58 protein-coding genes and 1 tRNA gene (2 of these 59 running past the window's edge) are annotated in these 53734 nt (G+C 69.6%); 31 read left to right on the top strand and 28 right to left on the bottom strand.

Going from position 1 to position 53734, the window contains the following annotated elements; all coding sequences use genetic code 11:
* From metG to ACT53Q_RS10685, 4 genes are all read right to left on the bottom strand, one after another.
* Positions 1 to 1269 carry the 5' portion of a methionine--tRNA ligase gene (metG, locus tag ACT53Q_RS10700; RefSeq protein ID WP_476186626.1) on the bottom strand. It extends 837 nt beyond the left edge of the window, so the window shows 1269 of its 2106 coding nt (coding positions 1-1269); the start codon lies at positions 1267 to 1269; the stop codon falls past the left edge of the window.
* A gap of 75 nt (positions 1270 to 1344) precedes the next feature.
* On the bottom strand, positions 1345 to 1797 hold the full coding sequence (locus ACT53Q_RS10695; RefSeq protein ID WP_476186625.1) for a DUF2147 domain-containing protein: 453 nt from the start codon (positions 1795 to 1797) through the stop codon (positions 1345 to 1347).
* Positions 1798 to 1883: 86 nt separating this feature from the next.
* Positions 1884 to 2321, bottom strand: a complete 438-nt coding sequence (locus tag ACT53Q_RS10690; protein WP_476186624.1) for a DUF2147 domain-containing protein — start codon at positions 2319 to 2321, stop codon at positions 1884 to 1886.
* Between the two features lie 214 nt (positions 2322 to 2535).
* The gene (locus tag ACT53Q_RS10685; protein WP_476186623.1) at positions 2536 to 5421 is read right to left on the bottom strand and encodes a TonB-dependent receptor domain-containing protein; all 2886 of its coding nucleotides are present in this window, start codon (positions 5419 to 5421) and stop codon (positions 2536 to 2538) included.
* Positions 5422 to 5632: 211 nt separating this feature from the next.
* On the opposite strand from ACT53Q_RS10685, the gene apbC reads away from it, so the two are divergent.
* The 3 genes from apbC to ACT53Q_RS10670 all read left to right on the top strand — a co-directional run bounded on the left by apbC (position 5633) and on the right by ACT53Q_RS10670 (position 8979).
* Positions 5633 to 6499 carry an iron-sulfur cluster carrier protein ApbC gene (gene apbC / locus ACT53Q_RS10680; RefSeq protein WP_476186622.1) on the top strand — a complete coding sequence of 289 codons (867 nt, stop codon included), beginning with the start codon at positions 5633 to 5635 and terminating at the stop codon, positions 6497 to 6499.
* 109 nt (positions 6500 to 6608) lie between these two features.
* The gene (dcd, locus tag ACT53Q_RS10675) at positions 6609 to 7178 is read left to right on the top strand and encodes a dCTP deaminase (protein ID WP_476169904.1); all 570 of its coding nucleotides are present in this window, start codon (positions 6609 to 6611) and stop codon (positions 7176 to 7178) included.
* Between the two features lie 37 nt (positions 7179 to 7215).
* A complete protein-coding gene (locus ACT53Q_RS10670; protein ID WP_476186621.1) occupies positions 7216 to 8979 on the top strand; it encodes a tetratricopeptide repeat-containing sulfotransferase family protein in 1764 nt (587 codons plus the stop codon).
* Here ACT53Q_RS10670 and ACT53Q_RS10665 read toward each other — a convergent pair.
* The 10 genes from ACT53Q_RS10665 to ACT53Q_RS10620 form a co-directional block, all read right to left on the bottom strand.
* Positions 8960 to 9262, bottom strand: coding sequence for a hypothetical protein (locus tag ACT53Q_RS10665; protein ID WP_476186620.1), 303 nt, complete (start codon positions 9260 to 9262; stop codon positions 8960 to 8962). The two genes, ACT53Q_RS10670 and ACT53Q_RS10665, sit on opposite strands and share 20 nt — an antisense overlap.
* A 351-nt stretch (positions 9263 to 9613) precedes the next feature.
* Positions 9614 to 10270: a pyroglutamyl-peptidase I gene (pcp, locus tag ACT53Q_RS10660; protein WP_476186619.1), complete on the bottom strand. Its 657-nt coding sequence runs from the start codon at positions 10268 to 10270 to the stop codon at positions 9614 to 9616.
* A 9-nt stretch (positions 10271 to 10279) separates the two neighbouring features.
* Entirely contained in the window at positions 10280 to 11227 is a 948-nt protein-coding gene (locus tag ACT53Q_RS10655) for a DUF979 domain-containing protein (RefSeq protein WP_476186834.1), read from the bottom strand.
* 5 nt (positions 11228 to 11232) lie between these two features.
* Positions 11233 to 11964 carry a DUF969 domain-containing protein gene (locus tag ACT53Q_RS10650; protein WP_476186618.1) on the bottom strand — a complete coding sequence of 244 codons (732 nt, stop codon included), beginning with the start codon at positions 11962 to 11964 and terminating at the stop codon, positions 11233 to 11235.
* Positions 11961 to 12725: a 5-oxoprolinase subunit PxpA gene (locus ACT53Q_RS10645; protein WP_476186617.1), complete on the bottom strand. Its 765-nt coding sequence runs from the start codon at positions 12723 to 12725 to the stop codon at positions 11961 to 11963. The genes ACT53Q_RS10650 and ACT53Q_RS10645 overlap by 4 nt, the downstream gene beginning before the upstream one ends.
* Positions 12722 to 13213, bottom strand: coding sequence for a HEAT repeat domain-containing protein (locus tag ACT53Q_RS10640; protein ID WP_476186616.1), 492 nt, complete (start codon positions 13211 to 13213; stop codon positions 12722 to 12724). Before ACT53Q_RS10640 ends, ACT53Q_RS10645 begins: the two co-directional genes overlap by 4 nt.
* Positions 13210 to 14202 (bottom strand): 5-oxoprolinase subunit C family protein, encoded by a 993-nt coding sequence (locus tag ACT53Q_RS10635; RefSeq protein WP_476186615.1) that lies wholly within the window; start codon positions 14200 to 14202, stop codon positions 13210 to 13212. Before ACT53Q_RS10635 ends, ACT53Q_RS10640 begins: the two co-directional genes overlap by 4 nt.
* Positions 14199 to 14894, bottom strand: coding sequence for a 5-oxoprolinase subunit PxpB (gene pxpB / locus ACT53Q_RS10630; protein ID WP_476186614.1), 696 nt, complete (start codon positions 14892 to 14894; stop codon positions 14199 to 14201). Before pxpB ends, ACT53Q_RS10635 begins: the two co-directional genes overlap by 4 nt.
* On the bottom strand, positions 14891 to 15322 hold the full coding sequence (locus ACT53Q_RS10625; RefSeq protein ID WP_476186613.1) for an HIT domain-containing protein: 432 nt from the start codon (positions 15320 to 15322) through the stop codon (positions 14891 to 14893). The genes pxpB and ACT53Q_RS10625 overlap by 4 nt, the downstream gene beginning before the upstream one ends.
* Positions 15319 to 15981: a dienelactone hydrolase family protein gene (locus tag ACT53Q_RS10620; protein ID WP_476186612.1), complete on the bottom strand. Its 663-nt coding sequence runs from the start codon at positions 15979 to 15981 to the stop codon at positions 15319 to 15321. The genes ACT53Q_RS10625 and ACT53Q_RS10620 overlap by 4 nt, the downstream gene beginning before the upstream one ends.
* Positions 15982 to 16112: 131 nt before the next feature.
* Here ACT53Q_RS10620 and rimO point away from each other — a divergent pair, with 131 nt between their 5' ends.
* From rimO to ACT53Q_RS10600, 4 genes are all read left to right on the top strand, one after another.
* Positions 16113 to 17474 (top strand): 30S ribosomal protein S12 methylthiotransferase RimO, encoded by a 1362-nt coding sequence (gene rimO / locus ACT53Q_RS10615; RefSeq protein ID WP_476186611.1) that lies wholly within the window; start codon positions 16113 to 16115, stop codon positions 17472 to 17474.
* Between the two features lie 178 nt (positions 17475 to 17652).
* On the top strand, positions 17653 to 18465 hold the full coding sequence (locus ACT53Q_RS10610) for a DUF3025 domain-containing protein (protein ID WP_476186610.1): 813 nt from the start codon (positions 17653 to 17655) through the stop codon (positions 18463 to 18465).
* A gap of 88 nt (positions 18466 to 18553) precedes the next feature.
* Complete coding sequence (locus ACT53Q_RS10605; protein WP_476186609.1) at positions 18554 to 19201, top strand: hypothetical protein; 648 nt, start codon at positions 18554 to 18556, stop codon at positions 19199 to 19201.
* Positions 19198 to 19608 (top strand): hypothetical protein, encoded by a 411-nt coding sequence (locus ACT53Q_RS10600; protein ID WP_476186608.1) that lies wholly within the window; start codon positions 19198 to 19200, stop codon positions 19606 to 19608. The genes ACT53Q_RS10605 and ACT53Q_RS10600 overlap by 4 nt, the downstream gene beginning before the upstream one ends.
* Before the next feature lie 115 nt (positions 19609 to 19723).
* On the opposite strand, the gene ACT53Q_RS10595 is transcribed toward ACT53Q_RS10600, so the two are convergent.
* From ACT53Q_RS10595 to ACT53Q_RS10570, 6 genes are all read right to left on the bottom strand, one after another.
* Positions 19724 to 20026 carry a hypothetical protein gene (locus tag ACT53Q_RS10595; protein WP_476186607.1) on the bottom strand — a complete coding sequence of 101 codons (303 nt, stop codon included), beginning with the start codon at positions 20024 to 20026 and terminating at the stop codon, positions 19724 to 19726.
* 182 nt (positions 20027 to 20208) lie between these two features.
* Positions 20209 to 20949 (bottom strand): hypothetical protein, encoded by a 741-nt coding sequence (locus ACT53Q_RS10590; protein WP_476186606.1) that lies wholly within the window; start codon positions 20947 to 20949, stop codon positions 20209 to 20211.
* A gap of 7 nt (positions 20950 to 20956) precedes the next feature.
* Positions 20957 to 21403 carry a hypothetical protein gene (locus ACT53Q_RS10585; protein WP_476186605.1) on the bottom strand — a complete coding sequence of 149 codons (447 nt, stop codon included), beginning with the start codon at positions 21401 to 21403 and terminating at the stop codon, positions 20957 to 20959.
* Positions 21404 to 21457: 54 nt separating this feature from the next.
* Positions 21458 to 22393, bottom strand: a complete 936-nt coding sequence (locus tag ACT53Q_RS10580; protein ID WP_476186604.1) for a restriction endonuclease — start codon at positions 22391 to 22393, stop codon at positions 21458 to 21460.
* A 99-nt stretch (positions 22394 to 22492) separates the two neighbouring features.
* The gene (greB, locus tag ACT53Q_RS10575; RefSeq protein WP_476186603.1) at positions 22493 to 22993 is read right to left on the bottom strand and encodes a transcription elongation factor GreB; all 501 of its coding nucleotides are present in this window, start codon (positions 22991 to 22993) and stop codon (positions 22493 to 22495) included.
* A gap of 10 nt (positions 22994 to 23003) precedes the next feature.
* The gene (locus tag ACT53Q_RS10570; protein WP_476186602.1) at positions 23004 to 24527 is read right to left on the bottom strand and encodes a helicase HerA-like domain-containing protein; all 1524 of its coding nucleotides are present in this window, start codon (positions 24525 to 24527) and stop codon (positions 23004 to 23006) included.
* 176 nt (positions 24528 to 24703) lie between these two features.
* On the opposite strand from ACT53Q_RS10570, the gene ACT53Q_RS10565 reads away from it, so the two are divergent.
* Complete coding sequence (locus tag ACT53Q_RS10565; RefSeq protein WP_476186601.1) at positions 24704 to 26338, top strand: lytic transglycosylase domain-containing protein; 1635 nt, start codon at positions 24704 to 24706, stop codon at positions 26336 to 26338.
* A 21-nt stretch (positions 26339 to 26359) separates the two neighbouring features.
* On the opposite strand, the gene ACT53Q_RS10560 is transcribed toward ACT53Q_RS10565, so the two are convergent.
* Both ACT53Q_RS10560 and ACT53Q_RS10555 read right to left on the bottom strand, forming a co-directional pair.
* Positions 26360 to 26977, bottom strand: a complete 618-nt coding sequence (locus tag ACT53Q_RS10560) for a DUF2939 domain-containing protein (RefSeq protein ID WP_476186600.1) — start codon at positions 26975 to 26977, stop codon at positions 26360 to 26362.
* A gap of 63 nt (positions 26978 to 27040) precedes the next feature.
* Positions 27041 to 28039, bottom strand: coding sequence for an aldo/keto reductase (locus ACT53Q_RS10555; RefSeq protein ID WP_476186599.1), 999 nt, complete (start codon positions 28037 to 28039; stop codon positions 27041 to 27043).
* A 168-nt stretch (positions 28040 to 28207) separates the two neighbouring features.
* Between ACT53Q_RS10555 and ACT53Q_RS10550 the strand changes: the two genes are divergently transcribed.
* The gene (locus ACT53Q_RS10550; protein ID WP_476186598.1) at positions 28208 to 29140 is read left to right on the top strand and encodes an AraC family transcriptional regulator; all 933 of its coding nucleotides are present in this window, start codon (positions 28208 to 28210) and stop codon (positions 29138 to 29140) included.
* Between the two features lie 25 nt (positions 29141 to 29165).
* Here the strand turns inward: ACT53Q_RS10550 and ACT53Q_RS10545 are convergent, their stop codons facing one another.
* From ACT53Q_RS10545 to ACT53Q_RS10535, 3 genes are all read right to left on the bottom strand, one after another.
* On the bottom strand, positions 29166 to 29423 hold the full coding sequence (locus ACT53Q_RS10545; protein ID WP_476186597.1) for a hypothetical protein: 258 nt from the start codon (positions 29421 to 29423) through the stop codon (positions 29166 to 29168).
* A 199-nt stretch (positions 29424 to 29622) separates the two neighbouring features.
* Complete coding sequence (gene asd, locus ACT53Q_RS10540) at positions 29623 to 30486, bottom strand: archaetidylserine decarboxylase (RefSeq protein WP_476186596.1); 864 nt, start codon at positions 30484 to 30486, stop codon at positions 29623 to 29625.
* On the bottom strand, positions 30486 to 31142 hold the full coding sequence (locus ACT53Q_RS10535) for an SCO family protein (protein ID WP_476186595.1): 657 nt from the start codon (positions 31140 to 31142) through the stop codon (positions 30486 to 30488). The genes asd and ACT53Q_RS10535 overlap by 1 nt, the downstream gene beginning before the upstream one ends.
* A gap of 114 nt (positions 31143 to 31256) precedes the next feature.
* On the opposite strand from ACT53Q_RS10535, the gene prmB reads away from it, so the two are divergent.
* The 6 genes from prmB to ACT53Q_RS10505 all read left to right on the top strand — a co-directional run bounded on the left by prmB (position 31257) and on the right by ACT53Q_RS10505 (position 38097).
* Complete coding sequence (gene prmB / locus ACT53Q_RS10530) at positions 31257 to 32228, top strand: 50S ribosomal protein L3 N(5)-glutamine methyltransferase (RefSeq protein ID WP_476186594.1); 972 nt, start codon at positions 31257 to 31259, stop codon at positions 32226 to 32228.
* 11 nt (positions 32229 to 32239) lie between these two features.
* A complete protein-coding gene (aroC, locus tag ACT53Q_RS10525) occupies positions 32240 to 33367 on the top strand; it encodes a chorismate synthase (RefSeq protein WP_476186593.1) in 1128 nt (375 codons plus the stop codon).
* A 188-nt stretch (positions 33368 to 33555) separates the two neighbouring features.
* The gene (locus ACT53Q_RS10520) at positions 33556 to 34572 is read left to right on the top strand and encodes an aspartate-semialdehyde dehydrogenase (RefSeq protein WP_476186592.1); all 1017 of its coding nucleotides are present in this window, start codon (positions 33556 to 33558) and stop codon (positions 34570 to 34572) included.
* A 64-nt stretch (positions 34573 to 34636) separates the two neighbouring features.
* The gene (locus tag ACT53Q_RS10515; protein ID WP_476186591.1) at positions 34637 to 36556 is read left to right on the top strand and encodes a type IV pilus assembly protein FimV; all 1920 of its coding nucleotides are present in this window, start codon (positions 34637 to 34639) and stop codon (positions 36554 to 36556) included.
* Between the two features lie 91 nt (positions 36557 to 36647).
* On the top strand, positions 36648 to 37442 hold the full coding sequence (gene truA / locus ACT53Q_RS10510) for a tRNA pseudouridine(38-40) synthase TruA (protein ID WP_476186590.1): 795 nt from the start codon (positions 36648 to 36650) through the stop codon (positions 37440 to 37442).
* Positions 37435 to 38097, top strand: a complete 663-nt coding sequence (locus tag ACT53Q_RS10505; RefSeq protein ID WP_476186589.1) for a phosphoribosylanthranilate isomerase — start codon at positions 37435 to 37437, stop codon at positions 38095 to 38097. Before truA ends, ACT53Q_RS10505 begins: the two co-directional genes overlap by 8 nt.
* A 19-nt stretch (positions 38098 to 38116) precedes the next feature.
* On the opposite strand, the gene ACT53Q_RS10500 is transcribed toward ACT53Q_RS10505, so the two are convergent.
* On the bottom strand, positions 38117 to 39010 hold the full coding sequence (locus ACT53Q_RS10500) for a LysR family transcriptional regulator (protein ID WP_476186588.1): 894 nt from the start codon (positions 39008 to 39010) through the stop codon (positions 38117 to 38119).
* Between the two features lie 136 nt (positions 39011 to 39146).
* On the opposite strand from ACT53Q_RS10500, the gene trpB reads away from it, so the two are divergent.
* The 7 genes from trpB (at position 39147) to ACT53Q_RS10465 (ending at position 45865) form a co-directional block, all read left to right on the top strand.
* Positions 39147 to 40385 (top strand): tryptophan synthase subunit beta, encoded by a 1239-nt coding sequence (trpB, locus tag ACT53Q_RS10495; RefSeq protein WP_476186587.1) that lies wholly within the window; start codon positions 39147 to 39149, stop codon positions 40383 to 40385.
* 147 nt (positions 40386 to 40532) lie between these two features.
* The gene (locus ACT53Q_RS10490; protein WP_476186586.1) at positions 40533 to 40757 is read left to right on the top strand and encodes a hypothetical protein; all 225 of its coding nucleotides are present in this window, start codon (positions 40533 to 40535) and stop codon (positions 40755 to 40757) included.
* Positions 40758 to 40788: 31 nt separating this feature from the next.
* Positions 40789 to 41592 (top strand): tryptophan synthase subunit alpha, encoded by an 804-nt coding sequence (trpA, locus tag ACT53Q_RS10485; RefSeq protein WP_476186585.1) that lies wholly within the window; start codon positions 40789 to 40791, stop codon positions 41590 to 41592.
* Positions 41593 to 41762: 170 nt separating this feature from the next.
* The gene (gene accD, locus ACT53Q_RS10480; RefSeq protein WP_476186584.1) at positions 41763 to 42650 is read left to right on the top strand and encodes an acetyl-CoA carboxylase, carboxyltransferase subunit beta; all 888 of its coding nucleotides are present in this window, start codon (positions 41763 to 41765) and stop codon (positions 42648 to 42650) included.
* 5 nt (positions 42651 to 42655) lie between these two features.
* The gene (locus ACT53Q_RS10475; RefSeq protein WP_476186583.1) at positions 42656 to 43363 is read left to right on the top strand and encodes a hypothetical protein; all 708 of its coding nucleotides are present in this window, start codon (positions 42656 to 42658) and stop codon (positions 43361 to 43363) included.
* A 46-nt stretch (positions 43364 to 43409) separates the two neighbouring features.
* On the top strand, positions 43410 to 44780 hold the full coding sequence (gene glmM, locus ACT53Q_RS10470; protein WP_476186582.1) for a phosphoglucosamine mutase: 1371 nt from the start codon (positions 43410 to 43412) through the stop codon (positions 44778 to 44780).
* A gap of 143 nt (positions 44781 to 44923) precedes the next feature.
* Positions 44924 to 45865, top strand: a complete 942-nt coding sequence (locus tag ACT53Q_RS10465) for an isopenicillin N synthase family dioxygenase (protein ID WP_476186581.1) — start codon at positions 44924 to 44926, stop codon at positions 45863 to 45865.
* Positions 45866 to 46097: 232 nt separating this feature from the next.
* On the opposite strand, the gene ACT53Q_RS10460 is transcribed toward ACT53Q_RS10465, so the two are convergent.
* Together ACT53Q_RS10460 and ACT53Q_RS10455 are read right to left on the bottom strand one after the other, a co-directional pair.
* Positions 46098 to 46778, bottom strand: a complete 681-nt coding sequence (locus tag ACT53Q_RS10460; RefSeq protein ID WP_476186580.1) for a DUF6445 family protein — start codon at positions 46776 to 46778, stop codon at positions 46098 to 46100.
* A 70-nt stretch (positions 46779 to 46848) separates the two neighbouring features.
* Complete coding sequence (locus tag ACT53Q_RS10455) at positions 46849 to 47652, bottom strand: SDR family NAD(P)-dependent oxidoreductase (protein WP_476186579.1); 804 nt, start codon at positions 47650 to 47652, stop codon at positions 46849 to 46851.
* A gap of 113 nt (positions 47653 to 47765) precedes the next feature.
* Between ACT53Q_RS10455 and tpiA the strand changes: the two genes are divergently transcribed.
* The 9 genes from tpiA to nuoF all read left to right on the top strand — a co-directional run.
* Positions 47766 to 48524 carry a triose-phosphate isomerase gene (gene tpiA, locus ACT53Q_RS10450; RefSeq protein ID WP_476186578.1) on the top strand — a complete coding sequence of 253 codons (759 nt, stop codon included), beginning with the start codon at positions 47766 to 47768 and terminating at the stop codon, positions 48522 to 48524.
* Between the two features lie 76 nt (positions 48525 to 48600).
* Positions 48601 to 49047, top strand: coding sequence for a preprotein translocase subunit SecG (gene secG / locus ACT53Q_RS10445; protein WP_476186577.1), 447 nt, complete (start codon positions 48601 to 48603; stop codon positions 49045 to 49047).
* 187 nt (positions 49048 to 49234) lie between these two features.
* A tRNA-Leu gene (locus tag ACT53Q_RS10440) sits at positions 49235 to 49319 on the top strand.
* Positions 49320 to 49418: 99 nt separating this feature from the next.
* A complete protein-coding gene (locus ACT53Q_RS10435) occupies positions 49419 to 49775 on the top strand; it encodes an NADH-quinone oxidoreductase subunit A (RefSeq protein ID WP_476186576.1) in 357 nt (118 codons plus the stop codon).
* Positions 49766 to 50362: a NuoB/complex I 20 kDa subunit family protein gene (locus tag ACT53Q_RS10430; protein WP_476169854.1), complete on the top strand. Its 597-nt coding sequence runs from the start codon at positions 49766 to 49768 to the stop codon at positions 50360 to 50362. Before ACT53Q_RS10435 ends, ACT53Q_RS10430 begins: the two co-directional genes overlap by 10 nt.
* A gap of 1 nt (position 50363) precedes the next feature.
* Positions 50364 to 51119 (top strand): NADH-quinone oxidoreductase subunit C, encoded by a 756-nt coding sequence (locus ACT53Q_RS10425; protein WP_476186575.1) that lies wholly within the window; start codon positions 50364 to 50366, stop codon positions 51117 to 51119.
* Between the two features lie 2 nt (positions 51120 to 51121).
* The gene (locus ACT53Q_RS10420) at positions 51122 to 52429 is read left to right on the top strand and encodes an NADH-quinone oxidoreductase subunit D (protein ID WP_476186574.1); all 1308 of its coding nucleotides are present in this window, start codon (positions 51122 to 51124) and stop codon (positions 52427 to 52429) included.
* Between the two features lie 13 nt (positions 52430 to 52442).
* Positions 52443 to 52970: an NADH-quinone oxidoreductase subunit NuoE gene (nuoE, locus tag ACT53Q_RS10415; RefSeq protein ID WP_476169851.1), complete on the top strand. Its 528-nt coding sequence runs from the start codon at positions 52443 to 52445 to the stop codon at positions 52968 to 52970.
* A 13-nt stretch (positions 52971 to 52983) separates the two neighbouring features.
* Positions 52984 to 53734: the 5' portion of an NADH-quinone oxidoreductase subunit NuoF gene (nuoF, locus tag ACT53Q_RS10410; protein ID WP_476186573.1), read on the top strand. Its footprint extends 605 nt past the window's final position; only the first 751 of its 1356 coding nucleotides appear in the window; the start codon lies at positions 52984 to 52986; the stop codon falls past the right edge of the window.

Genomic DNA, 53734 nt, shown 5'->3' with positions numbered 1-53734 from the left:
TTCCATGCCGCGGCCGGCTTCGAGCGTCGTGCCGAGGCGCCCGTCGAACTGCTTCGCGATGAAGCCCGCGCAGCGACTGGCGATGTTGACGAACTTGCCGACGACGTCGCTGTTGATGCGCGCGACGAAATCGCCGAGGTTGAGGTCGAGGTCATCGACGCCGCCGCTGGTCTTGGTCGCGAAGTAATAGCGCAGCGCCTCCGGCGGCAGGCCGGCGTCGAGGTAGGTCTTCGCCATCACGAACGTGCCGCGCGACTTCGACATCTTGGCGCCGTCGACGGTCAGGTAGCCGTTGACGTGCAGCTTCGTCGGCGTGCGGAAGCCGCTGCCCTTCAGCACGGCCGGCCAGAACAGGCCGTGGAAGTTGACGATGTCCTTGCCGATGAAGTGGTGCATCTCGGCGGTGCTGCCGGCGCGGGTGAAGGCGTCGAAGTCGTAGCCCTTCGCCTCGCACAGCGCCTTGAAGCTGCTGAGGTAGCCGATCGGCGCGTCCAGCCAGACGTAGAAATACTTGCCGGGCTGGCCGGGGATCTCGAAGCCGAAGTAGGGCGCGTCACGCGAGATGTCCCACGGGCGCAGGCCGCCCTCGGCATCCAGCCACTCCTGCAGCTTGGCCTTCACGCCGGAGACGGCGACGTCACCGGACAGCCACTCGCGCAGGAAATCCTGGAACTGGCCGAGTTCGAAGAAGAAATGCTCCGACGCGCGCAGCTCCGGCGTGGCGCCGCTGATGACCGAACGCGGGTCCTTGAGGTCGGTCGGCGCGTAGGTGGCGCCGCAGACCTCGCAGTTGTCGCCGTACTGGTCGGCGCTGTTGCAGTTCGGGCAGATGCCCTTCACGTAGCGGTCGGGCAGGAACATGCCCTTGGCCGGGTCGTAGAACTGCTGCACCGACTTGCGGCCGATGTGGCCGTTGGCCTCCAGCTTCAGGTAGATCGCCTCGGTCAGCGCGCGGTTGCCGGCCGAGTTCGTGGAGTCGTAGTGGTCGAAGGCCACGCCGAAGGCGGCGAAGTCGCGTTCATGGGCGGCCTGGACGTCGGCGATGAAGGCTTCGGGCGTGACCCCGGCCTTTTCGGCCGCCAGCATGATCGGCGTGCCGTGGGTGTCGTCGGCGCAGACGAAGTGCACCGTGTCCCCGGACATTCGACGCGCGCGCACCCAGATGTCGGCCTGGATGTAGCCCACCAGATGGCCGAGGTGGATCTGGCCGTTGGCGTAGGGCAGGGCGTTGGTGACGAGCACCTGCGGTCGGTCGGACGCGGGAGACATGGGCGGGTCGCACTCCGGGGGAAACGATCGACGATTATCGCACGCCCCTCGCGGCCGCCCCGCCGCCGGCGCGGGTCACTCCCGCTGCCAGACCTGCGTGCGGCCGAGCAGCGCGAAGCCGAGGAAACCGCGCACTTCCAGCCGCCGTCCGCCGTCGGTCGGCGTCATCTTCACCGCGTATTCCTTGCCGTTCTCCGGATCGAGGATGCGGCCGTCGCCCCAGACGCCGTCATCGGGCTTCAGCCCCCAGGCGATGACCATGCCGACCATGGGCTGGTTGCGGCGCTGGCCCTTGCAGGCCTTGCAGACCGGGTTCGGCCCGTCCTTGAGGTCGAGGATCTTCACGATCCGCGCCGACAGCGTGCCGTTGCCGGCGTCGGCGATCTCGATCACCGCCTTGGGCTTGCCGGTGGCGTCGTCGATGCTGCGCCAGCGGCCGAGCGGCGACGACTGGGCGAAGGCGAGGGCGGGCAGCAGCAGGGCGACGACGGCGATCAAGCCGGCAATCGGGCGGGCGATGCGGGGCATGGACGGGCTCCGGAAACGGACATGGAACGGCCCGGACGCCTGCGCGGCCGGGCCGTGGTCGATCGATGCGGGGCGTGTACGGCCGATCAGGGGACGCGGACCCAGGTCCCCGTCTTGCAGAACACCATCACGCAGCCGGTGACTTCGAGCTTGTTGCCGTCGGCGCTGAGCTTGACCGACTTGACCTTGAAGCTGCGGTCCTCGGACGGCTTGTAGCCGTTGCCACCGCCCCAGCCGCCGGCGATCGGCTTCAGGTTCCACAGGGTGACGATGCCGACGATCGGCTTGCCCTTGTACGCGCCGCTGCAGTCGGCGCAGGTCGGCGGCAGGCCGAGGTTCTCGACGATCTTCGCCGCGAGCGTGCCGTTCTGGGTCTTGTAGACCTCGGAGATCGTCATCGGCTTGCCGGTCTCGTCGTCGAGCGTCTTCCAGCGGCCGATCGGCGACGGCGATTCCGCCGACGCCGTGAAGGACGCGGCGAGCAGCGTCAGCGCGAGCGGCATGAGGATGGATTTGATGCGCATGGTTCCCCTCCCAGGGCGTTGGATCTCGTTGTCGTGTCTTGCGTCGGCGGAACCGGGCGCGTCGCCCGGGCCGGAGCGGTTCTTTATACCGTATCCGGCGGGGGTGGGAAGCGGGGGACCGGCCGGATTTCGGGGCGGTTGGGCAAGGTGAATGCCGGAAAAGGAAGAGCCCGGCGGGTGCCGGGCTCTTCGGGTGACGCAAGGTGGTGCGGGATCAGTTGAGCTTGTAGCTCAGTTCCAGGCCGATCTCGCGACCGACCGGGCTGTAGCCCTGCCAGTAGTACGGATAGGAATTGAAGGTGTCGTCGTTCGGGTGGATGTGGTCGAAGATGTTGTTGATGTTGCCGCGGACGTAGAGCTTGTCCGTGATCTTCTTGCCCACCGTCATGTTCCAGGTGATGTTCGGGCCGGTGCGGCTGCCGATCCGGCCGCTGGTGAAGTTGAGGTTGTTCGGATTCCAGATCGGGAAGCTGCCCGTGCGGTTCATGAACACCGTCGCGTCCCAGTCGCCCATGCTCCAGTTCGTCGACCAGCGGACGCGGCTGCGGTAGTCGGAGGTCGAGTTGAGGTCGCGGTAGCTGATCAGCGGATCGCCCACCGACGCGCGCTGGGTCTGCTCCAGCGTGTGCGACCAGGCCAGCGAGGTCTTGAACTTGCCGAAGCGCTCGGTGTCGAGGGCGTAGTTCACCGTGGCGTCGATGCCCTTCGTCCCCTGCTCGGCGAGGTTGATCGGCCCGCTGCGGATCTCGAGGAGCGCGTTGGTGTTCGGGTCACGCGAGATGCGCGAGAGCGTCTCGGTGCAGAACGCCGAACCCGGGGCGAACGGGAACGTCGAGCCGTTCGGGTACCGGCCCGTGCCCGACAGGCAGCCGTACTCCGCGTTGAGGATCGACGTGCCGGACTGCACCGTCACCACGTCCTCGAGCTGGATGCTGTAGTAGTCGGCCGAGATCGAGAGCGAATCGGTGATGTCCCACACCAGGCCGGCGGTCCACGACTTGCCGGTCTGCTCGCGCAGGCCGGGCTGGCCTTCGGACGTGGTGAACGCCGAGTAGTTGTAGGTGGCACCGGCGCCCGAACAGACACCCGCGGGGATGCCGGCCTGGAAGCAGCGGTAGTAGTCCGTGATCGCGCCGAAGCTGCCGCTGCGCTCGGAGAAGATGTAGTGCATGTCCGGCGCCTTGAAGCTCGTGGCGTAGTTGCCGCGGATCAACAGGCTCTGGAACGGACGGTATTCGAAGCCGGCCGCCCAGGTGGCGGCGCCGTTGACATCGGTGATGTCGTCGTAGCGGTCGTAACGCGCGGCGAGGCTCAGTTCCAGCGCGCTGAGCACGGGCACGCGCAGTTCCAGGCCGGCCGCGTACTTCGAGCGGTCGCCGCCGCCACCGGTGCCGGTGAGGTTGTAGATCTCGCGCACCGACGGGAAGATCCGGGCGTCGGCCTTCAGGTCGTACGACTGCTTGCTCGCTTCCAGCACCGCCGCGAAACCCACCGGGCCGGCCGGCAGTTCGAACAGGTCGCCGGTCAGCACGAAGCTGGTCGCCGCGTTGTCGGAGACGCCGTGGTACTTGACCATCGTCGACATCGACGCGTAGTCGGCGGCCGAGATCGGGCCGTAGAAACGGTCGAGGTTGAGGCGGTAGATCGGCAGGCCGTTGGGCACGCCGGGGATGCCGCTGGTGGTGCCCAGGCGCGAACCGAGGAAGTAGGCCGTCGCACCGCTGACGGTCAGGCGCGGACGCTCGCGCTTGGCGTCGTACTTGGCGCCGCCGATGGTCCACTCCCAGTCGAAGCGGTCGGCGATGGTGCCGCGCAGGCCGAAGGCGACGTCGTAGGAATTCTCCTCGAACTTCTGGAAGGTGCCTTCGCTGCCGCCGTAGGTTTCGGGCGTCAGCGCGCGGATCGGCAGGATGCGCATGCCGAGGTTGGGGTCGTAGAACGTGGCGTTCGGCTGCGGGCCGCCGAACCACTGTTCGACACCGCCGCTCAGGCGCGAGCGCGAATTGAAGACCATCGCGGTCGCCCAGGCTTCCAGGTTGTCGTTGAACTGGTAGTTGCCGTAGACGTAGCCGGACAGGTCGTTGTTGCCGTTGAGGACGGTCTGCTCGGCGGGGTAGCGGTCGTAGCCGCAGCCCGGGCCCAGCGTGGCGCCGCTGAGGCTGCTGGTGTAGGTGTGCGGACGGTAGAAGCTGCTGCCGCTGCAGGTGCGGCCGGCCGGCTGCACGTAGCCGACGGTGCTGCCCGACGAATTGAGGCGACGGATCTGGATGCCGATCGGCGGCTGGTAGCCGCCCACGCCGGTCGAGCCGTTCACGCCAGGAGGCGCCGGGTTGTCTTCGGCCGAATCCATGAAGTCGCGCTGGTAGCCCCACAGCGGCTCGGCGTTGAACGACTCGAACGCGTACACGACGCTCCAGTTGTCGCCGGTCTTGCCGCCCACCCACTGCAGGTCGCCGATGTCGCGGCCGCCCTGGGTGCTGGTCTGGCCCTTGAGCTTCAGCAGGTTGCCTTCGAAATTCCGCTTCAGCACCACGTTCACCACGCCCGCGACGGCGTCGGAACCGTAGATGGCGGACGCACCGCCGGCGAGGATTTCGATGCGCTCGACCGCGGCGGCCGGGATGCTGTTGAAGTTCTGGAAGTTGCTGCGACCGTTGTACGGGAACGGATAGTCGTTCGCGCGACGGCCGTTGATCAGCAGCAGCGTGAAGCCCGGGCCGAGGCCGCGCAGGTTGATCACGCTGGCGTTCGGCGTGAAGCCGCCGGCGGCGTTGAAGTCGTTCTGGCCGAAACCGGTGTTCTGGCTGAGCGTCTCCAGCGCGTCGAACACGGTGTTGAAGCCTTCCTTTTCGATCTGGGTGGCGGTGATCACCGTCACCGGCGAAGGACCTTCGACTTCGGCGCGCTTGATGCGGCTGCCGACGACTTCGATCTTGTCGAGGGTCTGTTGCCCGTCCTGCGTGGACTGGGCGGCGGGCTGCGGCTTCTGGTCGTCGCCGGTGGCATCCTGCGCAAGGGCGGCGCCAGAGAACAGGAGGCCGGCGATGATGGCGCTGGTGAGCGGGAGGCGCCGCAGGCGGCGCGGATCGTTCGGATTCATGGGTTCCCCGGTGTGTCGATGAAAGAAATGCTTTCTGTCCAGGAGGCTTTTCCCCACCCCCTGTCCCCGGAACTTAACATGACTTTAACGAGCATGTCATGTGGCCTTGCTACCCGCCAATTCCGGCAATGTCGAGGGGATTTCACGGGGCCCGACATGGCCCCGGGCGGTCCGATTGGCGGCCGTCCCCCGGGCCGGCGACAATGGCGGCATGACCACTGCCTCCCGCCTGCCTGCCCACGCCGTCCAGCCCGGCCTCGCCCCGCTGCCGCGGGTCCGCAACCTCATCGCCGTCGGTTCCGGCAAGGGTGGGGTGGGCAAGTCCACCACCGCCGTCAACCTGGCCGTGGCCCTGGCCGACCTGGGCTACCGGGTCGGCGTGCTCGACGCCGACATCTACGGCCCCAGCATCCCGACCATGCTCGGCCTCGACGGCCGGCCGGACAGCCCGGACGGCAAGTCGATCGTGCCGATGCGCGCCCACGGCGTGGAGACGATGTCGATCGGCTTCCTCGTCGAGCAGGACACGCCGATGATCTGGCGCGGCCCGATGGCCACCTCGGCCCTGACCCAGCTGCTGAACGACACCCGCTGGGGCGAGCCCGGCGATGAAGGCCTCGACGTGCTGGTCGTGGACCTGCCGCCGGGCACCGGCGACATCCAGCTGACGCTGGCGCAGAAGATTCCGGTCGCCGGCGCGGTCATCGTCACCACGCCGCAGGACGTGGCCACGCTCGACGCCCGCAAGGCGCTGAAGATGTTCGAGAAGGTCAACGTGCCGGTGCTGGGGCTGGTCGAGAACATGGCCCAGCATGTCTGCTCGCACTGCGGCCATGTCGAACATCTGTTCGGCCACGGCGGTGGTGAACGCATGGCGGCGCAGTACGGCGTGCCGCTGCTGGGCGCGCTGCCGCTGGAGATCGACATCCGCGAGCAGGGCGACGTCGGCACGCCGGTGGTGCGCGCGAAGCCCGACGGCGCTGCGGCCGCGGCGTATCGCGCGCTCGCCGCACGCGTGCTGGAAGTCCTCGCGGAGCGCCCGCGGGTGCGCGCGGGCATCGGCGCGAGCCTGGTCTGACCGGGCGCGCGATCGCAGCCGTCGCGGGCCGTCGCGGGCCGCCGCCGGCGCTCCCGTAGAATCCCCACCTTTCCGCATCACTTCAGGGCCCCCGGGCCGGGAACACCGCATGAGCATCAAGAGCGACCGCTGGATCCGCCGCATGGCCGAGACGCAGGGCATGATCGAGCCCTTCGAGCCCGGCCAGGTCAAGCACGCCGCGGACGGCCAGCGCATCGTCAGCTACGGCACGTCCAGCTACGGCTATGACGTCCGCTGCTCGCGCGAGTTCAAGATCTTCACCAACATCAACTCCACGATCGTCGATCCGAAGGCGTTCGATCCCAGCAGCTTCGTCGACGTCGTCTCCGACGTCTGCATCATCCCGCCGAATTCCTTCGCGCTGGCCCGCACCGTCGAATACTTCCGCATCCCGCGCGACGTGCTGGTGGTGTGCCTTGGCAAGAGCACCTACGCCCGCTGCGGCATCATCGTCAACGTGACGCCGCTGGAACCGGAATGGGAAGGCCACGTCACGCTTGAATTCAGCAACACCACGCCGCTGCCGGCGCGCATCTATGCCAACGAGGGCGTCGCACAGATGCTGTTCTTCCAGTCCGACGAGGTCTGCGAGACGTCGTACCGCGACCGCGGCGGCAAGTACCAGGGCCAGACCGGCGTGACGCTGCCGCGGACGTGAGCCACGCCGTCTCTTTCGTTGCAGCGGACGCACGGCGATGAGCGATCTCCAGCCTCGCCTCCAGCAGCTTTACGCCCTGCTCCAGCAGACGCGCGTCGTCGAGGCAGAACAGGTCATGCAGGCCCTGCTGCGCGACTTCCCGCAGCAGCCGGCGGTGTTCCGCGCGCTGGCGACGCTGCAGCAGATGGCCGGCCGCCACGACGCGGCGATCGAAGCGATGCGGCTCGCCGTGTCGCTGGCGCCGGGCGAGGCCTCGCTGCAACTGGATCTCGGGCAGGTGCTGGCCGGCATCGGTCGCGCGGACGAGGCGATCGCCGCGTTCACCCGTGCGGTCGAACTGCAACCCGGGCTGGTCGGCGGCTGGTACCTGCTCGGCATGACCCTGTACGGCGCGAAGCGCGACGCCGAGGCGCTGTCCGCGCTGCGTCGCGCGAATGCGCTGGCGCCGGAGCAGCCGCAGATCCTGCGCGCGCTGGCGGAAGCGGAATACGCGGTCGAGCACCATGCCGACGCGCTGGCGCTGTTCGACCGGCTCGTCGCGGCCGGGCAGGGCGGTGATCCCGGTGTGCCGCTGCGCCGCTCGCAGTGCCAGCGCCACCTCGGCACGCCCGAGCGCGCGCTGGCGACGGTGCGCGAAGGCCTCGCGCGTTTCCCCGACCAGGCGCCGCTGTGGCTGGAGCTGGGCTGGGTGCAGGAAGACCTCGGCGACGCGGACGAAGCGCAGGCGGCCTACGCCCGCGCCCATGCGCTGGCGCCCGACTGGGGCGATCCGCTGGGCTCGGCGATCGCGCTCGCCCGCGCCGTCGCGCCCGAAGACCTCGTGCGCAGGGCTGAGGCGATGAGCGCCGATGCAGCCGTGCCCGGCCCGCAGCGCGCCTACCTGCACCACGTGCTCGGCAAGCGCGAGGACGCGCGCGGTGAATACGCCGCCGCCGCGACGCACTGGGCCGAAGCCAATCGCCTGCGTCGCGAGAGCGACGGCGGGTTCGATCGCGCCGATGTCACCGCCAAGGTCGACGCCGCGATCGCCGCGTTCACGCCCGAACGGCTGGTCGCGTGCCGGCGCGAGGCGCTGCGCGATCCGCGACCGATGTTCGTGCTCGGCATGCCGCGCAGCGGCACCACGCTGGCGGAACAAATCCTCGCCGCGCATCCCGCCGTGCATGGCTGCGGCGAGCGCACCGGCATCGTCGCCATCGCGCAGACGCTGTCGGACGAACGCGGCGCAGGCTGGATGCAGCGGCTGGAGGACATCCCGGCGGACTGGCTGCGCAGCCGCGCCGACGCCTATCTCGCCGGTGCCGGCGAAGCGGCGCAGGACGCGCAGCGCCTCGTCGACAAGCAGCCGTACAACTTCCTGCACGTCGGCCTGATCGCGATGCTGTTCGCCGACGCGCGCATCGTCTGGTGCCGGCGCGATCCGCGCGACATCGCGCTGTCGATCTACAGCGAAAGTTTCTCGCCGCTGTCGACCTACGCCACCGACCTCGACGACATCGCGTTCATGATCGCGGAACAGGAACGCCTGATGCGCCACTGGCAGGCGGTGTCGCCGCTGCCGATCCTCGAACTGCGCTACGAGGACGTGGTCGCCGACACCGACGCGCAGATCCGCCGGCTGATCGATTTCGCCGGGTTGCCGTGGGACGACCGCTGCCTGGCCTTCCACGCCAGCGGCCGCTCGGTGCAGACGCTCAGCCGCTGGCAGGTGCGCCAGCCGGTGCATGCGCGCTCGGTCGGACGCTGGCGCCGCTATCCGCAGTGGTTCGGCGGCGACGACGTCACGGCTTCTGGTACGTGACGAAGAAGCCCTGCAGGTCGCCGTTCTCGATGTACGGTTGCACGCTCACCACCTTGTAGCCGTATTTCGCGAACGCGCCGTGCGCCTTCGTGAGGCTGTTCGCCGCGCCCTGGTTGCGCATGCCCCAGGTGGCTTCGATCCAGAGCGTCACCGCGGGCAGATTCGCGGCCTGCGCTTCCTCCGCGACGGTTTCGGGCTTCTTCGCGAACACGCCGGCCTGCGCGGACGGCGCGACAAGCGCGAGGGCGAGCAGGGCAGTGCAGGCGATGGATGCAAGGTGCATGGGGGCATTCCGGTGCGGGGATGCATCGAACTTTAGCCGCAGAGCGCCTCGTCGCGAGTGTTTGCCTGTGGTCAACCCCATCCCCACCCCGACCCTCCCCTTGAAGGGGAGGGAGCAGGGCGCGGCACTTTGAAGCGTTTCGCCTGCCGGGGAGAACAAAAAACATTGATTCGAAGGTCTGCGTTCCACAGGGACAGCAGCGCTTGTGGTCGATGACCGGAAAGCAAGGCGTTGCGCCTTGAAGCCCTCCCCTTCAAGGGGAGGGTTTGGGTGGGGATGGGGTGGGCTGTAGCAGACAGCATCGATCCAGCATCCGGATTCCTGAATGCGGAACCCTGCCGGATGGCGACGTCAGTCGAGGGTGCCGGCGGCGAAGTGCGCGTCGTCGTGCGTGCGCAGCGCGACGTCGATGATCAGGCGAATGCCGTCAACCATCGTCTCCAGCGGCATCGCGCGCGCCTGCGGCGAACGCAGCGGCATGCCGGGCAGCGGGGGCACGTGGACGAAACCGCCGCGTGGCCCGGCGGGATCGCCGGCGAGGGCGTGCATCAGCACGTGGAAGACGTGGTTGCAGACGAAGGTGCCGGCGGTGAGCGACAACTCGGCCGGGATGCCCGCGGCGTTCAGCGCGCGCAGCGCCGCCTTCACCGGCAGCGTCGTGAAATACGCGTCGGGCGTGCCGGCGACGCAAGGGACGTCGACCGGTTGCGCGCCGTCGTTGTCGGGAATGCGCGCGTCGATCAGGTTCACCGACACGCGCTCCAGCGAGAGCGCGCCGCGATTCGCCGCGAGGCCGGTACACAGCGTCAGCACCGGGCGATGCCGATCGAGCGCGTCGAGCAGCGCCGTCGCGCCGCGGCCGAAGGCCGTCGGCAACTCCACCGCTTCGATGCGGTGCCCGTGCAGCGTGGTGCCGTGCAGTCGGCGCACGGCTTTCCAGCTCGGATTGACGGCATCCCCGCAGAAGGGATCGAAGCCGGTGAGCAGGACGACGGGGACGTGGCGCATTCGATGCCCTCAGCGGAACACGATCACGTACATCAGCACGACGTTGCAGGCCAGCAGCAGCGCGCCGGTGCGCCACTGCGCGCGGATCACGCCGTACGGGTCCTTGAGTTCGAGCAATGCGGCCGGCACGAGGTTGAAGTTCGCGGCCATCGGCGTCATCAGCGTGCCGCAGTAGCCGGAGAGCATGCCGATCGCGCCCAGCGCCGCGGCGTCGGCGCCGTGCAGGTCGACCAGCAGCGGTAGGCCGATGCCGGCGGTCATCACCGGGAATGCGGCGAAGGCGTTGCCCATGATCGCGGTGAACAGCGCCATGCCCAGCGCGTAGGCGACGACCACGAGGAAGGCGTTGTCGACCGGGATGATGCCGCGGACCACGCCGGCGACGGCCTGGCCCACGCCCGCGGCCTCGAACACGCTGCCCAGTGTCGCCAGCAGCAGCGGCAGCAGCGCGGCCCAGCCGATGGCGTCGACCAGCCGCCGCGACTGTTCGATCGCGACGCCGGGCGCTTGCCGCGTCAGTACGCAGGCCGCGGCGAGTGCGACGAGGCACGCGACGGCGAGTGCGGTCAGCGTGCCGGTGTTCGCAGTGTCGAACAGTGGCTTGCCGCCGACGACGAGATGCTTCGCCGCGAGCGTGCCCGCGACGGTCAGCAGCGGGATCAGCAGCGCCGGCAGGAACAGCCGATTGCCGAGTCGCGCGGCTTCGGCGCGCTTCTCGTCGGCGCTGCTTTCGGCGTAGCGGCCGCTGCGCAGGCCGCCGAAACCGGCGATCAGCACCAGCACCACCACGCAGCCGCCGACGACGCGCACCGGCAGGCGTTCGGCGGCGAACAGCAGCGCGGCAAGCAGCGCCCAGAACGCGGCGGTGGTGATGCGCCGCGGATTGCCGGTGTCGCGCGCGCCGCGCCATGCCAGCACCGCGAAATAGGCGCCGAGCAGCCAGTAGACCGGCGTCATGCCGATCACGCGCCGTCCCTCGTCGTCGTCGCGTCGTGCGCATGCGCGCGGGCGAGCGCGCGCTCGAACCGGTGCAGGCGCCAGGCGTGGATCAGGAATGCGCAGACCGCGGTCGGGATGCCCCACACCGCGATCTGCAGCGGTTCCAGCGCATGGCCGTGGTCGGCGAAGAAGCCCTGGATCAGCAGCACCGCGCCGAAGGCGATGAAGATGTCCTCGCCGAAGAACAGGCCGACGTTGTCGGTGGCGGCGGCCATCGCGCGGATGCGCTCGCGTTCGGCATCGGTGAGCGCGCCGTGCGTCGTTTCCGCGGCGCCTTCGGCCATCGGCGCGACCAGCGGCCGCACCGTCTGCGGATGGCCGCCGACGCTGGTCAACCCGATCGCGGACAACGCCTGGCGCAACAGCAGGTACGCGGTGAGCAGGCGGCTCATCGTCGCGCCGTGCAGCCCGGCGATCCACGCCTGCGCGCGTTCCTTCAGGCCGTGGCGTTCGAGTAGGCCGATCACCGGCAGCGTGATCAGGAACAGCAGCAGGTAGCGTTTCTCGGTGAAGGCCTTGCCGATGAGGTCCAGCACCTCCAGCGGCGACAGCTTCGCGGCGAGGCCGGTGATGAAGCCCGCGCCGACCACGACCAGCGCCGGGTTCAGCCGCAGCGCGAAGCCGGCGACGACGGCCAGCACGCCGATCAGCGGCCAGTAGTTGACGAACTCGTAGTTGACGAGCTCGGCGGTCACGCGGCGAGACCAGCGCGCGCAGCGATACGCACGTCTGCATCCAGCAGGCGCGTGCGCACGGCCTGCGCGATCGCGACCGCGTCGTCGCGATCGCCGTGCAGGCACAGTGTGTCGCTGCGCAGCAGCAGCGGCCGGCCGCGTTCGTCTTTCGCCAGGCCCATCGCGGCGAGCAGGAATGCGCGGTCGGCCACGTCGGCGGGCGCGTCGATCACCGCGCCCGGCTGGCTGCGCGGCAGCAGGCGGCCCTTCGTGTCGTAGCCGCGATCGGGAAAGACTTCGTGCACGACCGGCAGGCCCGCGTCCGCGGTGATCGCCAGCAGCACCGAGCCCGACAGCCCGACCAGCGGCAGCGCGGAATCGAACGCCTGCACCGTCTTCACGATCGCGGCCGCGACGTCGACATCCTCGGCGGCGCGGTTGTAGAGCGCGCCGTGCAGCTTGACGTGCGTGACCACCACGCCGCATTCCTTCGCGAGCGCGGCGAACGTCGCCAGTTGCTCCGCGACGCTGCGCGCGATGGTGTCGGGATCGTCGCCGGTCTCGCGCCGGCCGAAGTGTGCGCGATCGGCGTAGCCCGGATGTGCGCCGGCGGCGACGCCGTGCGCGGCGCACAGGCGCAGCGTCGCGCGGATCGTGTCCGCGTCGCCGGCATGCGCGCCGCACGAGATGTTGGCGGAGGAGATCAGCGGCACGAGCTCGGCGTCATGGCCGCAGCCTTCGCCGAGATCGCAGTTGAGGTCGATGGTGGTCAAGGCGGTCATTCTTCGGTGGGTTCCAGCAGCCCGCGGTCGCCGCGCAGGATCGCTTCGGCGATCATGGCGATGGGCTTGTCCGCGTATCGGTATTGCCGTGCATAGCGCGTGCCGAGGGGCTGGTCGATCCGATGGATCGCGAGCAGTGCGTCGCTGCGGAAATAGGCTTTTTCGCCGGCATTCTCGAGCAGGCCGACCAGCGTCGGCACCGCCTTGCGGTCGCCGATGTAACCCAGCGCGCCGATCGCGTAGCGACGGTATTTCATGTCCTGGTGCGAGATGGCCTCGCAGATCGCGGGCACCATCGGGCGACCGGCGGCGATCAGCGGGTCGTCGATCTCGGGTTCGTGGTCGGACAGGTCGTAGAACGCGTGCCACACCTTCGCGAAGCGCTTGCCGCCGGTGCGGTAGTCGACGTCGTCGGCGCGCGCATCGACGGCGGCGAACAGCAGGGCGGCGAGCGCAAGCGAGGCGGTGGCCGGTCGGAGCAGGGTCATGGCGCGGTCTCCCGGGTGATGGCGAGGTCGATGGCCCATTCTAGTCGCGCGATGCGTGCGGTCCGCTGCATCCACGCCGCGCGGGCTTCGTCCCGCGTCACTGCAAAGAAACGCAGCGCGTCGCCCGCGCGACGCTGTGCGAGCCGCGGCAGGTCGGCGGCGATCACGTGACCGAGGCGCGGATAGCCGCCGACGGTCTGCGCATCGGCCAGCAGCACGATGGGGTGGCCGTCCGGCGGCAGTTGCAGCGTGCCCGGCGCGACCGCGGCGGACACCTGCTCCGGCAGTTCGGCGGCAAGCGCATCGCCGGCGCAGCGCAGGCCCTGGCGATCGCTGCGCGGATCGACGGTCCATGCATGCGACGCCAATCCGGCGGCGATCGGCAGCGCCGACGGCAGGTAGCGGATCGGTGCGTCGGGCGGGACGTCGGCGTCGAGATCGATCCACCAGCCGGGCGCGACCGGTGCGTCGAGGTCGTCCACGACGGCTTCGCCCAAGTCGAGATTACCCACCCGCAGCAGGTCGCCTGCGCGCAGTGCGCGCCCGTCGAGGCCGCCGAAGCCGCCGCGCAGGTCGGTGCTGCGGCTGCCCAGCACCGGCGGCACGTCGAAGCCGCCGGCCACCGCCAGCCACGCGCGCAGGCCGTGGCCCATGCTGCCGAGGCGCAGCAGGCCGGCCGGAACCGTCACCGGGCGACCGGGCGGTACGGCGTGGAGGGTGCCGCCGGCATCTTCCAGCGTCGCCGTCATCCCGGCCCCGCACAGCGCGATCCGCGCGGGCGCCGGCAGCGCCAGCGTCGGGCCGTTGAACGTGAGTTCCAGCACCGCGGCCTCGGGCGGATTGCCGACCAGCCGGTTCGCGAGCGCGGCGAGATCGGGATCGAGCGCGCCGGCGCGGGCCACGCCGAGGTGGCGCCAGCCGTGGCGCCCGCCGTCCTGAACGGTCGTCAGCGCGCCGGGGCGCAGCACGCGCCATGCGGTCGCGCTCATGCGTCGCGCGCCAGCGGGTCGAACGCGGCGTCGTCGATGGCGACGAAGCGCACGCGGTCGCCGGGCAGCAGCCGCGACGGCGGGTCGGCCGCGGGATCGAACAGCGTCAGCGGCGTGCGCCCGAGCAGCCGCCAGCCACCGGGGCTTTCGCGCGGGTAGATGCCGGTCTGCGCGCCGCCGATGCCGACGCTGCCGGCGGGCACGCGACTGCGCGGCGTGGCCAGCCGCGGCAGCGCCAGCGCCGGATCGAGCCCGTCGAGGTACGGAAAGCCCGGCGCGAAGCCGATCATCGCGACGGTGTAGAGCGGCGCGACGTGGCGTGCGATCAGCGCCGCGGGCGCCAGCCCGAGTTCGGCCGCGGCCGCGTCGAGGTCGACGCCGTGTTCGCCGCCGTAGCGCACGGGAATCTCGATCATGCGCGGCGTGGCGAGCGTGGCGCCCGGGCCATCGTCGCGATGGGCTTGCAGCCACGCCAGTGCGGCATCCGGGTCGATCTGCGCCGGATCGAAGCACACGCCGACGCTGTCCCAGGCCGGCACCACGTCGCGCAGCCACGCGGGCGCGTCGGCGCGCAGGCCTGCGGCCAGCGCATGTGCCCGCGCGTTCGCGTCGGCGCCGGGCGCGAGCCGCAACAACCAGGCGTCGTCGGCGAGCGCCTCGGCAACCGGGCCGTCGCGCTCGCCGTCGCTCATGCCGACAGGGCGTCGCGCAGCCGGGCCACGCGTTCGACCAGCGCCTCGGGCGAGTAGGGCTGCGCGGCGGCCGTGCCCCAGACCGGGCGCGGCCACGCGATGTCGTCGCGGAAGCGGGCGATCACGTGCACGTGCAGCTGCGGCACCACGTTGCCCAGCGCCGCGACGTTCAGCTTGTGCGGCTGTACCGCGGCCTGCAGCGCGCGGCAGGCGCGGTCGATCTCGGCGGTGAGCGCGGCCTGCTGCGCGGGATCGAGGTCGGTCAGCTCGGTCGCGCCTTCGATGCGCGGGACGAGGATCAGCCACGGGTGGTGGGCGTCGTCCATCAGTTGCACGTCGCACAGCGGCCAGTGCGCCAGCGGATGGGTGTCGTCGGCCAGTTGCGGATGCAGGTGCCAGCCGGGCGGGGCGTCGGCGTGCCGGGTCATGTCAGGTGCTCGGTCAGGAAGGCGAGGGTGCGCGTCCATGCGATTGCCGCGGCGTCGGCGTCGTAGTCGGCGCGTTCGTCGCAGTTGAAGCCGTGTCCGGCGGCGTAGACGTGCACGGTCGCCTCGGGATGGTGCAGGCGATGCTTCTCCACGTCCTCGGGCGGGATGATCGGGTCGCGTTCGCCGAAGTGGAACAGCATCGGTGCGCGCGCCGGTTCGCCGAGGAACGGCACGCTGCGGCCGCCGTAGTACGTGACCGACGGCATGTGCAGGCGGGTGTTGGCCAGCATCGCCAGGGTGCCGCCCCAGCAGAAGCCGACCGCCGCCACCGCGTGGCCGGATTCGTGCAGCCAGCGCGAGGCCGCGCCGACGATCTTCAGCCCGCGCTCGAAGCCGATCGACGCGGCGTAATCGCGCCCGCGGGCCACGCCGTCCTGGTCGTAGCGCAGCTCGACGCCCGGGTCGACCGGGTCGAACAGCGCCGGCGCCATCGCCGTGAACCCGGCCGCGGCGAAGCGGTCGGCCACGTGCCGGATGTGCGCGTTCACGCCGAAGATCTCCTGGATCACCACCACCGCGCCCAGCGGCGCGGTCCCGGGGCGGGCCAGCCAGGCCTGCACGGGGCCTTCCGGGGTGGACAGGGTCAACCACTCGCCCATGGCGTCGCTCTCGTCGTCGGGACCGGCATCGTACCCCTCTGCCCTGCAGCTCGGGAAAACGGCGCCCGGGGCTATAATTGCCGGCTTGTCCGGGCATCCGCGCGGACCCCGCCCGACGCCAGGCCACTGCCATGTCCGCCATCGATCCCACCACCGGCCGCCGCGTCGGTTTCGTCAGCCTCGGCTGCCCCAAGGCGCTGGTCGACTCCGAGCGCATCCTCACCCAGCTGCGGGTCGAGGGTTACGACATCGTCCAGACCTACGACGACGCCGACGTCGTGGTGGTCAACACCTGCGGCTTCATCGATTCCGCCGTGGCCGAGTCGCTGGACGCCATCGGCGAGGCCATGGCCGAGAACGGCAAGGTCATCGTCACCGGTTGCCTGGGCAAGCGCCCGGAGCAGATCCGCGAGGTGCATCCGGACGTGCTGGCGATCACCGGCCCGCAGGACTACCAGAGCGTGATGACCGCCGTGCACGCGGCGCTGCCGCCGACGCACGACCCGTACACCGACCTGGTGCCGCGCCGGCTCGCCGAGCACGACATCGGCGTGAAGCTGACCCCGAAGCACTACGCCTACCTGAAGATTTCCGAAGGCTGCAACCACCGCTGCAGCTTCTGCATCATCCCGTCGATGCGCGGCGACCTGGTGTCGCGGCCGGTCGACGACGTGCTGCGCGAGGCCGAGAAGCTGGTCATGGGCGGCGTGAAGGAACTGCTGGTGATCTCGCAGGACACCAGCGCCTACGGCGTCGACGTGAAGTACGCCGAGCGCACCTGGCACGGCAAGGCCTACCAGACGCGGATGAAGGCGCTGTGCGAAGGACTGTCGGAACTCGGCGTGTGGACGCGCCTGCACTACGTCTATCCGTATCCGCATGTCGACGAGATCGTGCCGCTGATGGCCGACGGCAAGCTGCTGCCGTACCTCGACATCCCGTTCCAGCACGCCAGCCCGCGCATCCTGAAGCTGATGAAGCGCCCCGGCGCGGTCGACCAGACGCTGGAGCGCATCCGCCGCTGGCGCGAGACATGCCCCGACATCACCCTCCGCAGCACCTTCATCGTCGGCTTCCCCGGCGAGACTGAGGCGGAGTTCGAGGAGCTGCTGGATTTCCTCGACGAAGCGCAGCTAGACCGCGTCGGCGCGTTCGCGTATTCGCCGGTCGAGGGCGCGGCCGCGAACGCCTTGCCCGACGCATTGCCCGAGGACGTGAAGCACGACCGTCTCGCCCGCTTCATGGAGCGGCAGGCGGAGATTTCGGAGGCCAAGCTCGCGGCCAAGGTCGGCAGCGTGCAGCGCTGCCTCGTCGACATGGTCGACGGCGACCTCGGCCTGGCGCGCTCGATGGCCGATGCGCCGGAGATCGACGGCCTCGTGCAGATCCAGAACAGCCGCGAAGCCGGCCTGCGTGCGGGCGAGTTCGTCGACGTCGAGATCATGGGTAGCGACGAGCACGACCTCTACGGCGAAGTGATCTTCAACGACTGAGCGCGCATTGGGACGGGCGAAGCACTGCTGAAATGTCCTTCGTTTCGTCCTGTCATCCCGAGCACCGCGAGGGACCTGCTTTGGCCGGGACGGACATGCGGGGTTTTCGCACCGTCATCGAAAAGCAGGTCCCTCGCTGCGCTCGGGATGACATGGTCAGGCTTTGCCGGCCATTTGCATGAGCAGACGTCGTTTCATCGCGCCGCCGCGCGACGGCGTCGATCCGGCCTGCTTCGACCATCCGATGCATGCGGGCTACGTGGCGCATCGCGACTGGTGCGTGTCTTCGGAATGGCCGTCCATCGATGACTTGAACGCGGCACTGCCGCCCGACGGACCGCGCTTCGTCGCACAGGACGTGGTGCTGCTCGATGACGGCCTCCACTACGAAACCCGCATCGCCGAACGCGGCGCCATCGCCACGCGCTCAGGCAACTGGCACGACCTGTTCAACGCGATGGTGTGGTGCCGCTATCCCGCGCTGAAGCGCGCGCTCAACGCGCGGCAGTGCGCGCACATCGCCACGATGGGCCCGGCCGTGCGCAACCGCGCGCAGTACGCGCTGACGCAGTTCGACGAGGCCGGCGCGATCGTGCGCGTGCGCGATCCGGCTCTGCTCGCCGCGTGGGACTGCCACGACTGGTCGACGCTGTGCTTCGACCATGCCGACGCGTGGCGTCGCGGCGACATCGCCATCGGCGCGATCGTCGGCCACGCCCTGCTGGAGATGTCGCTGGCGCCCGCGCTGTTCCCGGTCGCGAAATGCCTGGTCGTGCTCGGCGATGCGGACGACGCGACCTGCGTCGCGCGCGTCGCCGCGGCCATCGCCGCCGGCGAGGTGCTGGGCGATCCGCTCGAACTGCGGCCGCTGCCGCTCGCGGGCCTCCCGGGCTGGCATCCGGGGCAGGACGCGGCCTTCTACGCGACCGCGCCGTGCTTCCGTCCCGTGCGCCCGGATCGCGCGTATCCTGCGCCGATCGCCGCCACGTGAGCGTGCGGCCGGGTCGCGCATGGCCTCGCGACCCGCCGGCCGACGTTGACGCAGACACGAACCGGCTTCCCTTGCCACGGAGTTCGCCATGCCGTTTGCCCGCTGCCTCGTTCCCGCCTTGCTGTTGATCGCCGGTGCCGCCGGTGCTGGCGATCGCGTGCCGCCGGTGATGACCGACGAGACGCTGCAATTGTCGCTGCCCGATGGCGCCCGCGTCGAAGCGCGTCTCGACGCCGACATCAACGGCGACGGCCTGACCGACGTGGTTGTGGTCGCCCGCAACGACACCGATCGCGTGCTCAAGGCGTTCGCCGCCTACAGCAGCGAGACCGACAACGGCTTCGACCCGGTCGGCGAGATGCGCATGGCCTACGCGCCGCTGGCGAAGACCACGCTCCGCCTGCTGCACGGCGTGGTGATCGTGACCGACACCGATGCCGCCGCGACGTCGATCGACGCGACCTACCGCTTCCGCTTCGAGCGCCAGCCCGACGCCATCGGCCAGGGCCGCATGCGCCTGATCGGCGATGACGTGCGCGTGCACAGCCGCACCGGCGCGCATGAAAGCACCGCCGTCAGCACGAACCGGCTCACCGGCGAACGCATCGTCCGGGTATCGACGCCCGGACCGAACGGTGATGTGAAGCAGCCGCCGAAGACCTCGAAGGTCGCAGCGAAACCGCTGTACATGGAAGACGCGCCGACGCCGGGGCAGACGCTGGAGGCGGTGCGTTGAGCGAAGCGCGTCCCGCGGTGAAGCGCGCGCGCCTCGACCCGCGCGTGATCGCGGCGTGGAGTGCGGTCTGCGCGCGGGATGCAGTACCGAGGCGGCGGTTGCGGACGGTGTTCCAGCTGGCGATCCTGCTGGCGATCGGCCTGTGTCTCCTCGCGGCCATGCTGAAACCGCATGTCCCCGCCGTGCTGATCGTCGCGGCGGGGCTCGCCTTCGCGATCGCCATCGGCGCGCTGATCCGGAACAACCGACTGGTCGGAAAGCCCGCATGCCCCGCATGCGGCGAATCGATCACGCTGTGGATGAATGGAAACGGATGGTCGACATCGAATCCGGAATCCCTCGAATCCTGTCCGCGCTGCTTCGTCTGGCTCAAGCATCCCTTGGACCCGCATCGGCCGCTGACCTGAAGCCTTTCAAGGGGGCTGCCGCCCGCAGGATGGTGGCGGCGACCAGCCCCTGTCATCCCGAGCCGCAGGCGAGGGACCTGCTTTCCTGCATGCCGGCAAGCTGCCGCGTTCGCGATCAATCGCGCCGCGAAGCCTCGTCGTCCCGCACCGCCTGCCGGGTCTCGCGCCTGCGTTCTCCCACGTCGCGCCACTTTTGCCACGCCCGGAAGCCCAGCCCGAACAGCAGCGCCAGCGCCACCGCGACGATCGTCACCAGCGCCGCGACGTTCGGGATCGGCAGCCCGCGACCGCCGTGATAGATCTCCGTGCCGTGGCCGCCCATCACCCGCGTGACGATGGCGAACACGAAGCTCGCGATCGACAGACCGAACAGCGTGTAGGCCGTGAAGCGGAAAAGGCGGGAATCCTTGAGTGCCATGGGGACGTCCGGAGTTCGCGTCGAGCAGGCTTGGTGCACAGGAGTTGCGGAGTGGATGGGAGGCGTCGCACTGGGCGATCAGCGTAGCCGAAGTCCCCGATGTCATCTTCGATCCGCAGCGCAGTGGCGACGATCGAATCGTGTCATCCCGAGCCGCAGGCGAGGGACCTGCTTTCCACGGATCAGGGTGGATTGCAGTCGGTCCCCCTCGTTTCATCCATGCCGTTCAATGCAAAGACGATTTCCAGGTTGTCGGCTTCCTCCGGGTCCTCCCTGGAGGTCACCTTGCGCAAGTGACCCGAAGATTCGAGGCTTTCCAGATGCCCGAGCGTCCATCCCGTCGGAAAGTCTCGGGAGATGTCGTTCCCGTGCGGAACTTCGACCCAGTGGTACAGGCCGAAGGGAAGATAGCCGAGCCATTCAGAGCGATAGACGATGTCGGCGTCGGGGCAGGAAGCGAGGGCCGCGCGGATCTTCTGGAGGATGTGGGCTTCGTCTGCTTGCAATCTGATGGCGAGCGGTGCGACATGCGTTGGCGACGTGACCCGCCACACCGCCGGCGCCACGGCGAAGAAGACCAGCGACGCGAGATAGACGCTGCCCGAGACCGGATCGCGCGAGGCGATGTAGTCGGCGGGCGGGCGTGCGCCAAGGGTCCACGCGACGCCGAGTTCCGCGCCGACGAGCAGGCAGAACGCCGTCACGCCCGCGGCCAATCGGCCTCCGCGTCCGAATTCGGGATGCCGCTGCGCGAGGCGATGCGAGGCCCATGCGATGACCGCCAGCATCACCGGCATCTCCATCAGTTCGGCGATGCGCACGCCGAAGCGCGGGACGAGGAAGGGAATGCGGATCAACGCCAGCGCGAAGCCGGTGCCGAAGACCTGCAGGAAGTAGAGTGCAGCGGCGCGGAAGAGGCGCATGGGGGTGTCACGGACGACTGTCGTACGTGCCCCGGATCGTCGCATGCTCGCCGCCGGATTCGATCACGACATCGACGCGGTAGACAGCGCCGTCTTCGGTGCGCGCGATGCGCTTGCGCGGCAGCACGCGCACGGTGACGCCGTCGCCGCGGTACGTGCCCGCGTAGGTGACGTCCGGATGCGGCGCCGACGGTTGCCGCAGGACACGGTGCGTTTCGCCGTTGAAGCTGACGAAGGCGCCATCCTCCGGCGCGCCGCAGCGGTCCGTGAAGAACACGATCGTCGGCTGGCGCTCGACGTTGCGCAGGCACGTGGCGCGGGCTGCGGCATCCTCGTTCGCGGCGCAATAGCGCTCGTCGTAGGGGCGATTCCGCGGCGTGCGCTCGGTGGTGATGGTCGCGGCGACGCAATCGCTGCCGGGGGCGTCGGTGGGTAAGATGGCGGCGGAAGTCATGACGAGAATTATTAAGAGGAGTTCTTCAAATGCCATTTGCATGCATCTCGTATCTCATGAAGCATCCTCATCGAAGTAGTCGGAGTCGACCTTCGGGATTCGAATGATGCGGGAGCTAATCCCGACTTCGTACTCGATCATAAGGCCGGCCAACCTGGGGCCATCGATCAAAACCATTCCGTCAACAGATTTTGCAAAATCGCGTGCCTGCTGTGTGAATGTCGATGTCGTAATGAATACCCCTTTCTTCGCCTTCTGGCCAGCAAGCGCTCCATAGAAGGCTTGTAGTTCTGGTCGACCTATTGTCTGTTGCCAGCGCTTTGCTTGTACGTAGACTTTTTCAAGTCCAAGGCGGTCGAGATTGATTATTCCGTCGACGCCTCCGTCTCCAGGGCCTCCTGTTTGTACTAGATCGGCTCGAGATGCGCCGTACCCCATTCGATGAAGTACATCAAGCACTAATTTCTCAAAAAAGCTTGGTGAGATGCTGGCGAGGCGCTCCAGTAAATCGTCGCTGGCTGCCTGTCGTAGCTCGGAAATTGCGGTTTCAAGTTGGTCGTCTGGAGTGGCGGCAGGCAGCGGTTTTGAATCCTGTTCATTTAAAAAATTTTTCGTCGATGAATTATTGTTTGAAGAGATTGGCTTCAGCATGACTCCAAGGTACTCGCTAGCGAGTTTCTGGATTGAAGCATTGGAAAGTGGGGCGGGATTGGCTTTTGCAAACTCACGCCCTTTTTCTGTGAGTTTCCAGAATCCGTGCTTTGGCGAGCTTGACAAGCCGGCACGTTTCAGTCGGTCGTGTGCCCAGCCGGCCCTGTTTTTGTAGACGCGTTGAATCCCACTGGGAAGAATAAGCGCCTTGTCTTCCTCGCTAAGCCCTAGCTGCTTTGCAGCTGCATCATGCGCGGCAGGGGCTGGTGATCCATCTGGGTGCGTCGCAAGATAGCGAAGAATTGGCTCGATGAATTGGTCGTATGTGGGTACGGGCATGGTTGTTTTGACTCCTTGTATTCCTAGTTGGCCGCTTTTCTTTAGCGCCTATGATCCCTTGGGCCGCTCGACGCAGTCGGGCGCTTTAATTTTTAACCATCAGCCATAAACGACACCGATGATGTAGAACTTCTGCATCCCCCCCGGCAATTCCGCCTCGAACTCATCGTCGACGCGTTTCTTCAGCATCGCACGTGCAAGCGGGGAGTCGATGCTGATCCAGCCGAGTTTGGCGTCGGTCTCGTCGGGGCCGACGATGCGGTAGCGGCGGGTGTCGCCGGTGACGGCGTCTTCGACTTCGATGGTGGCGCCGAAGAAGACGGCATTCGGGTCGCTGGGGGCGTCCTCGACCACGCGCAGGTGTTGCAGGCGCTTGCCGATGTAGCGCACGCGGCGGTCGATCTCGCCGAGCTGTTTCTTGCGGTAGGTGTATTCGGCGTTTTCGGAGCGGTCGCCCTCGGCCGCGGCGGCGGCGAGGGCTTTCACCACTTCGGGGCGGCGCACGCGCCACAGTTCGTCGAGTTCGGCCTTCAGCCGGTCGTGGCCCTCGCGGGTGATGAGGGCCGTGCTCTTCTCGCCCGGTGGGCGCCAGCGCGACATGCGGCGACCGTCAGCGGCGACTGCCGCTGCCGCCGAAGAGGCCGCCGAGGAGGCCGCGCAGGATCTGCTTGCCGACCTGGCTGCCGACGGTGCGCGCGGTCTGCTTCGCCATCGTCTCGATCATGCCCTGGCGGCGGTTGGTGCCGAACACCGCATCCTTCACCGCGTCGCCGAAGCCGTGGCCGTCGTCCTTGTCGTCGTCGGCGCGGGTGCGGGCGGGCGGGGCCTTGGCCTGCTCGGGCGCGGCCTCGACCTTCTTCGCCAGCATTTCGGCTGCGGATTCGCGATCGATGCGGGTGTCGTACTTGCCGCCGACCGGACTGCCGGCGCGGACCTGCGCGCGTTCGGCCTCGGTGATCGCGCCCATGCGGCAGCGCGGCGGCGCGATCAGCGTGCGCTCGACCGGCATCGGGATGCCCTTGTCCTGCAAGGTGGAAACGAGCGCTTCGCCGGTGCCGAGCTGGCCGATGGTGGCGGCCACGTCCAGCCCGGGATTGGCGACGAAGGTCTCGGCCGCGGTCTTCACCGCCTTCTGGTCGCGCGGCGTGAACGCGCGCAGGGCGTGCTGGAAGCGGTTGCCGAGCTGGCCGAGGATCTCGTCCGGCACGTCGTCGGGGAACTGCGAGCAGAAGTACACGCCCACGCCCTTGGAGCGGATGATGCGCACGACCTGCTCGATGCGCTGCTGCAGCGCCGGCGGGGCGTCGTCGAACAGCAGGTGCGCCTCGTCGAACACGAACACGAGCTTGGGTTTGTCGAGGTCGCCGACTTCGGGCAGCGTCTCGAACAGTTCGGACAGCAACCACAGCAGGAAGCTGGAATACAGCTTGGGCTTCAGGATGAGCTGGTCGGCGGCGAGGATGTTGACCACGCCGCGGCCGTCGGTCGTGGTGCGCATCAGGTCGGCGAGTTCGAGCGCCGGTTCGCCGAAGAAGAGGTCGGCGCCTTCCTGTTCGAGCCGCAGCAGCGCGCGCTGGATCGCGCCGATCGACTGCGTGCTGACCAGGCCGTAGCTGGTCGAGATGTCCTTGCGCTCGTCGGCGACGAGGCCGAGCAGGGCGCGCAGGTCCTCGAGGTCGAGCAGCAGCAGGCCGCGGTCGTCGGCCAGCTTGAACACGATGTCGAGCACGCCGGCCTGGGTGTCGTTGAGTTCGAGGATGCGGCCGAGCAGGGTGGGGCCCATCTCGCTGACCGTGGTGCGCACGGGGTGGCCGAGCTTGCCGTACAGGTCCCAGAACACGGTCGGGCTGGGCTCGTTGCGGTAGTCGGGGTTGCCCATCTGCGCGAGGCGCTGCTGGATCCGCTCGTTCATGGCGCCGGCGGTGGCCAGGCCGGCCACGTCGCCTTTCACGTCGGCCAGGAACACCGGCACGCCGATCCGCGAGAAGCCTTCGGCGAGGGTCATCAGGGTCACGGTCTTGCCGGTGCCGGTGGCGCCGGCGATCAGGCCGTGGCGGTTGCCGAACTTCGGCAGCAGGAAGACGTTGCCGGAGGTCTCGGTGGAGATGGCCTTGCCGACCAGGATGGGGTCCATGGGGGGTCCTCGAATGCGATCCGGGAATTCTATGCGGGATCGCCGGCGGCAGGCGGCGGGCGCCGGGCGCCGGGCGGCGGGCGCGGGGCTTTCGCCGGCATGACTTTTCGCCCGGTTGCCGCCCTGCTGCCCCGGGGCTAACCTGCCTGTCCTCCGTCGTGGTCTCCCCCGTGTTCATGCTCCGATCCCTGTCTGCCGGTGGGCGTGTCGCCCGCCCGAACGCCCTGCTGCGTTCGTTCGCGCCGCTGCTGGCGCTGTCCCTGCTGCTGGTGCTGCCGTCCGTCCACGCCCAGTCCCGCCGCGAGCGCGATCTCGACGCGCTGAAGGCGCGGATGACCGTCGCCGAGACCCGCTACCGCGAGGCGCTGGTGAAGGTCGCCAACAACGACCCGGCCGGCATGCAGGACAGCAACGCGGCGCTGGAGGACATGGAGGACGTCATCACCGCCTGCCTGAAGATCAAGGGCTGCCCGATCTCGCAACTGCTGACGACCTACAAGCGCCTGCTGAAGTCCGACGTCGACCAGCGCGCCACCGGCGAGGCGCCGGTGGGCGAGGACGAGCAGGGGATGATCGACAGCGAGATCGCCAGCGCCGACGTGCCGCGCGCGGCCGAGGCGTCGTCGCTGCTCAGCGCCGACGGCCAGCGCTTCGTGAACATGGTGCAGATGAACCCCGCGGTGCAGGCCGGCATCCGCCGCTGGCTCACCGACATGCGCGGCGCGCTGATCAACACCCACGAGAACTACCAGTACCTGCGGCCGTCCATGGCGCCGGCGTTCCAGCGCAACGGCCTGCCCGAGGCATTGCTGTTCGGGATCATGGCGAAGGAATCCACCGGCCGCGTGCACATCGGCTCGCGCGCCGGCGCGGTGGGCCTGCTGCAGTTCATGCCGTCGACCGGTCGCCGCTTCGGCCTGGGCCAGGACGGCACCGGTTTCGACACCCGCTACGACCCGAAGATGTCGTCCGAGGCCGCGGCGGCCTATCTCAGCGAGCGCTACGCCGAGTTCGGCAACATGATCGAGCTGTGGCTGGCCGCCTACAACGGCGGCGAAGGTCGGGCGCTGCGTGTCTACAAGAGCAGCGGCGGCCGCAGCTTCTGGGACGAGGACGTCTACAACCAGTTCCCGGCCGAGACCCGCGACTACGTGCCGATGGTGATCGCCGCGGCTTGGCTGTACCTGCATCCGAAGGAATACGGCCTGACCTTCCCGAAGATCGATGCGCGCGAGGCGACGTTCCGGCTGGTGCGCCCGGCCTCGATCTACCAGCTCACGATCTGCCTCGGCAACGGCGGCACCCGCGACGGCTTCATGCGCGCGCTGCGCAACCTCAATCCGCGCTACGAGGCCGATGCCTGGCTGCCGACCGGCACCGTGCTCAACGGCACGGCGAAGATCGCCGGCCTGTACCAGCGCTACTGCATCCAGGGCGAGCGCGCCGAGCTGGCGCAGCAACTGGTGAACAGCAACGCCAGCGCCGCGATCGTGCGCATCGGCGCGATCGAGGCCGTCACCACGACGGCGACCGGACAGGACGGAACTGCCGTGCCGGCGGATGGCGATGCCGCCGCGCAACCCGTGCCGCCGTCGGCGCCGAAACCCGCGACGCCCAAGCCGCAGGACAAGCCCAAGCCCAAACCGAAGCCGGTCCGCCACCATCGCGTCGCCCGCGGCGACACGCTGACCTCGATCGCCCGCAAGTACGACTGCGATCTGTCGGATCTGGCGAAGGCCAATCGCATCAAGGGACCGCGCTACCCGGTGAAGCCGGGTCAGCAGATCACGCTGGCGGGCTGCGGGGACTGACGTCCCGCGATTCGTCGAGGCTCACCGCCCCGGCAGCAGCGCGTTGGTGTCGACCTGCGAGAGGTCGACTTCGGTCAGTTTCCACTGCACGAGGTTGCGGCGCTCGAACACGAGCGTCGCCGGCAGCGACGGGTCGCCGCCGAGGTCGCCTGTGACGACGAAGGTCGACAGGTCGCGATAGCGCATCTGCAGGTGCCAGTCGGCGGTGGCGACGCCGCCGTCCGCGGTCGGCGCGGCGTCCGCGGCCGGGTCGCGCAGCGACGCGAGGGCGCCGCGGCCGGCGAAGAGCGCGGTGAGCCCCGCTTCCGAGGCGAGGCCGTCGATCCACGGGGTGGCGGCGGAGGCGAGCAGCGAGGCGCCGAGATCGCGCCAGCCGCCGGTGCCGTCGCCGTCGGCGCCGAGCCGGCGACGTGCCGTGTCCGCCAGTTGCGCCTTGAAGTGCGTGCTCACCGACGGGAAGTCGACATGCGCGGCCAGCGCCGCCGCGTCGCCGCGCGCGGCGGCCCGTTGCATGGCGTGGACGGTGAGCCAGGGCGCGGCCGCCACCCAGGCGAGCAGGCCGAGGACGCCGACGACCAGCGCGATCGTGACGAGGCGGTGGCCGGTGCGGGGTGTGCGGGGTGCGTCGATGCGTGACATGCGGACTCCTGCGTCGCGGGGCAGCGACGCAGGAGTGTAGACCGCAGAATGGAAGCTGCGCGGTCAGCCGTTGACCGTGCCCATGCTCGATTCGGGATAGCGCAGGCCGGCGACCGCGTGCTCGGCCAGCACGGCGTCGATGCGGGCGCGTTCGTCGGCGGTGAGCGCGACCCGCGCCGCGCCGGCGTTCTCGTCGAGGCGACTGATGCGGCGGGTGCCCGGGATCGGCACGATGTCCTCGCCCTGGTGCAGCAGCCACGCGAGCGCGAGCTGCGCCGGCGTGCAGCCGCGGGCCTGCGCGAGGGCAGTCACGGCGTCGACCAGCGCGCGGTTCTGCGCGGCGTTGTCGCCCTGGAAGCGCGGGTTCTGGCGACGCCAATCGTTGTCGGCCAGCGTGTCGGTGGCGGTGATCGCACCGGTGAGGAAACCGCGGCCCAGCGGGCTGTAGGGCACGAAGCCGATGCCCAGTTCGCGGCAGGTCGGCAGGATCTCGGCCTCGACGTCGCGGGTCCACAGCGAATACTCGGTCTGCAGCGCGGCGATCGGATGCACCGCGGCGGCGCGGCGGAGCGTGGCCGGCGCGGCTTCGGACAGGCCGAGGTGGCGGACCTTGCCGGCCTCGACCAGCCGCGCCATCGCGCCCACGGTTTCCTCGATCGGCACGGTGCGGTCGACGCGGTGCTGGTAGTACAGGTCGATGCAGTCCACGCCCAGCCGCTGCAGGCTGGCGTCGCAGGCGGCGGCGACGTACTCGGGGCGGCCGTTGACGCCGAGGAAGGCGCCGTCGGGACCGCGCACGTTGCCGAACTTGGTCGCCAGCACGATCTCGTCGCGGCGTTCGCGCAGGACCTGGCCGAGCAGGCGCTCGTTCTCGCCGACGCCGTACATGTCGGCGGTATCGAGGAAGTTCACGCCGATGTCGAGCGCGTGGTGGAGCACGGCGAGGTTGGTCGCTTCCTCGCTGGGGCCGTAGAAATCGGACATGCCCATGCAGCCGAGGCCGAGGGCGGAAACGACCAGGCCCTGGCGGCCCAGGGTGCGGCGGGGGAAGGCGTCGGTCATGGCAGGCATCCGGTGGGGGAGAGTGGGCGCATCGTGCGCTTCGGGGCGCGGGTGGCGTTAGCGGGAATCTCGCCCATCCTTGCCCGATCCTCCGGCGCCGCCGCCGCGCCCTTGGCGCCGGGCAGCGGCCGCGGATAATGCCGGGCATCGTCGAACCGGGACAACGCCATGGAATCCAGCGGGTTGCACGCAGCGGACGCCGCAGGGGCGGAGGACAACCTGCGGCACGAGCTGGCGGCGCGGATTGCCGCAATCTCGGCGCTCGACGGCGCCCACCCCAGCGGATTGCCGGGCGTGGACGGCATCCGCATGAGCGCGCCGTCGGGCCCGCTGCCGGCGGTCTACCACCCGTCGCTGTGCATCGTCGCCCAGGGCCGCAAGCAGGCGACGTTCGCCGGCGAGACCTACGTCTACGACCCGCTGCACTGCCTGCTGGTGTCGACCAGCCTGCCGATCAACGGGTGCATCCTCGAGGCCACGCCCGAGCGCCCGTACCTCTGCCTGCGCATCGATCTCGACCCGCGGATCGTCGATGAACTCCTCCCGCAGCTCGGTGCGGACGCACCGGCGCGCGAGGCCGACGACGCACGCCGGCTGATGTTGGCGCGCACGTCGCCGGCGTTGCTCGACGCCGCCGTGCGCCTGCTGCGGCTGCTCGATGCGCCCGCGACCGCGGCGCTGCTGGTGCCGCTGATCGTGCGCGAGATCCACGTGCGGCTGCTGACCGGCGAACTCGGGCCGCGGCTACGCGCGGTGTGTGCGGTCGACGGCACGCTGCGCCGCGTCGGCGGCGCGCTGGCGCTGCTGCGCGAACGCTACGCCGAGCCGCTGCCGGTCGAGGCGTTGGCCGAGGCCGCGCACATGAGCCCGTCGGCGCTGTACGCGCATTTCCGCGAAGTCACCGGCCTGTCGCCGCTGCAGTTCCAGAAGCGGCTGCGGCTGCAGGAAGCGCGCCGGCTGATGCTCAGCGACGGCCTCGACGCGGCCGCCGCGGGACACCGCGTCGGCTACGAAAGCCCGTCGCACTTCAGCCGCGAATACCGGCGCCTGTTCGGTGCGCCGCCGCGCCGCGAGGTGGCGGTGGCGCACGGGGCCGACTGAAGGCGTCGGACGCGGCGGCGCGGCGTCAGCCCGGGAACTGCAGCCGCATCGACTGTTCGTCGACGTAGTGGTTCTGCACGAACACGTCGCCCTCGGTGCCCTTGCCGACGTTGCGGTAGGTGTCGAACCCGAGGCCGTCGTCGTTTTCCCAGACGATCACGTCGCCCGGGTCCAGCGCCCATTCCGGGCCGACTTCGACGATGGTGTATTCGCCGTCCGCGGTGCGGATGGCGATGGCGGATTGATCGCGGTCGATGACGGCGATGGTGCCCTGTCGGCTCATGCGTACGCTCCCTGTCCACGGCGCCCGATCCGGGGCGCGCTCCGTTCGCGGCCGAAGCCGCGGTCCTTGTGCGCAGCGTTGCCGTCGCGCATGTCGGCACGTTACGGGATGCGTCGCGCCGCGATCAATGCATGCGATTGCCGCAGTCGGTGCGCTGTGCCGATCCGTGTGCGGTGCCGCGCGCCGTGTGCGACGGCGTTCACGTTGACCGGCGGCTGGCCAGTCGCTGGCCCAGGCGCACCGGGCATTCGGCAACGAGGGCGGGGTCGAGCGACGCGACGTCCTTCGGCAGCAGCACGATCACGGTCGAGCCGTAGTTGAAGCGCGCCATCTCGGCGAAACGATCCAGCGCGATGCCGCGGCCGCGGTAGTCCTTGCGGGTGATGCGGTCGCCGTAGGCCGGGATCTCCACGCCGCTCCACACCGTTTCCACGCCCGAGACCAGCAGTGCGCCGACCATCACCAGGCACATCGGCCCGAAGTCGGTGTCGAAGTGGCAGACCAGACGCTCGTTGCGCGCGAACAGTCCCGGCACCGAGGCGACGGCGTCGGTGCCGACGCTGAACAGCCGCCCCGGCACGTGCACGGTCTCGCGCAGCGTGCCGGCCCACGGCATGTGCACGCGGTGGTAGTCGCGTGGCGAGAGGTAGACGGTGGCGTACAGGCCGTTCGCGAACGGCGCCGCGGCGTCGGCGTCGCCCAGCAGCTCGGCGGCGGTGAACGACTGGCCCTTGGCCTGGAAGATGCGGCCGTCCCCGTTGCCCAGTGGTTCGATCGGCCCACACTGGCTGATGTGGCCGTCGGCGGGCATCAGCAGGCTGTGCGGATCGGCGTCGGCCGGCCGGGCGCCGGGCTTCAGCGCGCGGGTGAAGAAGGCGTTGAAGGTCGGGTAGGCGGTGGGGTCGGGCTCGGCGGCTTCGGACAGGTCGACCTTGAACTTCCGGGTCACGGTGTCGATCAGCCACTGCTTGACTGCGCGGTTGCGCGAGTACGCCAGCCGGCGCGCCAGCGCCGACAGGAATCGGTGCGGCAGGACGTAGGTGAGGGCGGTGACCGGGCGCATCAGCCGCCCGTCGCCTTCGACGTGCTGCGGGTCAGCGCGATCAGGTCCTCGGCGATCGCCTTGGGCTTCAGCGGCGGCTGGATCACGCCGGCCATGCGGCCCTGCGGGTCCAGCACCACCAGCGTGGCCGAATGGTCGATTGTGTACTGGTCCGGCGGCGCGTCCTTGCCCAGCGGCACCTTGGCGAACACCAGCGACAGCGCGCGGGTGAAGTTCTCCAGCGTCGGGATGTCGGCGGTGGCGGACAGCGTGTCCTTGTGGAAGCCGTGGGCGTATTCGCCGAGGCGGTCCAGCGTGTCGCGCTCGGGGTCCACCGACACGAACAGCACCCGCGGCCGCGTGGCGTCGGGCAGCGATTCCCATTGCTTCTGCGACCCCGCCAGCTCGCCGAGCGTGGTCGGGCAGACGTCGGGGCAGAAGGTGAAGCCGATGAACACCACGGTCCAGTGGCCGCGCAGTTCGCCGGGCTGCAACTGGGTGTGATCGGTCTGCTGCAGGGTGAACGACGGCAATTCGCGCGGCGTGCCGAGCAGGCGGACGGTCTGCAGCGGCGGACCGGCGGGCGTCTTCGGGCGGAACACGAACTCCGCGGCGACCAGACCGGCGGCGGTGGCCAGCGCGACCAGCAGGATCAGCAGAGTGGATCGGTTGAACATGCGCGGAGCCCCGAATGGCCGAAAAAACCGGTCCATGATAACCCCGCGACGGCTATACTTCGCGGTCACGCCCGAAACGCCGCGCTTCCGCGGCCATGCCCGATCCCGGACCCAATGACCGACGAGCTGCAGACCATCATCGATCTCATCCGGTATGGCGCCAGCCGGTTCAACGCGGCCGGGCTCACGTTCGGGCACAGCTACGACAACGCCCTCGACGAGGCCACCCAACTCGTCCTGCACGCGCTGCACCTGCCGCACGACCTGCCGCCGGTCTACGGCCAGTCGCGGGTGACGCTGGCGGAGAAGGAAGACGTGCTGAAGCTGTTCCTGCGCCGCATCGAGGAGCGGATTCCCGCCGCCTACCTCACCGGCGAGGCCTGGTTTGCCGGCCTCAGCTTCAAGACCGATGCGCGCGCGCTGGTGCCGCGCTCGCCGATCGCCGAACTGATCGAGGCCGGCTTCGAGCCGTGGCTCGGCGGTCGCGACGTGCGTCGTGCGCTGGACCTGTGCACGGGCTCGGGCTGCATCGCGATCGCGATGGGCCACCACAATCCCGAGTGGCACGTCGACGGCGTCGACATCAGCGACGACGCGCTGGCGCTGTCGGCCGAGAACAAGGCGCGCCTGCACGCCGACAACGTCCGCTTCCTGAAGTCGGACCTGTTCGGCGGCCTGCAGGGCGAGCACTACGACCTGATCGTCACCAATCCGCCCTACGTCACCAACGACGAGACCGACGCGCTGCCGAAGGAGTATTCGCACGAGCCAGAGCTGGGCCTGCGCGCCGGCGACGACGGACTGGACCTCGCGCTGCGCATCCTGCGCGACGCGCCGCTGCACCTCACCGAGGACGGCCTGCTGATCTGCGAGGTCGGCGAGGCCGAGCGCGCGCTGTCGCGGCTGCTGCCGGAACTGCCGCTGGCGTGGGTCGAGTTCAAGGTCGGGCAGATGGGCGTGTTCGTCGCCGAATGCCGCGACCTCGTGACCTACCACGCCCGCATCCGCCAACTGGCCGATGCCCGCGACCCGGCACTGCGCGGTGCGGCCGCGCCGGCCGCCGCGGCCGCTTCCGGCCTGTTCTGAGGGCGCCGCGCGTGAGCAACTCCTTCGGTCGCCTGCTCCGCGTCACCACCTTCGGCGAATCGCACGGGCCGGCGATCGGCTGCGTGATCGACGGCTGCCCGCCCGGGCTGGCGATCGCGGAAGACGAATTCGCGCACGATCTCGAACGCCGCGCCACCGGCCGCAGCCGCCACACCTCGCAGCGGCGCGAGACCGACGCGATCGAGATCCTCAGCGGCGTCTACGAGGGCCGCACCACCGGCACCCCGATCGCGCTGCTGATCCGCAACACCGACGCGCGCAGCAAGGACTACAACGACATCGCCGCGCAGTTCCGCCCGGCGCATGCCGACTACACCTACTGGCAGAAGTACGGCCACCGCGACCCGCGCGGCGGCGGGCGCAGCAGCGCGCGCGAGACCACGATGCGCGTCGCCGCTGGCGTGATCGCGAAGAAGTGGCTGGCCGAGCGCCATGGCGTGACCGTGCGCGGCCATCTCTCGCAGCTCGGTGAAGTGCTGCCGGACGCCACGCTCGGCGCGTTCGACTGGGCCGTGGTCGAGACCAATCCGTTCTTCTGGCCGATCGACGCCCAGGTGCCGGCGCTCGAAAGTTACATGGACGCGCTGCGCAAGTCCGGCGACTCGGTCGGCGCGCGCGTCACCGTCGTGGCCGACGGCGTGCCGCCCGGCTGGGGCGAACCGATCTACGGCAAGCTCGACGGCGACCTCGCCGCGGCGATGATGTCGATCAACGCCGTGAAGGGCGTGGAGATCGGCGACGGCTTCGCTTCGGTCGCGCAGAAGGGTTCGTTCCATCGCGACGAGATGACCCGCGACGGGTTCCTGTCGAACCACGCCGGCGGCATCCTAGGCGGCATCAGCAGCGGCCAGCAGGTCGTGTGCTCGGTCGCCTTCAAGCCCACGTCGAGCCTGCGCCTGCCCGGGCGCGGCATGAACGTGCTGGGCGAGGAAGTCGAGGTGATCACCACCGGTCGCCACGACCCCTGCGTCGGCATCCGTGCGACGCCTATTTGCGAGGCGATGATGGCGCTGGTGCTGATGGACCAGGCGCTGCGCCATCGCGCGCAGTGCGGCGACGTGGGCGAGATTTCGCCGCGAATTCCGGGCGCCATCGGCAAGACCGACGCGAAACGATAGCGGCGCGCCGCCAGTTCGCCCCCCACAGGCAGCGACGCGCCGCAGCGAAAGAAGACGTCCTACAACCCTTTTTCGTAGGAGCGACGTGAGTCGCGACGCGGTTGCCCATCCGGGCCGCATCGCCGGCCATGTCGGCGGGTCGCGACTCACGTCGCTCCTACACCCCCACATTTTCAGGTGAAACCCCCATGAGCAGGCAATTCAAGGTGGCAGTGGTCGGCGCGACGGGCGCCGTGGGCGAGGTGATGCTGTCGATCCTCGCCGAGCGCAAGTTCCCGGTCGGCGAAATCATCGCGCTCGCGAGCGAGCGTTCCGCCGGCGAGTACGTGAAGTTCGGCGACGACGAGGTGATGGTGCGCGACCTCGCGACCTTCGACCCGACCGGCGTCGACATCGCGCTGTTCTCGGCCGGTGGTTCGATCTCGAAGGAATACGCGCCGAAGTTCGCCGCCGCCGGCGCGGTGGTGATCGACAACTCCTCGGCCTTCCGCTACGACGACGACGTGCCGCTGGTGGTCAGCGAAGTGAACCCGGAAGCGGCGAAGCAGCGTCCGCGCGGCATCATCGCGAATCCGAACTGCTCGACCATGCAGATGATGGTCGCGGTGGGCCCGATCCACCGCAAGGTCGGCATCTCGCGGATCAATGTCGCGACCTACCAGTCGGTGTCCGGCGCCGGCCGTTCGGGGCTGGAGGAACTGGGCCGGCAGACCGCCGACCTGCTGAACTTCCACGAGATCGAGCCCAAGCGCTTCCAGGCGCAGATCGCGTTCAACCTGATCCCGCACATCGACGACTTCCTCGACAACGGCTTCACCAAGGAAGAGATGAAGCTGGTGTGGGAGACCCGGAAGATCCTCGGCGACGACAGCATCCAGGTGAACCCGACCGCGGTGCGCGTGCCGGTGTTCTACGGCCATTCCGAGGCCGTGAACGTCGAGACCCGCCAGAAGATCACCGCCGACGAAGTCCGCGCGCTGCTGGAACAGTCGCCGGGCGTGGAAGTGGTCGACGAGCGCAAGGCCGGCGGCTACCCGACCCCGGTCACCCATGCCTCGGGCCGAGACCCGGTCTACGTGGGCCGCATCCGCGACGACCTGTCGCATCCGCAGGCGGTCAACCTGTGGGTGGTGGCCGACAACATCCGCAAGGGCGCGGCGCTCAATGCCGTGCAGATCGCGGAGCTGGTGGCCGCGGAAGGCTGAGGACCGACGTTGCGTGCGACCCGGAGACCCGGCTACAGTCTCCGGGTCGTGTCAGGGGGCAAGCGTGATCAATCACTTGCGGATCACAGTTAGCGCGCTACTCGCACTGGCGTTCGCCTTCATGGCGGCGCCGGCGTGGGCGCTCGGGCTGGGCCAGATCAAGGTGCTGTCCCAGCGCGACCAGCCGCTGCTGGCCGAAATTCCGGTCATTTCCGCCGATCCGTCCGAGCTGGAGGCCCTGCAGGCCCGGCTCGCGTCCCCGGACACCTTCGCCCGTGTCGGCCTGGCGCCGCCGCAGGGCATCGTCTCCGACCTGCAGTTCGCGGTGGCGCTGGACGCCCGCGGCCGCCCGGTGGTGCGCGTCACCAGCGCGGCGCCGGTGCAGCAGCCGCTGTTGACCTTCCTGCTGGAAGTGGACTGGGGCCACGGCCGCCTGGTCCGCGAATATTCCGCGCTGCTGGACACGCCGCAGACCGCGGCCGCCCCGGCGCAGCCGCCGATCATCGAGGCCACGGTCGACCCGGTCGACGTCGTGGTCCGTCCGCCGGCGGTGGAGCCCGAGAACCCGCTCGTCGCCACCGCGCCGAAGCCGGTGCCGCTGCCGGCGCCCAAGCCGACGCCGCCTGCTCCCGCGCCGACGCCGTCGAACGTGCTGCAGGCGGACGCCCCGGTGCCGGTGCCGTTGCCGGCGCCGAGCGAGCGCGAAGTCGCCGCCGCCGCGCCGATCGAGGTGGTGGCCGACGAACAGACCCGCACGGTGCGCCCGGGCGAGACGCTTGCCGGCATCGCCGCCGAGGTCGGCCGCGGCCGCAACCTCGACCAGACCCTGGTCGCATTGCTGCGCGCCAATCCCGAGGCCTTCATCGGCGGCAACGCCAACCGGCTGCGCGCCGGCGCGGTGCTGCGCATCCCCGCGGGCAGCGGCATCGACCGCTATTCGCCGGACGAAGCCGCGGTGGTGGTGCGCGAGCAGGCGGCACAGTGGCGCGGCGCCGGTCGCGCGCTGCCGCAGCCGCCGGCCGTGGTGGGCGCGGCGCCGGCCGACGCCGTCGCGACACCGGCTGCGCCCGCGAAGCCGCGGACGCCGCGCACGGCCGCGCAGGCGCGGCTGGAGATCGTGCCGGCTGCCGGCAACGAAGCGAAACGGGCAGGGCAGCGATCCGGCACGAGCGCCGGCGGCGAGGGCGACATGGTGCGACAGGAATTGCAGCAGACGAAAGAAAACCTCGCCGCGCGCGATGCCGAGGTGCAGGAGCTCAAGGCGCGCGTGGCCGAACTGGAACAGCTCCAGCAGAAGCAGTCTCAGCTGCTGGCGATGAAGGACAACGCGCTGGCCTCCGCCCAGCAGAAACTCGCCGCCGGCCAGCAGGCCGTGGCGGCGCCCGCGCCGAAGCCGGACAACGGCAGCCTGCTGCCGTGGATCGGTGCCGCCGTCGGGCTGGTGCTGCTGGCGGTGGTCGCCGTGTTCTGGCTGCGCCGCCGCGCCGCCGAGCCGGCGGTCGTGACCGCGCTGCGCAACGACGTCGCCCGCGACCAGGTGCCGCCGGCCGACGCCTTCGATACCGAGACCTTCGACACGACGGCCTTCGACAGCGAGGCCTTCGATGCCGAAGCGGCCGACCCCGTCGCGGACGAGGCCCCCGTGCTCGCCGACGAAGCGCCGGCCGCACCGCCGCCGTCCCCGGACGAGGCGCCCGCGACCGAGGCCTCGCCGGCGTGGAGCCGGCTGGCGCCGTCCGCGGATCCCGAGCCGCCGAAGCCGGCCGTGCCGGCGCGGCCGGTGCCGACCTGGCATTCCGGCGGCGTCGAAGTGAGCCCGCTGAATCCCGCAACGCCCGGCCAGGGCCGGCTGGATCTCGCCAAGGCCTACCTCGACATGGGCGACCGCGACACCGCGCGCAGCCTGCTGCAGGAAGTCGCCGCGCGCGGCGACACGCTCGGCGTCCGCATGGAAGCCGACCGGCTGCTCCGGGACCTCGGCTGAGCCCGGGCGCGCGACGCCCGGCACGTTGGGACGCCCGCCCTCGACGCCTCGCCCTCGACGTCCGATCTTCGACGCATAGTCCTCGACTCCCATGACGCGTTACGCCCTCGGCGTCGAATACGACGGCAGCGACTTCCACGGCTGGCAGCGCCTGACCGCGCACGGCGAGGCCGGCGGCCCGCCGACGCTGCAATCGACGCTGGAAGCCGCGCTGGCCAGCGTCGCCGATCATCCGGTCGAAACCATCTGCGCCGGCCGCACCGACGCCGGCGTGCATGCCGAATGCCAGGTGGTGCATTTCGATTCCGACGCCCGCCGCGACCCGCGCGGCTGGACGCTGGGCACCACCGCGCGCCTGCCGCCGTCGATGCGCATCCGCTGGTGCACGCCGGTGGCCGACGACTTCAACGCACGCTTCTCGGCCCGCGCCCGCCGCTACCGCTACCGGTTGCTCAACCACCAGGTCCGCCCGGCGCTGGGCCGGCAGTGGCTGGCGTGGGAGCGCAGGCCGCTGGACGCCGACGCCATGCATCGCGCCGCGCAGCAGTTGCTGGGCGAGCGCGATTTCTCGTCGTTCCGCACCGTGCACTGCCAGGCGCCGCATGCGCGCCGCGAGTTGCAGCGCCTGGACGTGACCCGCGACGGCGAGATCGTCACCTTCACCGTGCAGGCCAACGCCTTCCTGCACCACCAGGTCCGCAACATGGTCGGCTCGCTGCTGGAAGTCGGCGCCGGCGCGCAGCCGGAGGCGTGGATCGCCGAGGTGCTCGACGCCCGCGACCGCACCGTCGCCGGGCCGACCGCGCCGGCCGCCGGGCTGGTCTTCATCGGCCCGCTGTATCCGCGCGCCTGGTCGCTGCCCGCCGAGGTGTCGTTCGATGCCTGACGCCTTCCGCTTCCCGCTGCGCACGCGGATGAAGTTCTGCGGCATGACCCGCGTCGACGACGCGCTGGCCGCCGCCGCGCTGGGCGTCGACGCCGTCGGCCTGATCTTCGCCGCGCGCAGCAAGCGCCGGGTCGAGCCCGCCGCCGCCGCCGCGATCCGCGCCGCGCTGCCGCCGCTGGTCGACGCGGTCGCGCTGTTCATGGACAACGACGCCGACGAGGTCCGCACGACGATCGAGATCGTGCGCCCGAGCCTGCTGCAGTTCCACGGCGGCGAGGACGACGCGTTTTGCTCGGCATTCGGCCTGCCGTACCTCAAGGCGGTCGCGATGGGCGGCGAGGGCGAGCGCGCCGACACGCTGTGCGCGCGCTGGCCGCGGGCCGCGGCGTTCCTGTTCGACAGCCACGCGAAGGGCGAGGCCGGCGGCAGCGGCCGCACCTTCGACTGGGCGCGGGTGCCGGACGATTTCGCGCGGCCGTTCCTCGTCGCCGGCGGATTGACGCCCGACAACGTCGCCGAGGCGGTGCGCACCACCGGTTGCTGGGGCGTGGACGTGTCCAGCGGCATCGAGGGCGACGTGCCCGGCGTGAAGGATCACGTCCGCATGCGCCGCTTCGTCGACGAAGTGCGGCGGGCCGACGCCGCCCGCGCCTGATCGACGCACGAATTCGCCTTCAGACCGGCGCCAGCGCCGGCCGCAGCCACGCCGCCAGCCGCGCGATCCGCGGGTCCGCGTTGCGCTTCGCCGCGCACAGCACCCACTGCGCGTCGGTGTCGACGAAGCCCCACGGCGCGATCAGCCGGCCGCTGGCGAGGTCCTCGGCCACCAGCGGCTCGGGCGCGATCGCGATGCCCAGCCCGGCCGCGGCGGCTTCCAGCAGGTAGTACAGCCGATCGAAGCGGGTGCCCATGCGCAGCGTCGCCGGGTCGAGATGGATGCGCATGGCCCATTCCTGCCACGCCTGCGGCCGCGAGGCGGTGTGCAGTAGCGCGTGCGGCGCGATCGCCGACGGCGCCGCACCGCGCAGGGCGTCGGCACCGGGCCACAGCGGGCTGACCACCGGGCCGATGCGTTCGGTCGCCAGCGCATGCACCTGCCAGTCGGCCGGCCACGGGGGCGTGGCGATCATCAGCGCCGCGTCCAGCCCGGCGAGGCGGGCGTCGGGCCGGCTTTCGTTCGCCGACAGGTGCAGCGGCAGATCCGGGCACTCACGGGCGAGGCGCTCCAGCCGCGGGATCATCCAGCGCGCGAGGATGCTGCCCGGGCAGCCCAGCACCAGTGGCGCCCGCTGCTCCGGCCCGCGGCGCAGTTCGGCCCAGGCGCGGCGCAGCGGATCGAGCGCGTCCGCCGCCGCCGCGTGCAGCCGGCGGCCGGCCGGCGTGAGCGCCAGCCCGCGGCCCGCGCGGACGAACAGCGGCGCGCCCAGCGCCTCTTCGAGCTGGCGCAGCTGGCGGCTGACGGCGCCGTGGGTGACGTGCAGTTCCTCGGCGGCGCGGCTGACGCTGTCCAGCCGGGCGACGGCCTCGAAGGCGCGAAGGGCGTTCAGCGGGGGCAGGTCGCGGGCCATGATCTGTGAACTTTACTCACAGGTGGCGTTGATTTCATGCCTTATGTCGATCCGGACCCTGCGTTAAAGTGAGGGATCGCCGGCCGCCGTGGCCGGTGCGCGACCTCCACGCGCGACACCTTCAGGCCCCGCCGCCATGCTCGACACCAAGCTTCCCACTCAGCCCGCGCACCCGACGGACTACAACGCCTTCCCCGACGCCGCAGGCCATTTCGACCGTTTCGGCGGCCGTTTCGTCGCCGAGACCCTGATCGGCCCGCTGCAGGAGCTCGCCGCCGCCTACGACAAGGCGCGGGTCGATCCCGAGTTCATCGCCGCCTTCGACAAGGACCTCAAGCACTACGTCGGTCGGCCCAGCCCGATCTACCACGCGGAGCGGCTCAGCGCGAAGGTCGGCGGCGCGCGCATCCTGCTCAAGCGCGAGGACCTGAACCACACCGGCGCGCACAAGATCAACAACACCATCGGCCAGGCGCTGCTCGCCAGCCGCATGGGCAAGCCGCGGATCATCGCCGAGACCGGCGCCGGCCAGCACGGCGTCGCCAGCGCCACGGTCGCGGCGCGCCTCGGCCTGGAATGCGTGGTCTACATGGGCGCCACCGACATCGAGCGCCAGAAGATCAACGTCTACCGCATGAAGCTGCTCGGCGCGACCGTGGTGCCGGTGACCAGCGGCTCGGCCACGCTCAAGGACGCGCTGAACGAAGCGATGCGCGACTGGGTGACGAACGTGCACGACACGTTCTACATCATCGGCACCGTCGCCGGCCCCGATCCGTACCCGCGCATGGTCCGCGACTTCAACGCCGTGGTCGGCCGCGAGGCGCGCGCGCAGATGCTGGCCGAGTACGGCCGCCTGCCCGACGCGATCACCGCCTGCGTCGGCGGCGGCAGCAACGCGATCGGCATCTTCCACGCCTTCCTCAACGACCCCGGCGTGCGCCTGGTCGGTGCCGAGGCGGCGGGCGAGGGCATCGCCACCGGCCACCACGCCGCGTCGCTGGCCGCCGGCCGCCCCGGCGTGCTGCACGGCAACCGCACCTACGTCATCTGCGACGACGACGGCCAGATCATCGAGACCCACTCGATCTCCGCCGGCCTCGATTACCCCGGCGTCGGCCCCGAGCACGCGTTCCTCAAGGAGCGCGGCCGTGCCGACTACATCGGTGTCACCGACGCCGAAGCGATGGAAGCGTTCCACCTGCTCGCCCGTACCGAAGGCATCCTGCCGGCGCTGGAATCCAGCCACGCCGTCGCCCAGGCGATGAAACTCGCCCGCGACCTGCCGAAGGACGCCCTGGTGCTGTGCAACCTCTCCGGCCGCGGCGACAAGGATGTGCACACGGTCGCGGCGCGGGAAGGGATCGTGTTCTGAGTTCAAATGGCTGCATGACATCTGATTGCGAATCGCTGTTGCTTTTGCCCTTGTGATCTTGATCTGCCGGGGCCCCTGGTCGCGGCGGGATTCGCGGATCAGGCCCGCAGGGCGCGCGGCAGGACGCCGCGCGTTTTTCGACAGGATATGGACATCCTGTCGAAAAACCCCGCGAAGCCTGCGGACCCGACGCGCAGCGTCGGGCGCGACCGACGGGGTGTGCTTTCTTTGGGTCACCCTTTCTTTGCACAAGCAAAGAAAGGCGACTCGCTCGCGGCAGCGAGCGAAACAAAAGACCGGGTGGAAAACATCCGCCGGCTTTTCGTTCGCGAGTTGATGAACAGCAGGTCCCTCGCCTCCGGCTCGGGATGACATCAAGCCTCCACCACATTCCGACATCACCATGACCCGCATCGCCCCCCGCTTCGCCCAGCTCAAGTCCGCCGGTCGCAAGGCCCTCGTGCCCTTCATCACTGCCGGCGATCCGTCGAAGGAAGCCACCGTGCCGGTGATGCACGCGCTGGTCGCCGCCGGCGCCGACGTGATCGAACTCGGCGTGCCGTTCTCCGACCCGATGGCCGACGGCCCGACCATCCAGCGCAGTTCCGAGCGCGCGCTGGCGCGGCATGCCGGGCTGACCTTCGTGCTCGACGCCGTGCGCGAGTTCCGCGCGACCGACGCCGGCACGCCGGTGGTGCTGATGGGCTACCTCAACCCGGTCGAGATCCGCGGCTATGCCCGCTTCGCCGCCGACGCGGCCGCGGCCGGCGTCGATGGCCTGCTGCTGGTCGACCTGCCGCCGGAAGAGGCCGACGACTTGCGCGCGGCGATGCGCGAGCACGGCCTGTCGCTGATCCTGCTGGCGTCGCCGACCACGCCCGACGCCCGCCTCGACCGGCTCTGCGCCGACGCCGAGGGCTACCTCTACTACGTCAGCTACGCCGGCGTGACCGGCGCCGACCGTCTCGACGCCGGCGATGCGGGCGCACACCTGGCGACCATCCGCGCCCGCGCCGGCGTGCCGGTCGTGGCCGGGTTCGGCATCAAGGACGCCGCCAGCGCCGCGGCGATGGCGCGCTCGGCCGAGGGCGTGGTGGTCGGCAGTGCGCTGGTCGCGGCGCTGGCCGAGGCCGTCGACGTGGCCGACGCCGAGGCCCGGGCCCGGGCCTTCCTCGCCCCGCTGCGGGCGGCGCTCGACGCCGGCTGACCCGGGGTCTTCCGCCCGGCCGGCCACGGGCCGTCGGGCCGGTCTTTCGAATCAACGGGTTGCGCGGTGTCAGGGATGTCATCGCAGCTTCCGGGCGGCCTGCTAGACTGGCGGGCCGGTCGGGGAGAGACCGGGCTCCCGATTCCATTACCGAAAAGGCCTTCGAACGCATGTCCTGGCTCAAGAAACTGATGCCCGCGAGCATCCGCACCGATACCAATGTCGCGCGCAAGCGCAGCGTGCCCGAAGGGCTGTGGGAGAAGTGCGACGGTTGTGGTGCAGTGCTGTATCGCCAGGAGCTGGAAGACAACCTCGAAGTCTGTCCGAAGTGCGGCTTCCACGGCGCGATCCGCGCCCGCACGCGGTTGAACGCCTTCCTCGACGCCGGCACCGGCGTGGAGATCGCGTCCGAACTCGGCCCGGTCGACGTGCTCAAGTTCAAGGACCAGAAGAAATATTCCGATCGCATCAAGACGGCGCAGAAGAACACCGGCGAGCGTGACGCGCTGATCGCGATGGAAGGCGCGCTGCGCGGCCGCCCGATGGTCGCGGCGGCCTTCGATTTCTCGTTCATGGGCGGCTCGATGGGCTCGGTCGTCGGCGAACGTTTCGCCCGCGGCGTCGAGCGCGCGGTCGACCTGCACGCGCCGTTCGTGTGCTTCTCCGCCAGCGGCGGTGCGCGCATGCACGAGAGCCTGTTCTCGCTGATGCAGATGGCCAAGACCTCCGCGGCGCTGGGTCGCCTGCGCGCGAAGGGCCTGCCGTACATCTCGGTGATGACCAACCCGACCACCGGCGGCGTGTCCGCGTCGTTCGCGATGCTGGGCGACGTCAACATCGCCGAGCCCGGCGCGCTGATCGGCTTCGCCGGCCCGCGCGTGATCGAACAGACCGTGCGCCAGACGCTGCCCGAAGGCTTCCAGCGCCCCGAATTCCTGCTCGACCACGGCGTGCTCGACCAGATCTGCGACCGCCGCGAACTGCGCGAGCGCATCGCCCACCTCGTCGCGCTGCTGATGAAGCTGCCCGCGCCGGAGGACGAGGCGGCGGAGGGCTGATCCATTTGCGCGGCTTCCGCATCGTCGCCTGGTCGTTGTTACTCGCGGCGATTGCGGCAGCATCGCTGTTGCTGTGCTGGCGAAGCGAACGCGGAGGCCCGCATCCGCAGCCACCGGCGCGCATCGCGACCGATGCAGAGCAGGGGCAGATGCTGGTGGCGTTGCTCGACCACCGTCCCGACCTGTTCCCGGGCAGGCCGCTTCCGCCACCTGAACCCGGCGATCCGCCACGGACCCGACGGCCCGCTCAGCCCCTCGTCGTTTCCGACGAGACCATCGCGCTTTGCCTGAGCTCGCCTCCCGATGTCGCCGGAGATCACTGCAATCCGGCTGCCGCCCTGTATGAGCCGGCCGCGCTCGAAAAGCCGTCCGGGTGGCCGGACAAGTCGACGCTCGACGCTTTGCTGGCAGCCAACCGGCGTGCTGGCGGTTTCTCGCTGCCGCAGCACGCACGCATCGTGCCGGACACCAGCGGTGAAGCGGATCGGCGACTGGATAAGGGCTGGTGGCCGGCGTTCTACGCGCGCTATCCGCAGACCGCTGGCACGCTGGCGACCAGTCGGGGGATCATCGATCCGGACGGTCGGCACGGATGGATCTATGCGTCGACGATATGCGAAGGCACGTGCGGCGCGGGATTCCTCGTTTCGCTTTCGTCTGTCGAAGACGGCCGCTGGCAGGTCGATCGCACGTACATGCTCTGGATCAGTTGAACGACGCCCCCGCGGGCACCCACGAACCCTGCAACAAGAGACCAGCATGGCAAGACGATACTTCGGCACCGACGGCATCCGCGGACGCGTGGGCGAGGGCCCGATCTCCGCGGATTTCGTGCTGCGCCTGGGCAACGCCTACGGGCACGCGCTGCGCGAGGCGGGCATGCGCCCGGACGCGCGCGAGGGCGGGCAGTGGCGCAAGCCGCAGGTGGTGATCGGCAAGGACACGCGCATCTCGAACTACATGTTCGAGGCCGCGCTGGAAGCGGGGCTGGTCGCGGCCGGCGTCGACGTGCAACTGATGGGCCCCATGCCCACGCCGGCGGTGTCGCACCTCACGCGCTCGCTGGGCGCGGACGGCGGCATCGTCATCAGCGCCTCGCACAATCCGCACTACGACAACGGCATCAAGTTCTTCTCGGCCGAAGGCGAGAAGCTCGACGACGCCACCGAGCTGGCGATCGAGGCCGCGCTCGACAAGCCCTTCTCCACGGTGCCGTCCGACCAGCTCGGCAAGGCCGTGCGCACGCGCGATGCGATCGGCCGCTACGTCGAGGCCTGCAAGGGTTCGGTGCCGCGGCGGTTCGATCTCGGCGGCATGCGCATCGTGGTCGACTGCGCGCACGGCGCGACCTACCAGGTCGGCCCGCTGGTGCTGCGCGAACTCGGCGCGCGGGTCGAGAGCATCGGCATCGACCCGAACGGCGTGAACATCAACGACGGCGTGGGCTCGACCCATCCGGAGGCGCTGGTCGAGCGCGTGCGCGCCACCGGCGCAGACCTCGGCATCGCCTTCGACGGCGACGGCGATCGCGTGCTGTTCGTCGACGGCACCGGCGTGGTGCGCGACGGCGACGACCTGCTGTACGTGCTCGCCACCGACTGGAAGGACGGCGGCCGCCTGCGCGGGCCGGTGGTCGGCACGCTGATGACCAACTACGGGCTGGAGCGCGCCTTCGCCGAGCGCGGCATCGAATTCCTGCGCACGAAAGTGGGCGACCGCTACGTGCACCAGGCGCTGCTGGAGCGCGACGGCATCCTCGGCGGCGAAACCTCCGGGCACCTGTTGTGCCTCGACCGGGTGAGTTCCGGCGACGGCATCGTCAGCGCGCTGCAGGTGTTGGAAGTGCTGCACCGCCGCGGGCTGAGCCTGCAGCAACTGCTGGCCGGATTCGGCAAGGTCCCGCAGAAGACCGTGAACGTGAAGGTCGCCGCCGGCAGCCGCCCGGCCGAGGCCGACAGCGTCAAGGCCGCGCTGGCCGAGGCGCAGGCGGCGGTGCAAGGCAGGGGGCGTGCGTTCCTGCGTCCGTCCGGCACCGAGCCGGTGGTGCGGGTGACGGTCGAGGCCGACGACGCCGGGTTGATGCAGGCCACCCTCGACCGCCTGGCCGACGCGGTCCGCGCCGCGGTTTGATCGCGGTCCTTGACCACGCTCAAACCGGCCCCGGCCGCGCTCGCGCAGACTCCCGGTCCGCGCCACCTGCCGGCAGACCGCCGGCCGGGCGATAATCCGTCCCTTCAGACAAGCACGCACATTCCACAGGACGACACGACGTCATGAGCGACCAGCCGTACATTCCGACCCTCGACATCCGCCGCTTCGAGACTGACCGCGACGCCTTCGTCGCCGAGCTCGGCGCCGCCTACCGCGAATGGGGCTTCGCGGGCATCCGCGGCCACGGCATCCCGCAGGACCTGATCGACGGCGCCTACGACGCCTTCCTGAAGTTCTTCGCCCTGCCCGAGGACGTGAAGAAGCAGTACCACATCCCCGGCGGCGGCGGCGCACGCGGCTACACCCCGTTCGGCATCGAGACCGCCAAGGATTCCACGCACTTCGATCTCAAGGAGTTCTGGCACGTCGGCCGCGAAGTGCGCGACGAGAAGTACGCCGGCGTGATGGCCCCGAACGTGTGGCCGACCGAAGTGCCCGAGTTCCGCGAACGCGCCCTGGCGCTGTACGGCGCGCTCGACGCGCTCGGCTCGCGCATGCTCTCCGCGCTGGCGCTCGGCCTGGGCCTGGACGAGGGTTACTTCGCCGACAAGACCAACAACGGCAACTCGATCCTGCGCCCGATCCACTATCCGCCGATCACCGCCGACGACGTGCCGAACGTGCGCGCCGGCGCGCACGAGGACATCAACCTGATCACGCTGCTCGTCGGCGCCAGCGCCGAAGGCCTGCAGGTGTTGTCGCGCAAGGGCGAGTGGGTGCCGTACACCGCCGCCGCCGACACGATCGTGGTCAACATCGGCGACATGATGCAGCGCCTGACCAACCACGTGCTGCCGTCGACGACGCACCGTGTGGTCAATCCCCCGGGCGACAAGGCGCGCCAGCCGCGCTATTCCACGCCGTTCTTCCTGCACCCGAACCCGGACTTCGTGATCGACGTGCTGCCCAACTGCGTGAGCGCCGACAACCCGAACCGCTATCCGGAGCCGATCACTGCGCAGGGTTACCTCGAAGAGCGCCTGCGCGAGATCGGGCTGATGTGATCGTCCCGACCACCGGGCGATGCAACGCGAAGGGCCGGCAGTGATGCCGGCCCTTTCGTTTGCTGCGTCGACGGCATCGTGCCGTTTCCGTTGTCATCCGAACTTTCATGTCATCCCGAGCGCATGCGAGGGATTTGCTTTTCGAGTGTCGTACGGTGAATCAGAAGCAGGTCCCTTGCATGCGCTCGGGATGACAAGTGAGAGGTTTTCCGGTTCCGTTGCGCCGCCGCGATCAGCTTGCGAACCAGAAGAACACCGCCGCCATCCGCTTCGTTTCCAGCGTGTCGCCGCAGTAGGCGGTGGCGCTGTGGATGAGGTTGCTGTGGTAGACCAGCATGGTGTTGTAGCGGTAGGGGAAGGCCACGTCCTCGACGAACGAGTCCGGCGGCACGAAGCGCGTGCCCAGCGCTTCCACCAGGTTGGCGTGCGGCGGCGGGGCGATGTTGCCGCCGCGCTGGCCCATCGGCAGGCGCTGGCGGTAGAACGCGGTGCCGCAGTGCGGCGGCACGTTCGGATTGAGGTACAGCACCGCCGCGAACTTGCACAGCTTGCGCGAGTCGGTGTGCGGGCGCGGTTCGCATTCGTCGCGTCCGACCACCTGGATGCAGTTGTGGTTGAGCTTGGTGCGATCCTCGCCGGTCTCGCCGACCCACAGCTTCTTCGAGCCGGTGGCCTGCTTCACCTTGGCCTCGACGATCGCCAGTTCGTCCGGCTCCAGCCCGGGGATCACGCGCAGGCCCGGCCAGCTTTCGGGCTTGAACGGATAGCCTTCGATCCAGTCGGTGCGCTGCAGGGTGCGGGCGCGGACGGCGTCGGGGTCGGGCAGGGCGTTCTCGATCAGCCAGTAGTCGCGGCCCGGCGTGGGCTTGCGGTAGGGCAGGATCGGCAGGCGGGGCGGCAAGTGTGCGTTCATGGCCGGCGACTCTACCCGAACGCCGGGGCCCGGCGTTGACCGGGCTCAAGGCGCCGGCGCGGCCACCGATTCATTCGGCGTCGCGGAATTCCTTGCTGCGGCTCGCGACCAGCGCCCGCGCGAACGGGTCGGGCAGGTACTTCGAGACCGTGGCGATCGCCCGGTTGGCGCCGCCGGTGACCAGTCGCGTGCGTCCTGCCTCGACCGCGTCCACGCCCTGGCGGGCGACGGTGTCGGCGTCCAGCCACAGCCAGCGCGGCAGTTTCGACACCCGCTCGCGCATGCCGTTGACGTCGTGGAATTCGCTGTAGGTGAAGCCGGGGCAGAGGGCGCAGACGTTCACGCCGCGGTCCGCGACTTCCAGCGCCAGGCATTCGGAGAAGCGGATGACGAAGCTCTTCGCCGCGCCGTACAGCGTGTGCCCGGCCGACGCGGGCACCAGCCCGGCCAGTGAGGCGACGTTGAGGATGCGGCCGTGGCCGGCGGCTTCCATCGCCGGCAGGAAGCGGTGGCTCAGCTCGCAGACCGAGGTCACCAGCACCTGCAGGAAATCGGCGTGGGTCTTCCAGTCGACCGACAGGTAGCGCCCGGGCACGCCGTAGCCGGCGTTGTTGACGAGGTGCGCCACGTGCAGCCCGCGCGCCGCGATCTCGGCCTGCAGCGCGGCGGGCGCGGCCGGGTCGGCGAGGTCGGCGGCCAGCGTCACCGCCTCGACCTTGCCGCGCAGCTCGGCGGCCAGCGCCTCCAGCCGGTCGGTGCGACGGGCGGTGAGGATCACCGGCACGCCGCGGCGCGCGTATTCGCGGGCGATCGCGGCGCCGATGCCGCTGGACGCGCCGGTGATCAGGGCGAAGCTCCGGGAATCGGCCTGCATGCGTGGGGCTCCTTGGAAGGCGGCCGCACAGCTTAGCCGGCCCGCGGCGGGCGGTCTGCCGGCCTCGCGGGCCGCTTCGGCTATCCTGTCGCCCCCTTGTCCTGGAGTGCGTCATGCGTCGCAAGATCGTCGCCGGCAACTGGAAACTGCACGGGACCCGTGCCTTCGCCGCCGATCTGGTCGGCGCCATCGCCGCCGAGGTGGCCGGCCTGCACGGCGGGCCGGACGTGGTCGTGCTGCCGCCGCTGCCGTACCTGGGCGGGCTGATCGAGGCCTTCCCCCGTCGCGGCATCGAATTCGGCGCCCAGGACGTCAGCGCCAACGAGAAGGGCGCCTTCACCGGCGAGGTGTCGGCCGCGATGCTGGTCGACATCGGCGCTCGCTACGGGCTGGTCGGCCATTCCGAGCGCCGCCAGTACCACGGCGAGGGCGACGCGCTGGTCGCCCGCAAGTTCCAGGCCGCCAAGCATGCCGGGCTGGTGCCGATCCTGTGCGTCGGCGAATCCCTGCACGAGCGCGAGGCCGGCCAGACCGAATACCGGATCGAGACCCAGCTGTCGGCGATCTTCGAACTTTGCGGCCCGCAGGCGTTCCAAGGGGCGGTGGTCGCGTACGAACCGGTCTGGGCGATCGGCACTGGCAAGACCGCCACACCGGCGCAGGCCCAGGCCGTCCACGCCTTCATTCGTGGCGAAGTCGCGGCCCGCGATGCTACAATCGCCGGCTCGCTGTCCCTCCTGTACGGGGGCAGCTGCAAGCCGGACAACGCGGCCGAGCTGTTCGCGCAGCCGGACGTGGATGGTGGTCTGATCGGCGGCGCCTCGCTGGTGGCGGCCGATTTCCTCGCCATCGTCGCGGCCGCCCGGGCCTGATCGCCGACGCCTTCCGCGCCGGCCGTCCCGGACGGGACGCGCCGGCACGACGACCTTCCTGACGGGCGCTCAACCGATGATGCTGTTCCTCAATGTGATCTACGTGCTGGTCGCGATCTCGATGATCGCGCTCATCCTGCTCCAGCGTGGCGCCGGTGCGCAGGCCGGTTCCGGTTTCGGCGGCGGCGCTTCGTCCACGGTGTTCGGCGCGCGCGGCGCGTCCAGCTTCCTGTCGAAGACGACGCGCTGGCTGGCCATCGCCTTCTTCGGCATCAGCCTCTTCATGGCCTGGTTCGCCTCCCACGGTGGCAAGGTGAAGCCGGCGTCCGAACAGGATCTCGGCGTCGTGTCCTCCGCCGCCACGCCGGCGAAGCCGCCGGCCCAGCTGCCGACCGCACCCGCGCAGCCGGCCCCGGTGCCGACCGCTCCGGCGGTGCCTGCCGCGCAGACGGCGCCTGCGGCGACCCCGCCGGCCACGTCCGCTCCGGCACCTGCGCCTGCCGGGGAGAAGAAGGGCGGTTGACGTGATCCCGGGCGCGCATCGCCGCGCCCGATGACGTCGCGACGCATCGCAAGGCGGTCGTCGCGGCGGAGTTTCACCGGATCGGCCCGATGCCGGTCTTCGACGAAAGAAAAGGGTGCGTCTTTCCATCCGCATCCTTTACAATAGTCCGGCTTCGCGTCCCGCTCGGCGCGGAGCCGCGGAAATTGCCCAGGTGGCGGAATTGGTAGACGCACTACCTTGAGGTGGTAGCGACTTAGGTCGTGGGGGTTCGAGTCCCCCCTTGGGCACCACATCTTCGCGGCGGCACGCAGGCGCATCGTCCCCTTCCCGGGGCGCGCCAGGCGGACGGGCGTTCCCCCTCGCAACACCCTCGCCGAGAGAACACACGCGTGCTGGCCGAATATCTGCCGACCCTGCTGTTTCTGATCGTTGCCGCCGTCATCGGCATCGCCCTCATCGTCATCGGCAACATGCTCGGCCCCAAGCGCCCGAGCACCGAGAAGCTGTCGCCCTACGAGTGCGGCTTCAACGCGTTCGAGGACGCGCGCATGCGGTTCGACGTGCGCTACTACCTCGTCGCCATCCTCTTCATCGTCTTCGACCTCGAAATCGCCTTCGTGTATCCGTGGGCGCTCACGTTCCGCGAACTCGGCAACTACGGCCTGGTCGAGATGGGCGTGTTCCTGGGGTTGCTGCTGATCGGTTTCGTCTACGTGTGGAAGAAGGGAGCACTGGAATGGGAGTGACCGGTTCCATCCAGAAGATCGCGGATTTCGCGAACAACCCGATTCCGGAAGGCCGGGTCGACGACATCCTGCGCCCGGAGAGCCTGCTCTCCACCGAAGGCAACCCGCTGCTGGAGCAGGGTTTCGTCACCACCAGCATGGACGTGCTGTGGAACTGGGCGCGCACCGGCTCGATGTGGCCGATGACGTTCGGTCTCGCCTGCTGCGCGGTGGAGATGATGCACGCCGGCGCCGCGCGCCTCGACCTGGACCGCTACGGCGTGGTGTTCCGCCCGTCGCCGCGCCAGTCGGACGTGATGATCGTCGCCGGCACGCTGGTCAACAAGATGGCCCCCGCGCTGCGCAAGGTCTACGACCAGATGCCCAACCCCAAGTGGGTGATCTCGATGGGCAGCTGCGCCAACGGCGGCGGCTACTACCACTATTCCTACTCGGTGGTGCGCGGCTGCGACCGCGTGGTGCCGGTCGACGTCTACGTGCCGGGCTGCCCGCCGACTGCCGAAGCGCTGGTCTACGGCATCCTCCAGTTGCAGAAGAAGATCCGCCGCGGCACCAACTTCGGCGATCAGAAGCAGGGCGTGTACTGAGATGCGCGAAACTTCCCAGGCTTTCGCCGAGCGCCTGCGCGCGCGCTTCCCGGGTGCGACCGTCGAGGTCGCCGAGCCGCGCGGCGAAGTCGGCATCGTGTTCGCCGCCGCCGACTGGCATGCCGGCTGCGTTGCGCTCCGCGACGAGTTCGGCTTCGAGTCGCTGATCGACCTCTGCGGCCTCGACCACCTCGGCTACGGCAGCGACGAGTGGGACACCGACGTGTCCTCCGAAGGCTTCAGCCGCGGCGTCGAAGGCCGCAACGTCGGCCGCTTCAAGTACGGCGAAGCGCCGAGCCGCCAGGTCGCGCAGCCCGAGGCGGAAGCCGCGATGCCCGCGCCGGCGCAGCGCTATGCCGCCGTCGCGCAGCTGCTGTCCGTGCAGCACAACCGCCGCGTGCGGGTGAAGGCGTTCGCGCCGAACGACGACCTGCCGATCGTGGCCTCCGTGACCGACATCTGGCCGATCGCCAACTGGTTCGAGCGCGAGGCGTTCGACCTGTTCGGCATCATCTTCGAAGGCCATCCGGACCTGCGCCGCATCCTCACCGACTACGGCTTCGTCGGCCATCCGTTCCGCAAGGATTTCCCGCTGATCGGCAACGTCGAAGTGCGCTACGACGAAGAGAAGAAGCGCGTCGTGTACGAACCCGTCACCTCGGTCGAGCCGCGCGTCGGCGTGCCGCGCGTGATCCGCGACGACGCCCGTTACGCCACCGCCGCCGGCGAGCAGATGGCGCGGAAGGCGGGGAACTGACCATGAGCACCGCGCACCAGTCCCACGAGGCCTTCGCCAGCAACGCCGCCGAGGCGAAGCAGGAAATCCGCAACTACACGCTGAACTTCGGCCCGCAGCACCCGGCCGCGCACGGCGTGCTCCGCCTCATCCTCGAGATGGACGGCGAGATCGTGCAGCGCGCCGATCCGCACGTCGGTCTGCTGCATCGCGGCACCGAGAAGCTGGCCGAGTCCAAGCCGTTCAACCAGTCGATCGGCTACATGGATCGCTTGGATTACGTGTCGATGATGTGCAACGAGCACGCCTACGTGCGCGCGATCGAGACCCTGATGGGGATCGAGGCGCCGGAGCGCGCGCAGTGGATCCGCACGATGTTCGACGAGATCACGCGCATCCTGAACCACCTGATGTGGATCGGTTCGAACGCGCTCGACCTCGGCGCGATGGCGGTATTCCTGTACGCCTTCCGCGAACGCGAAGAGCTGATGGACGTCTACGAAGCGGTGTCCGGCGCGCGCATGCACGCGGCCTACTACCGTCCGGGCGGCGTCTACCGCGACCTGCCGGAGAAGATGCCGCAGTACCGCGAATCGCCGTGGCGCAAGGGCGGCAAGCTCAAGCGCTTCAACGAATGGCGCGAAGGCTCGATGCTCGATTACCTCGACGCCTTCACCGACGATTTCCCGAAGCGCGTCGACGAATACGAGACACTGCTGACCGACAACCGCATCTGGAAGCAGCGCACCGTCGGCATCGGCGTGATCCCGCCGGAGCAGGCGCTCGCGTGGGGCATGACCGGCCCGATGATCCGCGGCTCCGGCATCGCCTGGGACCTGCGCAAGAAGCAGCCGTACGCGCGCTACGCCGAAGTCGATTTCGACATCCCGGTGGGCGTCAACGGCGATTGCTACGACCGCTACCTGGTGCGCGTGGCCGAGATGCGCGAGTCGAACCGCATCATCAAGCAGTGCGTGAAGTGGCTGCGCGCCAATCCCGGCCCGGTGATCCTGGAAAACTACAAGGTGGCGCCGCCGAGCCGCGAGTCCATGAAGGACGACATGGAAGCGCTGATCCACCACTTCAAGCTGTTCAGCGAAGGCTATTGCGTGCCGGCCGGCGAGACCTACAGCGCGGTCGAGGCGCCGAAGGGCGAGTTCGGCTGTTACCTCGTCTCCGACGGCGCGAACAAGCCCTTCCGCGTGCACCTGCGCGCGCCGGGCTTCGCGCACCTGTCGTCGATGGACGCGATCGTGAAGGGCCACATGCTGGCCGACGTGGTCGCGATGATCGGCACCTACGACATCGTGTTCGGCGAAATCGATCGCTGAGGACGCACCCAGAATGAAAGCGACCGGAAATTTCGAAGCCTGCCGCAACGTCGACCCGATGGTCGCGTTGACCGACAAGACGCGGGCCCACATCGACCACTGGCTGGCCAAGTTCCCGCCCGACCGCAAGCGTTCCGCCGTGCTGCAGGGCCTGCACGCGGCGCAGGAGCAGAACGGCGGCTGGCTGAGCGACGAACTCATCGCCGCGGTCGCGAAGTACCTCGACCTGCCGCCGGTGTGGGCGTACGAGGTCGCGACCTTCTACTCGATGTTCGAGACCGAGCCCGTCGGCCGCAACAACGTCGCGTTCTGCACCAACATCAGCTGCTGGCTCAATGGCGCCGAGGAACTGGTCGCGCATGCCGAGAAGAAGCTCGGCTGCAAGCTGGGCGAATCCTCCGCCGACGGCCGCATCTTCCTCAAGCGCGAGGAAGAATGTCTGGCCGCCTGCTGCGGCGCGCCGATGATGGTCATCAACGGTCACTACCACGAGAAGCTCACGCCCGAGAAGGTGGACGAGCTGCTCGACGGTCTGAAATAAGGCGGTCGACGAGATGGCACACGACTCCCATGCTTCCGGTCCCGTCGGCCCCGCGCCGCAGGAGCACCAGGTCGTCTACACCACGCTGCATTTCGACAAGCCGTGGTCGTACGAGAACTACCTCAAGACCGGCGGCTACAGCGCGCTGCGGAAGATCATCGAAGAGAAGATCCCGCCGGAACAGGTCGTCGAGATGGTGAAGGCCTCCGGCCTGCGCGGCCGCGGCGGCGCGGGCTTCCCGACCGGCCTGAAGTGGAGCTTCATGCCCAAGGGCACCGGCATGCAGAAGTACATCCTCTGCAATTCCGACGAATCCGAGCCCGGTACCTGCAAGGACCGCGACATCCTGCGCTTCAACCCGCACGCGGTGGTCGAGGGCATGGCGATCGCCTGCTACGCGACCGGCTCGACGGTCGCCTACAACTACCTGCGCGGCGAGTTCCACCACGAGCCGTTCGAACATCTGGAAGAAGCCACCGCCGAGGCCTACAAGCACGGCTGGCTGGGCAAGAACGTGCTCGGCAGCGGCATCGACATCGACATCTACAACGCGCTCGGCGCCGGCGCCTACATCTGCGGCGAAGAGACCGCGCTGATGGAGTCGCTGGAAGGCAAGAAGGGCCAGCCGCGCTTCAAGCCGCCGTTCCCGGCGAACTTCGGCCTGTACGGCAAGCCGACCACGATCAACAACACCGAGACCTACGCGTCCGTGCCGGCGATCATCCGCAACGGCGCGGAGTGGTTCCTCAACCTCGGCAAGCCGA

The sequence above is a fragment of the Lysobacter sp. DMC97 genome, assembly GCF_056313745.1.
Note: the sequence above shows the minus strand (reverse complement) of the source record. Positions and strands in the feature narration are given on the sequence as shown.

What these genes read in the sequence shown, in the direction of transcription:
- ACT53Q_RS10545 (WP_476186597.1), bottom strand. Translation starts at nt 29,423, where the DNA reads ATGAGCCGACAGGGCACCATCGCCGTCATCGACCGCGATCAATCCGCC.
- pcp (WP_476186619.1), bottom strand. Translation starts at nt 10,270, where the DNA reads ATGCGCCACGTCCCCGTCGTCCTGCTCACCGGCTTCGATCCCTTCTGC.
- ACT53Q_RS10565 (WP_476186601.1), top strand. Translation starts at nt 24,704, where the DNA reads ATGCTCCGATCCCTGTCTGCCGGTGGGCGTGTCGCCCGCCCGAACGCC.
- pxpB (WP_476186614.1), bottom strand. Translation starts at nt 14,894, where the DNA reads ATGAGCGACGGCGAGCGCGACGGCCCGGTTGCCGAGGCGCTCGCCGAC.
- ACT53Q_RS10655 (WP_476186834.1), bottom strand. Translation starts at nt 11,227, where the DNA reads ATGACGCCGGTCTACTGGCTGCTCGGCGCCTATTTCGCGGTGCTGGCA.
- ACT53Q_RS10625 (WP_476186613.1), bottom strand. Translation starts at nt 15,322, where the DNA reads ATGACCCGGCACGCCGACGCCCCGCCCGGCTGGCACCTGCATCCGCAA.
- ACT53Q_RS10595 (WP_476186607.1), bottom strand. Translation starts at nt 20,026, where the DNA reads ATGGCACTCAAGGATTCCCGCCTTTTCCGCTTCACGGCCTACACGCTG.
- ACT53Q_RS10610 (WP_476186610.1), top strand. Translation starts at nt 17,653, where the DNA reads ATGAGCAGACGTCGTTTCATCGCGCCGCCGCGCGACGGCGTCGATCCG.
- ACT53Q_RS10430 (WP_476169854.1), top strand. Translation starts at nt 49,766, where the DNA reads ATGGGAGTGACCGGTTCCATCCAGAAGATCGCGGATTTCGCGAACAAC.
- ACT53Q_RS10460 (WP_476186580.1), bottom strand. Translation starts at nt 46,778, where the DNA reads ATGAACGCACACTTGCCGCCCCGCCTGCCGATCCTGCCCTACCGCAAG.
- ACT53Q_RS10570 (WP_476186602.1), bottom strand. Translation starts at nt 24,527, where the DNA reads ATGGACCCCATCCTGGTCGGCAAGGCCATCTCCACCGAGACCTCCGGC.
- ACT53Q_RS10505 (WP_476186589.1), top strand. Translation starts at nt 37,435, where the DNA reads ATGCCTGACGCCTTCCGCTTCCCGCTGCGCACGCGGATGAAGTTCTGC.
- ACT53Q_RS10685 (WP_476186623.1), bottom strand. Translation starts at nt 5,421, where the DNA reads ATGAATCCGAACGATCCGCGCCGCCTGCGGCGCCTCCCGCTCACCAGC.
- ACT53Q_RS10535 (WP_476186595.1), bottom strand. Translation starts at nt 31,142, where the DNA reads ATGTTCAACCGATCCACTCTGCTGATCCTGCTGGTCGCGCTGGCCACC.
- ACT53Q_RS10605 (WP_476186609.1), top strand. Translation starts at nt 18,554, where the DNA reads ATGCCGTTTGCCCGCTGCCTCGTTCCCGCCTTGCTGTTGATCGCCGGT.
- ACT53Q_RS10585 (WP_476186605.1), bottom strand. Translation starts at nt 21,403, where the DNA reads ATGACTTCCGCCGCCATCTTACCCACCGACGCCCCCGGCAGCGATTGC.
- ACT53Q_RS10520 (WP_476186592.1), top strand. Translation starts at nt 33,556, where the DNA reads ATGAGCAGGCAATTCAAGGTGGCAGTGGTCGGCGCGACGGGCGCCGTG.
- accD (WP_476186584.1), top strand. Translation starts at nt 41,763, where the DNA reads ATGTCCTGGCTCAAGAAACTGATGCCCGCGAGCATCCGCACCGATACC.
- ACT53Q_RS10590 (WP_476186606.1), bottom strand. Translation starts at nt 20,949, where the DNA reads ATGCGCCTCTTCCGCGCCGCTGCACTCTACTTCCTGCAGGTCTTCGGC.
- ACT53Q_RS10620 (WP_476186612.1), bottom strand. Translation starts at nt 15,981, where the DNA reads ATGGGCGAGTGGTTGACCCTGTCCACCCCGGAAGGCCCCGTGCAGGCC.
- nuoE (WP_476169851.1), top strand. Translation starts at nt 52,443, where the DNA reads ATGAAAGCGACCGGAAATTTCGAAGCCTGCCGCAACGTCGACCCGATG.
- ACT53Q_RS10465 (WP_476186581.1), top strand. Translation starts at nt 44,924, where the DNA reads ATGAGCGACCAGCCGTACATTCCGACCCTCGACATCCGCCGCTTCGAG.
- ACT53Q_RS10645 (WP_476186617.1), bottom strand. Translation starts at nt 12,725, where the DNA reads ATGACCGCCTTGACCACCATCGACCTCAACTGCGATCTCGGCGAAGGC.
- ACT53Q_RS10500 (WP_476186588.1), bottom strand. Translation starts at nt 39,010, where the DNA reads ATGGCCCGCGACCTGCCCCCGCTGAACGCCCTTCGCGCCTTCGAGGCC.
- apbC (WP_476186622.1), top strand. Translation starts at nt 5,633, where the DNA reads ATGACCACTGCCTCCCGCCTGCCTGCCCACGCCGTCCAGCCCGGCCTC.
- ACT53Q_RS10425 (WP_476186575.1), top strand. Translation starts at nt 50,364, where the DNA reads ATGCGCGAAACTTCCCAGGCTTTCGCCGAGCGCCTGCGCGCGCGCTTC.
- ACT53Q_RS10635 (WP_476186615.1), bottom strand. Translation starts at nt 14,202, where the DNA reads ATGAGCGCGACCGCATGGCGCGTGCTGCGCCCCGGCGCGCTGACGACC.
- ACT53Q_RS10420 (WP_476186574.1), top strand. Translation starts at nt 51,122, where the DNA reads ATGAGCACCGCGCACCAGTCCCACGAGGCCTTCGCCAGCAACGCCGCC.
- ACT53Q_RS10670 (WP_476186621.1), top strand. Translation starts at nt 7,216, where the DNA reads ATGAGCGATCTCCAGCCTCGCCTCCAGCAGCTTTACGCCCTGCTCCAG.
- greB (WP_476186603.1), bottom strand. Translation starts at nt 22,993, where the DNA reads ATGTCGCGCTGGCGCCCACCGGGCGAGAAGAGCACGGCCCTCATCACC.
- ACT53Q_RS10580 (WP_476186604.1), bottom strand. Translation starts at nt 22,393, where the DNA reads ATGCCCGTACCCACATACGACCAATTCATCGAGCCAATTCTTCGCTAT.
- trpA (WP_476186585.1), top strand. Translation starts at nt 40,789, where the DNA reads ATGACCCGCATCGCCCCCCGCTTCGCCCAGCTCAAGTCCGCCGGTCGC.
- ACT53Q_RS10490 (WP_476186586.1), top strand. Translation starts at nt 40,533, where the DNA reads ATGGACATCCTGTCGAAAAACCCCGCGAAGCCTGCGGACCCGACGCGC.
- rimO (WP_476186611.1), top strand. Translation starts at nt 16,113, where the DNA reads ATGTCCGCCATCGATCCCACCACCGGCCGCCGCGTCGGTTTCGTCAGC.
- secG (WP_476186577.1), top strand. Translation starts at nt 48,601, where the DNA reads ATGATGCTGTTCCTCAATGTGATCTACGTGCTGGTCGCGATCTCGATG.
- glmM (WP_476186582.1), top strand. Translation starts at nt 43,410, where the DNA reads ATGGCAAGACGATACTTCGGCACCGACGGCATCCGCGGACGCGTGGGC.
- ACT53Q_RS10665 (WP_476186620.1), bottom strand. Translation starts at nt 9,262, where the DNA reads ATGCACCTTGCATCCATCGCCTGCACTGCCCTGCTCGCCCTCGCGCTT.
- ACT53Q_RS10455 (WP_476186579.1), bottom strand. Translation starts at nt 47,652, where the DNA reads ATGCAGGCCGATTCCCGGAGCTTCGCCCTGATCACCGGCGCGTCCAGC.
- asd (WP_476186596.1), bottom strand. Translation starts at nt 30,486, where the DNA reads ATGCGCCCGGTCACCGCCCTCACCTACGTCCTGCCGCACCGATTCCTG.
- ACT53Q_RS10640 (WP_476186616.1), bottom strand. Translation starts at nt 13,213, where the DNA reads ATGACCCTGCTCCGACCGGCCACCGCCTCGCTTGCGCTCGCCGCCCTG.
- ACT53Q_RS10555 (WP_476186599.1), bottom strand. Translation starts at nt 28,039, where the DNA reads ATGACCGACGCCTTCCCCCGCCGCACCCTGGGCCGCCAGGGCCTGGTC.
- truA (WP_476186590.1), top strand. Translation starts at nt 36,648, where the DNA reads ATGACGCGTTACGCCCTCGGCGTCGAATACGACGGCAGCGACTTCCAC.
- prmB (WP_476186594.1), top strand. Translation starts at nt 31,257, where the DNA reads ATGACCGACGAGCTGCAGACCATCATCGATCTCATCCGGTATGGCGCC.
- tpiA (WP_476186578.1), top strand. Translation starts at nt 47,766, where the DNA reads ATGCGTCGCAAGATCGTCGCCGGCAACTGGAAACTGCACGGGACCCGT.
- dcd (WP_476169904.1), top strand. Translation starts at nt 6,609, where the DNA reads ATGAGCATCAAGAGCGACCGCTGGATCCGCCGCATGGCCGAGACGCAG.
- ACT53Q_RS10690 (WP_476186624.1), bottom strand. Translation starts at nt 2,321, where the DNA reads ATGCGCATCAAATCCATCCTCATGCCGCTCGCGCTGACGCTGCTCGCC.
- ACT53Q_RS10550 (WP_476186598.1), top strand. Translation starts at nt 28,208, where the DNA reads ATGGAATCCAGCGGGTTGCACGCAGCGGACGCCGCAGGGGCGGAGGAC.
- trpB (WP_476186587.1), top strand. Translation starts at nt 39,147, where the DNA reads ATGCTCGACACCAAGCTTCCCACTCAGCCCGCGCACCCGACGGACTAC.
- ACT53Q_RS10695 (WP_476186625.1), bottom strand. Translation starts at nt 1,797, where the DNA reads ATGCCCCGCATCGCCCGCCCGATTGCCGGCTTGATCGCCGTCGTCGCC.
- ACT53Q_RS10560 (WP_476186600.1), bottom strand. Translation starts at nt 26,977, where the DNA reads ATGTCACGCATCGACGCACCCCGCACACCCCGCACCGGCCACCGCCTC.